The organism is Stagnimonas sp. FW305-C-60 (assembly GCF_058782965.1).
Genome location: NZ_JBYSYF010000009.1, coordinates 57,672 through 108,446, shown reverse-complemented (window position 1 = coordinate 108,446; position 50,775 = coordinate 57,672). Strand labels below are relative to the sequence as shown.

At 67.7% G+C, this 50,775-nt stretch carries 43 protein-coding genes and 1 pseudogene (1 of these 44 cut by a window edge); 38 read left to right on the top strand and 6 right to left on the bottom strand.

Going from position 1 to position 50,775, the window contains the following annotated elements; genetic code table 11:
• The first annotated feature begins 105 nt into the window (after nt 1-105).
• From fliR to AC3WT6_RS17120, 4 genes are all read left to right on the top strand, one after another.
• Nucleotides 106-879 carry a flagellar biosynthetic protein FliR gene (gene fliR / locus AC3WT6_RS17135; RefSeq protein ID WP_492654817.1) on the top strand — a complete coding sequence of 258 codons (774 nt, stop codon included), beginning with the start codon at nt 106-108 and terminating at the stop codon, nt 877-879.
• A 4-nt stretch (nt 880-883) separates the two neighbouring features.
• On the top strand, nt 884-2,020 hold the full coding sequence (flhB, locus tag AC3WT6_RS17130; protein WP_492654816.1) for a flagellar biosynthesis protein FlhB: 1,137 nt from the start codon (nt 884-886) through the stop codon (nt 2,018-2,020).
• Between the two features lie 89 nt (nt 2,021-2,109).
• The gene (locus AC3WT6_RS17125; protein WP_492654815.1) at nt 2,110-4,440 is read left to right on the top strand and encodes a sensor domain-containing diguanylate cyclase; all 2,331 of its coding nucleotides are present in this window, start codon (nt 2,110-2,112) and stop codon (nt 4,438-4,440) included.
• Nucleotides 4,437-6,941 carry a sensor domain-containing diguanylate cyclase gene (locus AC3WT6_RS17120; RefSeq protein ID WP_492654814.1) on the top strand — a complete coding sequence of 835 codons (2,505 nt, stop codon included), beginning with the start codon at nt 4,437-4,439 and terminating at the stop codon, nt 6,939-6,941. The genes AC3WT6_RS17125 and AC3WT6_RS17120 overlap by 4 nt, the downstream gene beginning before the upstream one ends.
• Nucleotides 6,942-6,951: 10 nt before the next feature.
• On the opposite strand, the gene AC3WT6_RS17115 is transcribed toward AC3WT6_RS17120, so the two are convergent.
• The gene (locus AC3WT6_RS17115; protein ID WP_492654813.1) at nt 6,952-7,875 is read right to left on the bottom strand and encodes a diguanylate cyclase; all 924 of its coding nucleotides are present in this window, start codon (nt 7,873-7,875) and stop codon (nt 6,952-6,954) included.
• 159 nt (nt 7,876-8,034) lie between these two features.
• Here AC3WT6_RS17115 and flhA point away from each other — a divergent pair, with 159 nt between their 5' ends.
• The 26 genes and pseudogenes from flhA to AC3WT6_RS16985 all read left to right on the top strand — a co-directional run bounded on the left by flhA (nt 8,035) and on the right by AC3WT6_RS16985 (nt 35,611).
• Nucleotides 8,035-10,125, top strand: a complete 2,091-nt coding sequence (gene flhA, locus AC3WT6_RS17110) for a flagellar biosynthesis protein FlhA (RefSeq protein WP_492654812.1) — start codon at nt 8,035-8,037, stop codon at nt 10,123-10,125.
• 3 nt (nt 10,126-10,128) lie between these two features.
• Nucleotides 10,129-11,370, top strand: a complete 1,242-nt coding sequence (gene flhF / locus AC3WT6_RS17105; protein ID WP_492654811.1) for a flagellar biosynthesis GTPase FlhF — start codon at nt 10,129-10,131, stop codon at nt 11,368-11,370.
• Nucleotides 11,357-12,259, top strand: coding sequence for a MinD/ParA family protein (locus AC3WT6_RS17100; protein WP_492654810.1), 903 nt, complete (start codon nt 11,357-11,359; stop codon nt 12,257-12,259). The genes flhF and AC3WT6_RS17100 overlap by 14 nt, the downstream gene beginning before the upstream one ends.
• A 28-nt stretch (nt 12,260-12,287) precedes the next feature.
• Nucleotides 12,288-13,133: an RNA polymerase sigma factor FliA gene (locus AC3WT6_RS17095; RefSeq protein WP_492654809.1), complete on the top strand. Its 846-nt coding sequence runs from the start codon at nt 12,288-12,290 to the stop codon at nt 13,131-13,133.
• Nucleotides 13,130-13,522 carry a chemotaxis response regulator CheY gene (gene cheY / locus AC3WT6_RS17090; RefSeq protein WP_492654808.1) on the top strand — a complete coding sequence of 131 codons (393 nt, stop codon included), beginning with the start codon at nt 13,130-13,132 and terminating at the stop codon, nt 13,520-13,522. Before AC3WT6_RS17095 ends, cheY begins: the two co-directional genes overlap by 4 nt.
• A 13-nt stretch (nt 13,523-13,535) precedes the next feature.
• On the top strand, nt 13,536-14,288 hold the full coding sequence (locus AC3WT6_RS17085) for a protein phosphatase CheZ (protein WP_492654807.1): 753 nt from the start codon (nt 13,536-13,538) through the stop codon (nt 14,286-14,288).
• Between the two features lie 27 nt (nt 14,289-14,315).
• Entirely contained in the window at nt 14,316-16,049 is a 1,734-nt protein-coding gene (locus AC3WT6_RS17080) for a chemotaxis protein CheA (RefSeq protein WP_492654806.1), read from the top strand.
• Nucleotides 16,040-16,780 carry a flagellar motor protein gene (locus AC3WT6_RS17075; protein ID WP_492654805.1) on the top strand — a complete coding sequence of 247 codons (741 nt, stop codon included), beginning with the start codon at nt 16,040-16,042 and terminating at the stop codon, nt 16,778-16,780. Before AC3WT6_RS17080 ends, AC3WT6_RS17075 begins: the two co-directional genes overlap by 10 nt.
• 711 nt (nt 16,781-17,491) lie before the next feature.
• On the top strand, nt 17,492-18,481 hold the full coding sequence (gene motD / locus AC3WT6_RS17070; protein WP_492654804.1) for a flagellar motor protein MotD: 990 nt from the start codon (nt 17,492-17,494) through the stop codon (nt 18,479-18,481).
• Nucleotides 18,478-19,023: a chemotaxis protein CheW gene (locus AC3WT6_RS17065; protein WP_492654803.1), complete on the top strand. Its 546-nt coding sequence runs from the start codon at nt 18,478-18,480 to the stop codon at nt 19,021-19,023. The genes motD and AC3WT6_RS17065 overlap by 4 nt, the downstream gene beginning before the upstream one ends.
• Before the next feature lie 146 nt (nt 19,024-19,169).
• A complete protein-coding gene (locus AC3WT6_RS17060) occupies nt 19,170-19,538 on the top strand; it encodes an STAS domain-containing protein (RefSeq protein WP_492654802.1) in 369 nt (122 codons plus the stop codon).
• A complete protein-coding gene (locus tag AC3WT6_RS17055) occupies nt 19,535-19,900 on the top strand; it encodes a response regulator (protein ID WP_492654801.1) in 366 nt (121 codons plus the stop codon). The genes AC3WT6_RS17060 and AC3WT6_RS17055 overlap by 4 nt, the downstream gene beginning before the upstream one ends.
• Nucleotides 19,901-20,180: 280 nt before the next feature.
• Nucleotides 20,181-22,199, top strand: a complete 2,019-nt coding sequence (locus tag AC3WT6_RS17050; RefSeq protein WP_492654800.1) for a chemotaxis protein CheA — start codon at nt 20,181-20,183, stop codon at nt 22,197-22,199.
• Between the two features lie 27 nt (nt 22,200-22,226).
• Nucleotides 22,227-22,745: a chemotaxis protein CheW gene (locus AC3WT6_RS17045; protein WP_492654799.1), complete on the top strand. Its 519-nt coding sequence runs from the start codon at nt 22,227-22,229 to the stop codon at nt 22,743-22,745.
• Nucleotides 22,746-22,775: 30 nt separating this feature from the next.
• Nucleotides 22,776-22,997, top strand: a complete 222-nt coding sequence (locus tag AC3WT6_RS17040) for a hypothetical protein (protein ID WP_492654798.1) — start codon at nt 22,776-22,778, stop codon at nt 22,995-22,997.
• A 16-nt stretch (nt 22,998-23,013) separates the two neighbouring features.
• On the top strand, nt 23,014-26,034 hold the full coding sequence (locus AC3WT6_RS17035; RefSeq protein ID WP_492654797.1) for a methyl-accepting chemotaxis protein: 3,021 nt from the start codon (nt 23,014-23,016) through the stop codon (nt 26,032-26,034).
• Between the two features lie 28 nt (nt 26,035-26,062).
• Nucleotides 26,063-26,236: a hypothetical protein gene (locus tag AC3WT6_RS17030; protein ID WP_492654796.1), complete on the top strand. Its 174-nt coding sequence runs from the start codon at nt 26,063-26,065 to the stop codon at nt 26,234-26,236.
• Entirely contained in the window at nt 26,233-27,105 is an 873-nt protein-coding gene (locus AC3WT6_RS17025; RefSeq protein WP_492654795.1) for a CheR family methyltransferase, read from the top strand. Before AC3WT6_RS17030 ends, AC3WT6_RS17025 begins: the two co-directional genes overlap by 4 nt.
• Nucleotides 27,106-27,119: 14 nt before the next feature.
• Nucleotides 27,120-27,737 carry a chemoreceptor glutamine deamidase CheD gene (cheD, locus tag AC3WT6_RS17020; RefSeq protein WP_492654819.1) on the top strand — a complete coding sequence of 206 codons (618 nt, stop codon included), beginning with the start codon at nt 27,120-27,122 and terminating at the stop codon, nt 27,735-27,737.
• A 12-nt stretch (nt 27,738-27,749) separates the two neighbouring features.
• Nucleotides 27,750-28,787, top strand: a pseudogene (locus AC3WT6_RS17015) (protein-glutamate methylesterase/protein-glutamine glutaminase); the annotation flags it as partial.
• A 94-nt stretch (nt 28,788-28,881) separates the two neighbouring features.
• Nucleotides 28,882-30,093 (top strand): methyl-accepting chemotaxis protein, encoded by a 1,212-nt coding sequence (locus tag AC3WT6_RS17010; protein ID WP_492654794.1) that lies wholly within the window; start codon nt 28,882-28,884, stop codon nt 30,091-30,093.
• 254 nt (nt 30,094-30,347) lie between these two features.
• A complete protein-coding gene (can, locus tag AC3WT6_RS17005; protein WP_492654793.1) occupies nt 30,348-31,037 on the top strand; it encodes a carbonate dehydratase in 690 nt (229 codons plus the stop codon).
• A 123-nt stretch (nt 31,038-31,160) separates the two neighbouring features.
• Nucleotides 31,161-32,804 (top strand): electron transfer flavoprotein-ubiquinone oxidoreductase, encoded by a 1,644-nt coding sequence (locus AC3WT6_RS17000; protein WP_492654818.1) that lies wholly within the window; start codon nt 31,161-31,163, stop codon nt 32,802-32,804.
• A gap of 101 nt (nt 32,805-32,905) precedes the next feature.
• Nucleotides 32,906-33,652, top strand: coding sequence for an electron transfer flavoprotein subunit beta/FixA family protein (locus tag AC3WT6_RS16995; protein WP_492654792.1), 747 nt, complete (start codon nt 32,906-32,908; stop codon nt 33,650-33,652).
• Nucleotides 33,653-33,743: 91 nt separating this feature from the next.
• On the top strand, nt 33,744-34,676 hold the full coding sequence (locus AC3WT6_RS16990; RefSeq protein ID WP_492654791.1) for an electron transfer flavoprotein subunit alpha/FixB family protein: 933 nt from the start codon (nt 33,744-33,746) through the stop codon (nt 34,674-34,676).
• A 68-nt stretch (nt 34,677-34,744) separates the two neighbouring features.
• Nucleotides 34,745-35,611, top strand: a complete 867-nt coding sequence (locus tag AC3WT6_RS16985) for an SDR family oxidoreductase (RefSeq protein WP_492654790.1) — start codon at nt 34,745-34,747, stop codon at nt 35,609-35,611.
• A gap of 66 nt (nt 35,612-35,677) precedes the next feature.
• Here the strand turns inward: AC3WT6_RS16985 and AC3WT6_RS16980 are convergent, their stop codons facing one another.
• Nucleotides 35,678-37,246, bottom strand: a complete 1,569-nt coding sequence (locus tag AC3WT6_RS16980; RefSeq protein ID WP_492654789.1) for an OpgD/OpgG family glucan biosynthesis protein — start codon at nt 37,244-37,246, stop codon at nt 35,678-35,680.
• A gap of 131 nt (nt 37,247-37,377) precedes the next feature.
• Between AC3WT6_RS16980 and AC3WT6_RS16975 the strand changes: the two genes are divergently transcribed.
• Genes AC3WT6_RS16975 through eutC form a run of 3 tightly spaced genes read left to right on the top strand, consistent with a single transcriptional unit; the run spans nt 37,378 to nt 40,199 of the window.
• Nucleotides 37,378-38,034 carry a histidinol-phosphatase gene (locus tag AC3WT6_RS16975; RefSeq protein ID WP_492654788.1) on the top strand — a complete coding sequence of 219 codons (657 nt, stop codon included), beginning with the start codon at nt 37,378-37,380 and terminating at the stop codon, nt 38,032-38,034.
• Between the two features lie 3 nt (nt 38,035-38,037).
• The gene (locus tag AC3WT6_RS16970) at nt 38,038-39,435 is read left to right on the top strand and encodes an ethanolamine ammonia-lyase subunit EutB (protein WP_492654787.1); all 1,398 of its coding nucleotides are present in this window, start codon (nt 38,038-38,040) and stop codon (nt 39,433-39,435) included.
• Nucleotides 39,432-40,199, top strand: coding sequence for an ethanolamine ammonia-lyase subunit EutC (eutC, locus tag AC3WT6_RS16965; protein WP_492654786.1), 768 nt, complete (start codon nt 39,432-39,434; stop codon nt 40,197-40,199). Before AC3WT6_RS16970 ends, eutC begins: the two co-directional genes overlap by 4 nt.
• Here the strand turns inward: eutC and AC3WT6_RS16960 are convergent.
• On the bottom strand, nt 40,196-41,410 hold the full coding sequence (locus tag AC3WT6_RS16960) for a fatty acid desaturase family protein (protein WP_492654785.1): 1,215 nt from the start codon (nt 41,408-41,410) through the stop codon (nt 40,196-40,198). The genes eutC and AC3WT6_RS16960 overlap by 4 nt on opposite strands.
• A 30-nt stretch (nt 41,411-41,440) precedes the next feature.
• The gene (locus AC3WT6_RS16955; protein WP_492654784.1) at nt 41,441-42,592 is read right to left on the bottom strand and encodes a ferredoxin reductase; all 1,152 of its coding nucleotides are present in this window, start codon (nt 42,590-42,592) and stop codon (nt 41,441-41,443) included.
• A gap of 150 nt (nt 42,593-42,742) precedes the next feature.
• Here AC3WT6_RS16955 and AC3WT6_RS16950 point away from each other — a divergent pair, with 150 nt between their 5' ends.
• The 5 genes from AC3WT6_RS16950 (at nt 42,743) to AC3WT6_RS16930 (ending at nt 49,345) form a co-directional block, all read left to right on the top strand.
• Entirely contained in the window at nt 42,743-43,414 is a 672-nt protein-coding gene (locus AC3WT6_RS16950) for a TetR family transcriptional regulator (RefSeq protein WP_492654783.1), read from the top strand.
• Nucleotides 43,415-43,690: 276 nt separating this feature from the next.
• Nucleotides 43,691-45,316 carry an acyl-CoA carboxylase subunit beta gene (locus AC3WT6_RS16945; RefSeq protein WP_492654782.1) on the top strand — a complete coding sequence of 542 codons (1,626 nt, stop codon included), beginning with the start codon at nt 43,691-43,693 and terminating at the stop codon, nt 45,314-45,316.
• A 32-nt stretch (nt 45,317-45,348) separates the two neighbouring features.
• Nucleotides 45,349-46,515, top strand: a complete 1,167-nt coding sequence (locus AC3WT6_RS16940) for an acyl-CoA dehydrogenase family protein (protein WP_492654781.1) — start codon at nt 45,349-45,351, stop codon at nt 46,513-46,515.
• Between the two features lie 6 nt (nt 46,516-46,521).
• The gene (locus tag AC3WT6_RS16935; protein WP_492654780.1) at nt 46,522-47,331 is read left to right on the top strand and encodes an enoyl-CoA hydratase/isomerase family protein; all 810 of its coding nucleotides are present in this window, start codon (nt 46,522-46,524) and stop codon (nt 47,329-47,331) included.
• 19 nt (nt 47,332-47,350) lie between these two features.
• Nucleotides 47,351-49,345, top strand: coding sequence for an acetyl/propionyl/methylcrotonyl-CoA carboxylase subunit alpha (locus AC3WT6_RS16930; RefSeq protein WP_492654779.1), 1,995 nt, complete (start codon nt 47,351-47,353; stop codon nt 49,343-49,345).
• A gap of 58 nt (nt 49,346-49,403) precedes the next feature.
• Here AC3WT6_RS16930 and AC3WT6_RS16925 read toward each other — a convergent pair whose 3' ends face one another.
• Both AC3WT6_RS16925 and AC3WT6_RS16920 read right to left on the bottom strand, forming a co-directional pair.
• Entirely contained in the window at nt 49,404-50,219 is an 816-nt protein-coding gene (locus tag AC3WT6_RS16925) for a dienelactone hydrolase family protein (protein ID WP_492654778.1), read from the bottom strand.
• 102 nt (nt 50,220-50,321) lie between these two features.
• Nucleotides 50,322-50,775 carry the 3' portion of a carbon-nitrogen hydrolase family protein gene (locus AC3WT6_RS16920; RefSeq protein ID WP_492654777.1) on the bottom strand. It continues 452 nt past the right edge of the window, so only the last 454 of its 906 coding nucleotides appear in the window; its start codon lies off the right edge, out of view; its stop codon occupies nt 50,322-50,324.

Below are 50,775 nucleotides of genomic sequence, written 5' to 3'. Positions count from 1 at the left end.
TTGCTTACTTTTCTTTGCACAAGCAAAGAAAAGTGAGTCGCCAAGAGGCGAAAAAAAGCTCGCACCAACAGCGCAGCCAAAAGAGCGCGAACGCGCGAACGCAAAATGCACCTGAGCGACCAGCAACTGCTGACCTGGCTGGGTGCCTGGTTCTGGCCCTTCCTGCGCATCGGCACCGCGCTGATGGCCGCGCCGCTGTTCGGCAGCCGCACGCTGCCGGCACGCCTGCGGCTGATGCTCGCCCTGGTGCTGACCATCGCCGTCGCACCCGCGCTGCCGGCGATGCCGCCCCTGCAGCTGTTCGGCGGCGACGGCCTGCTGACCATCGTCCAGCAGCTCCTGATCGGCCTGGCCCTGGGTCTGCTCCTGCACCTGCTGTTCGAGGCGGTGCTGATGGGTGGCGAGCTGATCTCGGTGGCCATGGGCCTGTCGTTCGCGCAGATGGCCGATCCCCTGCGCGGCACCGCCTCGCCGGTGCTGGGCGCCTTCCTCAACGCGCTGGCGGTGCTCAGCTTCCTGGCGCTAGGGGGCCATCACGCCCTGCTCGACTGGCTGGTCGCCAGCTTCACGGCACTGCCGGTGGGGCCTCAAGGCCTGGGGGCTGTGGCCATGCGCGGCCTGGCGGAACAGGGCACGCGGCTGTTCGCCGGGGGCTTGCTGATTGCCCTGCCGGCCATGTGCGCGCTGCTGCTGGTCAATCTCGGCTTCGGCGTGCTCAGCCGCGCCGCGCCCTCGCTCAACATCATGGGCGTCGGCTTTCCGATCTCGCTCACCGCCGGCCTGGTCATGCTCACCCTGAGCCTGGGCGGCATGCAGGAGGTGTTCGCCCGCCTGCTCACCGAAACCGCGCAGCAGCTGAGCATGCTGCTTGCAGGGTAGGGGCATGAGCGAATCCTCTGCCCAAGACCGTACCGAACGCGCAACGCCCAAGCGCCTCGCCGATGCCCGCAAGAAGGGCCAGGTGCCGCGCTCGCGCGAACTGAGCGCGGCGGCGGTGGTGCTGGCTGGCGCCGGCGGTGTGCTGGCCTGGGGCGGCTCCGCCGCCGAGGGCGCGGCCACGCTGTTGCGGCAGAGCTATGCCGGCATCGTCCCGGCGCTGGACGACCCCAGCCTATTGGCCACGCGCGCGGCGGAACTGGCCGGGCAGGGCTTTTTGCAGGTGCTGCCGATCCTGCTGCTCACCACGATCGCGGCGCTGGTGGCACCGATGCTGATCGGCGGCTGGAACTTCAGCCCCGGCGCGGCGGCGCCCGACTTCGCAAGGGTCAATCCGCTCAGCGGCTTCAAGCGCATCTTCTCCGCCAACAGCCTGGCCGAGCTGTTCAAGGCACTGCTCAAGTTCCTGCTGATCGCCGCCATCGCCGCCGGTGTGATCTGGAGTGATCGCGAGCACCTGCAGGGCCTGGCCTCGCTGCCGGCCGCCAGTGCCGTTGCCGAGGGGCTGCGGTTGGCGCTCAACGCCCTGTTGTGGATGGGTGGCGGCCTCTTGCTGATCGCGGCCATCGACGTGCCCTGGCAACTCTTCCAGCACGCCAAGCAGCTGCGCATGACCAAGCAGGAAGTGCGCGACGAATACAAGCAGAGCGAGGGCAAGCCCGAGGTCAAGGCCAAAATCCGCCGTCTGCAGCAGGAGATGGCCAACGCCCGGATGATGGAGAAGGTGCCGACCGCCGACGTGGTGGTCACCAACCCCACGCACTACGCGGTGGCGCTCAGCTACAGCGCCGGCAAGGACCGCGCGCCGCGGGTGGTGGCCAAGGGCGCCGACGAGCTGGCGCGCGCGATCCGCGAACTGGCCGCCGAGCACCGGGTGCCCCTGGTCGAGGCGCCGCCGCTGGCGCGTGCCCTGTATCGTGGCTGCGAGCTCGACGCCGAGATTCCCTCGGCCCTGTACCAAGCGGTGGCGCAGGTGCTGAGCTATGTTTATCAACTGCGCGAGATCCAGAGTGGCCGACGGCCGGCGGCGGCACCGGTACCACCGCGCATCGACGAGGGTTTACCGAACGGCCAGCCGGATTGATGCGTTTGTCGGTCCAAACCGCTTTTCGGGGCTACCCTGAAAGCTAATGAAGAAAAATCAGGCACAGGCCGGTGCAACAAGGAGAGTCGATGCGCGAGGCCCCTACGCTCAAGCAGGCGCTACGGCGATTCGTAGACGCCCTGTGCGCGCGCTGGCAGCCTGACAACCGGCGCTGGGCGCAGATACTCAACGGCCTGAACCCGCAGATATTCGTCGGCCTGCTCGACGCCCGTGGCGCGGTCCTGGAAGCCAACGAGCCGGCTCTGGCCGCCGCCGCCACGACGCGCGAGGCGGTGGTCGGCCTGCCGGTCTGGGAGATTCCCCTGGTTGCCGGCCTGCCGGCCTCGCGCCAGCAGCTGCGCCGGGCGGTGCAGCGGGCGCTGGCGGGCGAGGTGGTGCGCGAGGATCTGGAGATCGCCGTCGCCGATGGCAGCCTGCGGATCATGGATCTCTACCTGCGCGCCGAAACCGACCGTCGCGGCCGGCCGCGTTATCTGATTCCCTCCGCCTGCGATGTCACCGAGGCCAGGCGGGCCCGCAACGCCCTGGCCGAGCATCTGGAAGTGCACCACTTCCATCTCAGCAATACGCCGATGGCGGTGATCGAATGGGACGCGCGGCTGCGGGTGCGCAGCTGGTCGCAGCGCGCCGAGGCGATCTTCGGCTGGAGCAGCGCCGAGGCGCTGGGCAAGAGCTGCCGCGAGCTGGGCCTGATCGCCGCCGAGGAGCAGGGCAACCGTCCGCGCTGGCTGCGCGAGCTGCGCACCGAGCTGGGGGCGCTGCCGGAGGTGGTCTGCCGCTGTCGCCGTCGCGATGGCAGCGCGTTGATGGTCGAGACCTACCGCTCGGTGCTGCGCGACGCCAGCGGCCGGCTGACTTCGCTGTTCACCTTCAGTCAGGATGTCACCGCCCGCGAGCAGGCTCTGCGCGAAGTGCGCGAAAACGAGCTGCGATTTCGCAGCGTGTTCAACCAGGCTTCGGTCGGCGTCGCCCTGCTCGACGCCCAGGGGCATTGGCTCAAGGTCAACCGCAGCCTCTGCCAGATCACCGGCTACACCGAGGGCGAGCTGCTGCGCACCGACTTCCAGAGCATCACCCACCCCGAAGACCTCGCCAAGGATGTCGATCTGGCGCACCAGGTGCTGGCTGGTGAGATCCCCGGCTATCAGATCGAGAAGCGCTATGTGCGCAAGAACGGCTCGCTGGTCTGGGTGCTGCTGCACGTCGGCCGCATCGAGGCCACCGCCGACTCGCCGGCCTATTTCGTCTCGGTTATCGAGGACATCAGCGCCCGCAAGGCCGCCGAGTTGCGCATGCAGTCGCTGCAAAGCTCGCTGGAGCGGCAGGTCGGCGAGCGCACCCAGCAGCTGCGTACGGCGGTGACCGCCACCGAGCAGCGCAATGTCGAGCTGGCGCAGGTGGCCGAGACCACCGGCCTGTTGGCCGGCGCCCGCGATGTCGAGGAGGCGATGCGCATCGTCGGCCGCAGCTGCCGCACGTTGTTTCCGCTTGCCGACGCCGCGCTGTATCTCTCCACCGAGGCGCCCGAGCGCCTGCAGCTGCGCGAATACTGGGGCAGCGGCGCGCGGCCGGAAGAAAGCCTGCTCGCCGACCACTGCTGGGGCCTGCGTCGCGGCCATGAGCATAGGGTCGAGGAGGCCGACGACCCGCTGCGCTGCCGCCATCATGGCGAGCGCAACGACAGCCAGGCGCACAGCTGCCTGCCGCTGATGGCGCTGGGCGAGCGCCTGGGCCTGCTCAGCCTGTCCTGGCGCGCCGACGCCGGCTGGGCGCCGGACCAGGTGCTGCTGCGCAGCCTGGCCGAGCAGATCGGCCTGGCGATCGGCAACGTCCGCCTGCGTGAGGAGCTGCGCCGCCAGGCGCAGCACGATCCGCTCACCGGCCTGCTCAACCGCCGCCAGCTCGAAGAGCATCTGCGCCAGCGCGGTGGCGATCATGTCCGCACCGGTCGTGGCTGCGCGCTGCTGTTGCTCGACCTCGACTACTTCAAGACCATCAACGACCGCTTTGGCCACGAGGCCGGCGATCGGGTGTTGCAGGAGGCGGCGGCGCTGTTCCGCCGCTGTGCCCGCGTCGAGGAGGCAGTGTTCCGTCTCGGCGGCGAGGAATTCGTGATGGTGCTCGCCACCGAAGATCCGGAAGAGGCGCTGCGCGCCGCCGAGCGCATCCGCAACGAGATGCAGGCGCTGCGGGTATCCCGGCGCGGGCAGATCCTGCCGGCGGTCACGGTGTCGATCGGTATCGCCTGCCTGCCCACCGACGCCAGCGAGGTCCAGGCGCTGCTCAATCTCGCCGACGAGGCTCTGTACGCCGCCAAGCACGCCGGCCGCAACCGCTCGCAGCGCTACGACCAGCTGAGCCGCTCGCCGCGGCAACCGCCGCAGGCGCAGTGCTCATGAGACGGGAGCCGCCCGCGGCGCTGTCCTGGCTGCCGCAGCTGGGCGAGCAGCGAAGCACCCTGCTGGTCAACAACCTGCTGACGGTCGCACTGTGCTTCAGCTACGCCTGGGTACTGCGCCAGGTGCCTTCCGTCGAAGCCTTCGAGCCGGCCCTGTTCCTCTCCGTCGGCGCGATCATGCTGGGGCTGTCGCTGGCGCTGTGGCGCCACTGGATCGGCTACCTGCCGGCCGCTTCGCTATCGCTGGGCGCGGCGACACTATTGCTGGCCGAGCGGCTGCTGATGGTTCTCAACGGACCACTGCTCGATGACCCCGGGCAGAGCCTGTTCATGCCGGTGTTCTCGTATTACGTGCTGCTGTATGTCGCCATCCTGGTGCTGCTGCCGTATCCGAGTTCGGCCCTGGCCGGCGTCGCCGCCTGGCTGTTGATGGCGACGCTCACCACGGTGCAGACCATGCCGCAATGGCAGGCCGCCCAACCCCGGCCGATGCTGCTGGCGACCCTGGTCTACGTGTGGCTGGGGCATGGCACCCTGGTGTTGCTGATCTTCAGCGCGGCCTGGATGCAGAAGCGTCTCGCCGACCAGTTGGCCGCCACCGCCGCCGCCGAGCGCGAATCGCGGCAACTGGCGCAGCAGGCCGAGGGGCTGTGGGCGCGGCAGCGGCAGGTCTTGCAGTTTCATATCGAAAACACGCCGCTGGCGGTGATCGAGTGGAACGCCGATCTACGCCTCACCGCCTGGTCGGCGCGTGCCGAGCAGATCTTCGGCTGGTCGGCTGCCGAGGTGCTCGGCAAGAGTCCGTTCGACTGGCCGTTTGTGCACGAGGACGACGAGCCGGCGGTGCGTGCGCTCGGCCGGCGCATCCGCGAGGGCCGCGAGCAGCAGCTGATGATCGACTGCCGCAACTACCGCCGCGACGGTTCGGTGGCGCAATGCTGCTGGTACAACTCGATCCTGCGTGACGCCGAGGGCGAGGTGCTGTCGGTGTTTGCCCTGGTCGACGATGTCAGCGAGGAGCAGAGCGCGACCCAGAACCTGCGTCGCAACGAGGCGCTGTTGCGCGGTCTGTTCGACCAGGCCGGCGTCGGCATCGCCCTGCTCGATGAGCAGGGTCGCTGGCTGTCGGTCAACCAGCGTCTTTGCGAACTCACCGGCTACAGCGAGGCGGAGTTGCGCGCGCTGGACATGGAGTCGCTCACGCATCCTGCCGACCCCGGCCATGACCAGCTGCTGGCGCGACGCATGCTCACCGGCGAATTGCCTGGCTATCGCTGCGAGAAGCGCTACCGGCGCAAGGACGGCAGCGATGCCTGGATGGTGCTCAACGCCCGTCGCATCGAGGCCCAGGAAGGCGCGCCCGCCCACTACGTGAAGGTGCTGGAGGACATCAGCGACCTCAAGGCCAGCCAGGCGCGTGTGCAGGCGCTCAACGCCAGCCTGGAAAACCGAGTCAACCAGCGCACCAACCAGCTGCACGAGGCGATCAACGACGCCGAGCGGCGCGGCCGCGATCTGCGCCGCATCGCCGAGATGACCGGCCTTTTGGGTGGCGCCCGCGACATGCAGGAGGCAATGAAGATCGTCGCCCATACCGGCCGCCGCCTGTTCCCGGAGGCCGAGGCGGCGCTGTACCTGGTTGGCGACAGTCCCGACCGCTTCGTGTTGCAGGAATACTGGGGCAGCGCCGAACCGCCGGTGGTGGGCTTCGCGCCCGCCGATTGCTGGGCGGTGCGGCGCGGCCGCGAGCACCGCATCGAGGACTGCCTGGACGAGCTGCGGTGCAGTCACAACGAACATGTCGGCAACGAGCGGCCGCAGACCTGCCTGCCGCTGGTGGCGCTGGGCGAAACCGTTGGCGTGCTGTCCCTGACCTGGAGCTATCGCCCCGATGGCTGGGCGCCGGAGCCGGTGCTGCTGCACAGCCTGGCCGAGCAGGTGGGCTTGGCGATCGGCAATGTCCGCCTGCGCGAGGAGCTGCGCCGGCAGTCGGTGCACGATCCGGTCACCGGACTGGGCAACCGCCAGCAGCTGGAGCAGCACCTACGCCGCCGCGCGGCCGAGCAGGCGCGCGGGGGCCGCGGCTTCTGCCTGCTGCGTCTGGACATCGACGACTACGGCAGCCTGTTGGAGCGCTTTGGTCTGGACGCCGCCGATGGCCTGCTGCGCGAGATCGCCGATCTGCTGCAACAGGCGATCCGCACCGAGGAGCCCTTGTTCCGCCACGGCCCCGGCGAATTCGCGATGGTGCTGGTGGGTGATGAACCCGAGCAGGCGTTGCACGCGGCCGAGCGCATGCAGGCGCAGTTGCAGGGCCTGCTGTTTTCACCGCGAGGGCAGCCGCTGCCGCCGGTGCAACTGTCGGTGGGCCTGGCACTGTACCCGCGCGACGCCGAATCGCCGCCGCAGCTCCTGGAACAGGCCGCGCAGGCGCTGGAGCAGCAGCGCCGGCAGCGCCGCTTGGGGCACTCGACCCCGGCGGTACTGGGTGGCGGCCGCTAGGCTTCCTCCGCTACGCCGTCTTGTCGGCCCTGTCCTGTGCCAGCGCCTCCGGGGACCAGACCTCGACTCGATTGCGACCGCCAGCCTTGGCCGCGTACATCGCCCGGTCGGCGCGGTCGATGCACTCTTCGACGGTGGCCGAGGCATCCAGCAGGCTGACGCCAAACGAGGCGGTGACATAGGGCGGACGGGTGGCGGCTGCGGGCGAGTCCACCAGCTCGGCGATCGCCGCCCGCAGCCGCTCCGCCATCGCGGTCGCCGCTGGTAGATCGCTGCCGGGCAGGAGGATCAGAAACTCCTCGCCGCCGTAGCGATAGACGCGGTCATAGGGCCGCAGCCCGGCCTGGACGCATTGCACGGTGGCTGCCAGCACCGCGTCGCCGGCCAGGTGGCCGTAGTTGTCGTTGACCTGCTTGAAGTGGTCGAGGTCGAATATCACCAGCGCACAGCTCTGAACTTTGCGGCGCACCAGGGCTTGCTGCTCGCGCAGGTCGGAAAGCAGGCTGACGCGGTTGCGGGCGCCGGTCAGCACATCGCGGTTCTGCAGGGTTTCGGAGAGCTCGCGGCGCAGCGACTGAATCTCCAGGCGCACCCGGTCCAGGGCGTTGGCGAACTGGTCGAACTCGGTCGCCGAGACTGGCAGGCCATCACCGCCGCGTTGCAGCATCCCGGCCGCCAGCCGATGCATCTGTTCATGGGTCTGGCCTAGCGCCAGGAAAGTGGGGTGCTGGCGCAGTGGATCGGCCTCGCTGCTGTCGGCCCATTGGCCAAAGCGGCAGCGATGGTGGGCGTCCGGGCGCAGATCGGCGGCGTCGGCGGGCAGCCTGGCGACCAGGCCGCGCAGCAGCCCCTTGGTCCATTGCTCGTGGTTGTACAGCGCCTGGTCGAGCTGACCGAGCATGGCCTGCAATTGCGTAGGGGGCAGGGCGGTCATCTGGCGGCATCTCAGAGCGGACTTATTTTCAGTTTGCGTCCCTGCCGGCCAGGTGCAATGACCTGCATCAACCGACACGGCGCTGGCTCCCGGAGCAGGAAAGCCAAGCTCGCACGCGGCTTGCAATAGGGCAGACGGAATTCCGTCACCCGCCCTGACATGCCCTTCGCCAAGAACCCGTTGCTGAGCCGCGCCGCCACCGGCCTCAAGGCCATACCGCGCGATGGACTGGCGGCACCGCTGTTCCTGCTCGCCATCCTGGCGATGATGGTGGTGCCGCTGGCGACACCGGTGCTGGACCTGCTGTTCACCTTCAACATCGCGCTGTCGCTGGTGATCCTGTTGGCGGTGATCTACGTGCTGCGGCCGCTGGAGTTCAGCGCCTTTCCCACCGTACTGCTGCTCGCCACCCTGCTGCGGCTGGCGCTCAATGTCGCCAGCTCGCGGGTGGTGCTGATGCACGGCCACGAGGGCGCGCACGCGGCCGGCCGGGTGATCGAGGCCTTCGGCCATTTCGTCATCGGCGGCAATTACGCGGTCGGCTTCATCGTCTTCATGATCCTCACCATCATCAACTTCATGGTGGTGACCAAGGGCGCCGAGCGGGTTTCGGAAGTCAGCGCCCGCTTCGTGCTGGACGCCATGCCCGGCCGGCAGATGGCGATCGACGCCGATCTCAACGCCGGCCTCCTGACCCGCGAGGACGCCCGCGCCCGCCGCGAGGAGATCCGTGAGGAAGCCGACTTCTACGGCTCCATGGACGGTGCCTCGAAGTTCATCCGTGGCGATGCCGTCGCCGGCATCTTGATTTTGTTCATCAACATCCTCGGCGGCCTGCTGATCGGCGTCGCCCAGCACGGCTTGCCGTTCGGCGAGGCGCTGAAGAACTACACCCTGCTGACCATCGGCGACGGCCTGGTGGCGCAGGTGCCCTCGCTGCTCACCAGTGTGGCGGTGGCGATGCTGGTGACCCGCATGTCGCGCTCCAGCGACATGGCCCAGCAGGTGTTCAGCCAGGTGTTCCGGCAGCCGCGGGTGCTGGCAGTGGCGGCAGCGGTGCTGGCGCTGATCGGGGTGATTCCCGGCATGCCCAATCTGGTGTTCCTGATCCTCGCGCTGGGTTGCGGCGCCGGCGCCTATTTGATCGCCAAGGCGCGCGCCAAGCCGGCCGCGCAGACCGCGCCCAGCGCCGCGCCGCCGCCGGCCGAGCTGAGCTGGGACGATGTGCGGCCGGAAGATCCGCTCGGCCTGGAGGTCGGCTACCGGCTGATCCCCTTGGTCGACACCAAGCAGGGCGGCGAGCTGATGGCGCGCATCAAGGGCGTGCGCAAGAAGCTCACCCAGGAGCTGGGTTTCCTGATCCAGCCGGTGCACATCCGCGACAACCTCGAGCTGATGCCCAATGCCTACCGGCTGCTGATGTCCGGCGTGCCGGTGGGGCAGGGACAGGTGTACCCCGACCGCGAGATGGCGCTCAATCCCGGCCGCGTCTACGGCGAGTTGGACGGCATCCGCGCCCACGATCCAGCCTTCGGCATGGAGGCGGTGTGGATCGAGCCCGGCGCCCGCGCCCACGCCCAGACCCTGGGCTACACCGTGGTCGATGCCGGCACGGTGATCGCCACCCATCTCTCGCAGGTGGTACGCGAGCACGCGCCGGAGCTGCTCGGCTTCGACGAGGCTCAGCAGCTGCTCGGCGCGCTGGCCAAGGCCGCGCCCAAGCTGGTCGAGGATCTGGTGCCCAAGACGCTGTCGCTGGGCGCCTTCACCAAGGTTTTGCAGGCTCTGCTCGCCGAGCAGGTGCCGCTGCGCAACTTGAAGGCCATCGCCGAAGTTCTGGCGGACGCCGGTGCGCGCAGCCAGGATCCCGTCACCTTGGCCAGCGCCGTGCGCGTGGCGCTGGGGCGCCAGATCGTGCAGGAAATCCAGGACGCTTCCGGGGTCGCCGCCAATACCGAATTGCCGGTGCTGACCCTGGCTCCGGCCCTGGAACGCGTGTTGCAGGACTCCCTCAGCCAAGGAGCCGCCGTGCTCGAACCCGGACTCGCAGAGCGCATGCATACCAGTCTCGCCAATGCCGTCAGCAAACAGCAGGACGCCGGCGAACCGGCGGTGCTGCTGGTGCCGGGGCCACTGCGCCCGATGCTGGCCCGCTTCACCCGCCAGACCGTGCCCGGCCTGCGGGTGCTGGCCTTCAACGAAGTTCCCGAAACCCAGAAGCTGCGTCTGGTCTCCGCCGTGAGTCCGTAAGCCATGAAAATTAAGCGTTTCCAGGCGCGCAACATGCGCGAAGCCATGAACCGGGTCCGCGAGGAGTTGTCCGGCGACGCGGTCATCCTCGAAAGCCGTCGGCTCGCCGATGGTGTCGAGGTGGTCGCCGCCGTCGACTACGACGAGACCCCGGCGCAGCAGACCCTGCGCGCGGTGCAGGCCGCCGAGCCGCCGCCGCCCGCGGCGCCGCGTCCGCAGTACACGCCGGCACCGTCGCCATCGCCCTGGTCGGCCCGCTCCGGCGACAGCGAGCTGGCATCCCTGCGTCGTGAGATCGCCGAGGTGAAGAGCCTGATGCAGAGCCAGCTGGCCGGGCTGTCCTGGTCGCGGGAGAAAATGCAGCAGCCGCAGCGCGCCGGCTTGTTCCGCGCGCTGCTCGGCCTGGGTCTGGAGCCGGCGCTGGCGCGCGAACTGAGCGGCGAAGTCAGCGCCGAGCAGGACGCCGACCAGGCCAAGCGCAGTGTGCTCAGCGGCCTGGCGCGCAAGCTGCCGGTGCTGCCGCGCGAGCCCCTGATCGATACCGCCGGCGGCCAGCAGGTACTGGCCCTGGTCGGCCCCACCGGGGTCGGCAAGACCACCACCATCGCCAAGCTCGCCGCCCGCTACGCCGAGCGTCACGGCAGCCGCGACATCGCCCTGGTCTCCACCGACCACTACCGCATCGGCGCCCAGGAGCAGCTGTTCCACTACGGCCGCCTGCTCGGCGTGCCGGTGCAGACCGCCCGCGATGCCGGCGAGCTCGAGGCCCTGCTGGGTCGGCTCGCCGACCGCCGGCTGATCCTGATCGACACCGCCGGCATGGGTCCGCGCGACCGCCTGCTGTCCAACCAGCTGTCGCTGCTGCGGCCGCTGGCCGGCAGGCTTTCCACTTACCTGGTGATGCCGGGCGGCGCCTCGGCCGGCGACTGCGATCACATCGTCGCCCAGTTCCGCGCCACGCCGCTGGCCGGCTGCATCCTCACCAAACTCGACGAGGCGACGCGCATCGGCGCGGCCTTGTCGGCGGCGGTACGCCATCAGCTGGCGCTGGCCTGGGTCTGCGACGGCCAGCGGGTGCCGGAAGATCTCTGCGCGGTGCGCGCCGAAGACTTGGTGCGCCGCGCCTGCGAACTGGCCCGTCTGCTGCCGCAGGCGCGCGACGAGGAGGTCCTCGCTGACGACTACGCGGTCGCCCAGTCCGGCCGCCAGGCCCAGCACGGAGGTGCCAGCCATGTGGCCGTCTGAGCCGGCTCGTCCGCCCGAGGACCAGGCTGCCGGCCTGCGTCTGGTCGGCTACCCGGGCAGCGGCCCGCGGCCGCCGCCGAAGGTGATCGCGGTCGCCAGCGGCAAGGGCGGGGTGGGCAAGACCACGGTCTCGGTCAACCTCGCTACCGCCATCGCCCAGACCGGGCGCAAGACCCTGCTGCTCGACGGCGACATGGGTCTGGCCAATGTCGACGTGCTGCTCGGGCTGACCCCGGCCTGGAACCTCTCGCATGTGCTGGAAGGCCGCTGCTCGCTGGAAGACACCCTCCTCGAAGGCCCGGCCGGCCTGATGGTGGTGCCGGCCGCCTCCGGCAAGAAGAACATGGCCGAGCTCTCGCCGGCCGAGAACGCCGGCATCGTCCGCGCGTTTTCCGAACTCAAGCGTGACATCGACGTGCTGATCGTCGATACCGCCGCCGGCATCGCCGACTCGGTGACCACGCTCTCGGCCGCCTCGCAGGAGGTGGTGGTGGTGGTCACCAACGATCCGGCCTCGATCACCGACGCCTACGCGCTGATCAAGGTGCTGTCGCGCGACCACGGTGTGAACCGCATCCAGGTGCTCGCCAACCAGGTCGCCAATCTCGGCGAGGCGCGCGAGATCTACGCCGGCCTGGAGCGGGTGTCGGAGCGCTTCCTCGACGTCACGCTCGCCTTTGTCGGCGCGGTGCCCTACGACGACTGGCTGAAGACCGCGGTGCGTCGGCAGAAGCCGGTGGTGGAGCTGTATCCGGGTTCGCCTTCGGCGCTGGCCTTCCAGGCCATCGCCCGCCGTGTCGAGGCCTGGGTGCCGCCGACCGCCGCCCGCGGCCATCTGGAGTTCTTTGTCGAGCGCCTGCTGCAACAGCCGCAGGGAGTCGCAGCGTGAACCGCGCCGGTCTACAGCGGGGTGAGCCATGAGCGTGATGCCGAAGTTTGCCTTGCCGGCCGTCGATGAGCGCGCGCTGGTGCAGAAGCATGCCGAACTGGTGCGGCGTATCGCCCACCATCTGGCGGCGCGCCTGCCGGCCAGCGTCGAGATCGACGATCTGATCCAGGCCGGGATGATCGGCCTGCTCGACGCCGCCCGTCATTACGACGGCTCGGCCGGTGCCAGCTTCGAGACTTATGCCGGCATCCGCATCCGTGGCGCCATGGTTGACGAGCTGCGCTCCGGCGACTGGGCGCCGCGCTCGGTGCACCGCAAGGTGCGCGAGGCCAGCGAGGCGATGCGTGCGCTGGAGCAGAAGCTCGGCCACGCCGCCCGCGAGACCGACATCGCCGAGACCCTGGGCGTGAGCCTGGACGACTACCGCCAGACCATGGCCGACGCCGTGCAGTGCCAGATGTTGTCGCTCGACACGCCGCGCGATAGCGATGACGACGAGGCCTGGCAGATCGAAGACCAGAACAGCCTCTCGCCGGCCGAGCAGTTGCAGAGCCGCGAATTCAAGCAGGCGCTGGCCGAGGCCATCGCCAAGTTGCCGGAAAAAGAGCAGCTGGTGCTCTCGCTCTACTACCGCGACGAGCTGAACCTGCGCGAGATCGGCGAGGTGCTGAACATCACCGAGTCGCGGGTTTGTCAGATTCACGGCCAGGCGCTGGTGCGCGTGCGCGGCCATCTGGCGGAATGGGTTTCGCCAGCCAGCAGCCGGCGCAAGCCCGCGGCGCGCGCCACCAAGCCCAAGCCGGCCAGCGCCGACGTTACTCCCACCACCATCCCCCAAGACCAGAGCGCTCAGACGCTGGAGATACACGCATGAACAAGAACCTCAAAATCCTGGTGGTCGACGATTTCTCGACCATGCGCCGCATCGTCAAGAACCTGCTCAACGAGCTGGGCTACTCCGACATCACCGAGGCCGACGACGGCAAGACCGCGCTGCCGCTGCTGCAGGCCGGGCAGTTCGACTTCGTGATCACCGACTGGAACATGCCCGGCATGCCCGGCATCGAACTGCTCCGCCACATCCGCGCCGACGAGCGCCTGAAGGGCATCCCGGTGCTGATGGTCACCGCCGAGGCGCAGCGCGAGCAGATCATCGAGGCCGCCAAGGCCGGCGTCAGCGGCTACATCGTCAAGCCCTTCACTGGCGTCACCCTGAAGGAAAAGCTGGACAAGATTTTCGAGCGCTACGCGCAAGCGGCGTAAACAGGAGCGGGCAATGGACGATGGCAAGAGCTCCGGGCTCGCCCCGGAGGCCGAGCAGGCCGCGCGCAACGAGTTGCTGGGCCGGCTGCGCGACATGACCCAGGCCCTGGAACAGGGCGACGATCTGCTGTTCGCCGAGCGGCTGCAGGATCTGCTGCGCCGCCGCGAGGACAGCTTCTTTCTGCGCATCGCCCAGCTCACCCAGGATCTGCGCGCCGCCTTCACCGCGCTGGAGAGCGATTCACGCTGGAACGCGCTGGCCAGCGAGCTGCCGGACGCCGGTGCCCGTCTCGACCATGTGCTGCAACTCACCGAGAAGGCGGCGCACCGCACGCTGGATCTGGTCGAGGAAAGCCAGGCCGAGCTGGCGGCGCTGGGCGCCACCGCCCAGAACCTCTCCAGCAGCCGCGCCCGCCTGCACATGGCCGCCGGCAGCTCGCCGGCGCTGGCGCAGTTGGCGAACGATCTGGAGGGCATCGAGTGCGCGCTGATCGCCACCCAGGGTCAGCTGCGCCACCGGCTTTCGGAGCTGGCGATGGCGCAGGAATACCAGGATCTGAGCGGTCAGCTGCTGAAGCGGGTGACCGGTGTGATTCGCGAGGTCGAGCGGGAGCTGATGAAGCTGCTCAGCCAGCGCAGTGGCACTCAAGAGCGCGTCGCCAGCGCCGATACAGGCTTGCAGGGTCCGGCGGTGCCGGGCCTGGAAAAAGCCGGCGCGGTCAGTGGTCAGGACGACGCCGACGCCCTCTTGGCCATGTTCATGTAAGCACCATCACAAGGAATATCCCCAGCCATGTCCGCCGTCCAAGAAGACATTCGCGACGACTTTCTGGCCGAGGCCGGGGAGCTGGTGGCGACGCTCGGCGAGCAGCTGGTGGAGCTGGAGCGGCGCCCGAACGACCCGGAGCTGCTCAACGCCATCTTTCGCGGCTTTCACACCGTCAAGGGCGGTGCCGGCTTCCTGCAACTGGGCATGCTCGCCGAGCTCTGCCACCGTGCCGAGGAAGTGTTTGGCGCCCTGCGCGCCGGCAAGCGCGAGGTCGATGCGCGCCTGATGGACGTCAGCCTGGCGGCACTCGACCAGGTGCAGCACATGCTCGACTGCGTGCGCGGGCACCAGACTCCCGCCGCCGCACCCGCGGCGCTGCTCAAGGATCTTGAAGAACTGCTGGGCGCGCCCGCGGCGGCGACCATCAGTGACGACGAGTTCGAGGCCCTGCTCGACCAGTTGCACGGCAGCGGCCAGCCGCCGACCGCGGCGGTGGAACTGCCGCCGGTGCCACCGCCACCGCCCGCGACGGAGGCGGTGAGCCTGCCTGCGCGCCGCGCCGGCGACAGCGACGGCAGCATCCGCGTCGATACCCAGCGTCTCGATGGCCTGATGAATCTGGTCGGCGAGTTGGTCTTGGTGCGCAACCGACTCAAGACCCTGCACCCGCAGGGCAGCCTGCCGGCCGAGAGCGAGCGCAGCCTGCGCGAGCTCGACGCGCTCACCCGCCGCCTGCAGGGCTCGGTGTTGAACCTGCGCCTGCAGCCGGTGAAGAAACTGTTCTCCCGCTTTCCCAAGCTGGTGCGCGACATCGCTCGCGGCCTTGGCAAGGAAATCGAGTTGGTGCTGGAAGGCGAGGACACCGATCTCGACAAGAATCTGGTCGAGGCCCTGGCCGACCCCTTGCTGCACATGGTCCGCAATGCCTGCGACCACGGCATCGAGACGCCGGAGCGGCGGCTGGCCGCCGGCAAGCCGGCCGCCGGCCGTTTGCGTCTGGCCGCCAGCCATACCGGTGACCGGGTGCTGATCACGGTGAGCGACGACGGCGCCGGCATCGACCCCGAGCGCCTGCGCCGCAAGGCGGTAGAAAAAGGCCTGATCAGTGCCGAGGCTGCCGCCCGTCTCGACGCGCAATCGGCGCTGGAGCTGATCCTGCTGCCCGGCTTTTCCACCAAGGACGAGGTCTCCGATCTCTCCGGTCGTGGCGTCGGCATGGACGTGGTGAAGAGCCGCATCGTCAGCCTGCACGGCAGCGTCGCCATCGAGTCGGTGGTGGGCGAGGGCACCAGTCTGCGGCTGAGCCTGCCGCTGACCCTGGCGATCGCGCCGGTGATGATGACTACGGTGGGCTCGCGCCTGTACGCGATCCCGCTCGACAAGGTGCTGGAGGTGGCGGCGCTGCGGCCCGAGGCCCTGGTCGAAGACGTCGGCGGCCTGCGCTGGCAACACCGCGAGCAGGAGATGCCCTTGATCGATCTGTCGCGCTGGCTGGATGCCGAGGAAGCCGCCGCCGAAGCCGAGCGCCACGTCGCGGTGGTGCAGGTCGGCGAGCGCCGCGCGGCGCTGCTGGTGCATCGCCTGCGCGGTCGCGAGGAGGCGGTGGTGAAGCCCCTGGGCGCCTTGCTCAAGGGGCTGGCCGGATTCTCCGGCGCCACCGTCACCGGCGAGGGCCGCGTCGCCCTGGTGCTGGATGTCGACAGCCTGGTGCAGGCGCATGAAACCGGCAGCGAACTGGGAGCGCGCGCATGGACCTGATGTCGATCATCGGTGTGGTGCTGGCGATCGGTGCGCTGGTCGGCGGCTCGGTGCTCAAGGGCGCCGGCATCCAGGCGCTGTGGGGGCCGGCGGCCTTCGTGATCGTGATACTCGGCACCATCGCCGCGATCCTGGTGCAGACGCCCGGGCCGACGGTGAAGCACGCGCTGAAGATGGCGAAGTGGATCTTCAAGCCGCCGGCGCAGGATGGCCGGGCACTGATCAACCGCATCGTCGAGTGGAGCGATCTGTCGCGCAAGCAGGGCCTGCTGGCGTTGGAGAGCAGCGTCGAGGGCGAGTCCGATCCCTTCCTCAAGAAGGGCTTGCAGCTCCTGGTCGACGGCGCCGAGCCCGACACCATCCGCACCATCCTGGAAGTCGAGGTCGAGGCTAAGGAGCATTTCGACACCCAGGGCGCGAAGTTCTTCGAGGGCATGGGCATCTACTCGCCGACGCTGGGCATCATCGGCGCGGTTCTGGGGTTGATCGCGGTGATGAAGAACCTGGCTGATCCGTCCAAGCTCGGGCATGGCATCGCCGCCGCCTTCACCGCCACCATCTACGGCATCGCCGCCGCCAACCTGTTCTTCCTGCCGATGGCGGCCAAGCTCAAGGCGGCGATTGCCGCGCAGACGGCGATGCGCAATCTGGTGATCGAGGGGCTGATCTCGATTGCGCAGGGGGAGAACCCGCGCAATATCGAGGCGAAGCTCTCGGGGTATTTGCATTGAGCGGTTTCTTGACAGGCATGTTTGGACCCTCGCCAACTTGGGTGCAGTTCGCGCGTTCGCGCTCTGCGGGCTGCGCAGGGCCTGATAGCTTTTTTTCGCCTCTTGGCGACTCACTTTTCTTTGCTCCTGCAAAGAAAAGTAAGCAAAAGAAAGCAGGCCCCTGCGTCGCGCCCCTGCGGGGTGCCCTGCGATGCTCGTGGCCGGGGGGACGCGCCCGAACTCGGCGCCCTATAGGCGCCTCGGACATGCGGGCGCTTCCATACCCCCCGACCACTGCGCTTCTCGGCGCTTACGAAGGGGAGGGCAAGTCAACAGCACTCAGGCTCGTCGGCTGCGCCGACATCGCGCGAGCGAAGCAAGCGCCTGCGGTTGCTTTTGACGTTGCGGTGGCGGCGGACGTAGGCCGCCGTGCTGTGGACGTTCCCGTCCCCTTCGTGGCGCCGAGAAGCGGAGGACCAAAGGGGGATAACAGCGAGCGCCTGTCTGAGGCGCCTATAGGGCGCCGAGTTCGCGAGCGGCCCCTTTGGGCCGAGCATCGCAGGTTTACCCCCGCAGGGGGCGCTACGCAGGGGGGTGCTTTCTTTTGCTTACTTTTCTTTGCACAAGCAAAGAAAAGTGAGTCGCCAAGAGGCGAAAAGAAACTCTCAAACCCTGCAAAGCCAGCAGAGCGCGAACGCGCGAACCACGAGCAGGCAGCAGCCAGAGCAACACATGGCTAGAAAGCACAAACACGAAGAGCACCTCAACGCCGAAGCCTGGGCCATTCCCTACGGCGATCTGGTCACCCTGCTGCTCGCGCTGTTCGTAGTGATGTACGCCATGTCCTCGGTCAACGAAGGCAAGTACCGGGTGTTGTCGGAATCGCTGAACGAGGCCTTCCACGGCACGCCAAGGGTTTCGCGGCCGATCCAGGTCGGCGAGCAGAGCGCGCACGGCATCGGTGGCGCGCCGGCGCCATCGCCTTCTCGGCCACGCCGTGAACAGGGTGGCACCGGCATGCCGGACAGCCTGCACGGGCTCGGCGCGGTGCTGCCCTCGGCCGGCGTGCCGCCGCCGCTGAAGGAGCGCGCCGCCGCGGCCGCCGATGCCGGCGAGCGCGACGCCCTGCGCCGCATCGCCCGCGAGGTGGAAGCGGCCCTCGGCGATCTGATCCGCAAGGACATCGTCATCGTCCGGCGCAAGGACAACCGCCTGGAAATCGAGATCAAGACCGACATCCTGTTCGCCTCCGGCGTCGCCGCCATCGCCGAACCGGCGCGGCCGGTGCTGGTCAAGCTGGGCGGCATCCTTGCGCAGTTTCCCAACCGCCTGCGGGTCGAGGGCCATACCGACGACATGCCGATCGCCACCGCGACCTTCCCCAGCAACTGGGAACTCTCGGCGGCGCGCGCCACCAGCGTCGTGCACGTGCTGATCGGCGCCGGCCTGCATCCGGAGCGACTGTCGGTGGCCGGCTATGGCGAGTTCCAGCCGGTGGTCGCCAACGACTCGGTCGCCAACCGCAATCGCAACCGCCGCGTGGTGCTGGTGGTGCTGGCCAGCGAGGACGGCGGCGATCCACTCGCCGCCGCCGAGCCGGCCACGGACGAGGCCGCGACGCCGGCCACCGCCACTGTTACGCCGACCACCACCGTCGGCGAACCCGCCGCGCCAGCGACGGCCGCCAGCGGTCTGGGCGATCACGCCGCGGCCGCGCCATGACGCTGGCCAAGCCGCCGACGCCGATGCCTATCCCTCTGCCCTTGCCGGGCCCGGAACTGCTGGCCGCGCAGCTGATCGCCGCCGAGATCGCGGCGGAGCCACCGGAGCTGCGTCGCTGGGTTTCGTTCTGGCTGGGCGAGGTTCGCTATGCGCTGGAGATCCAGCAGTTGCGCGAGGTGCTGGCACAGGCGCATCCGGTGCCGGTGCCGGGCGCGCCGCCAGCGGTGCTGGGTGTGATCAATCTGCGTGGCGAGATTGTCACCCTGCTCGATCTCGGCCTCTGGCTGGGGCAAGCCCCGGCGCTTGCCGACGGGCCGGTGCTGGTGCTCGAGCAGCAGGGCTTGAGTCTGGGCCTGCGCGTCGATGCCATGGCGGCGCTGCTCAAGCGCATGCCCGACGAGGTTCTGGCGCCGGAACCAATCCACCCGCCAGCGCTGCAAGCCCTGGTCTGCGGCCGCACCGCCGATGCCGGCGGAATGCTGACGCTGCTCGACGCCAGCCCCTTGCTGGCCGCGCAGCTGCCTGCCGCTCAGGCCGGCTGAATCAGCCGTTCATCGCTGCCGGCCCAGGCACCGGGCGCTCACTCTCAAGCGGGTACAGGGCTTGCCGATAGGGATGCAACTGCGGTCGGTGGCGTCAAGACGCCGACGCGGCAATCGACTAGACCCTATGCGGAGTACTCAAGAACATGGCCGCCAAACGTTCCGCCGTCGCAAGACCCCCCGCCCGCAGCGCTGCCGCGCCGGACCCGGTGGCGCGCATTTCCCTGGGCGCCGAGTTGGGTATCGAAGAGGCCAGTGCCCTGCACCGGCAGCTGCTCGGCGCGGTGGACGAACCGCGGCCGGTGGAGCTGCAGGCGCGCGAGGTGCGTGCCGTGCATACCGCGGCGATGGAGCTGTTCTGCCTGTTCTGCCGTGACCGCCGCGCCGCTGGCCGCGAGACCCGCTGGGAGGAGCCCTCGGAAACCCTGCGTAGCGCCGCCGCTCTGCTGGGCATGAACAGCCTGCTGGGCCTGCTGGCCCTGAATCAGGAAAATCCGGTGGAGGTGGCGGCATGAGCCTGCGCATCCTCGCCGTCGACGACTCCGCCTCGATGCGGCAGATGGTCACCTTCACCCTGCAATCCGCCGGCTTTGAGGTCACCGAGGCCGAGGACGGCCAGGTGGCGCTGAACCTGGCGCAGAAGGAAAAATTCAAGTTGGTGCTGGCCGACGTCAACATGCCCAACATGGACGGCCTCACCCTGGTCAAGAACCTGCGGACGCTGCCGGACTACAAGTTCACGCCGCTGCTGATGCTGACCACCGAGTCGACGCCGGAGAAGAAGGCCGAGGGTAAGGCCGCCGGCGCCACCGGCTGGCTGGTCAAGCCCTTCAACCCCGAGCAGCTGATCGCCACCATCCGCAAGGTGCTGGGGTGAGCGGCCATGCTTTGCGGGCACTGCCCGCAATGGCCGCGAACGCCCGGCCAGGGATGGCGGGGGTGAGTTCCGCCGCTGATCCCATGCGCAAGGCCGCGATGGCGGTGCGCGCCTACGAGCGGCAGGTCATCGCCGAAAGCCGTGTTGGTTCCCTCCCCCGCGAGCGGGGGAGGGCTAGGGTGGGGGCGGTTTCCACCCAGGCGCCACTCGCGCACGCCCCCCTCCCGGCCTCCCCCCGCAAGCAGGGGGAGGAGCAAATGCAGAGGCGCAGAGCGAAGCCATGAGCCTGGACCTCTCCCGCTTCCACCAGACCTTCTTCGAGGAAAGCTTCGAAGGTCTGGACACTATGGAGTCGGCGCTGCTGCGCCTGGATCCGGCCAGCGTCGAGGCCGAGACCATCAACACCATCTTCCGTGCCGCGCACTCGATCAAGGGCGGCGGCGGCACGTTTGGCTTCACCGCGGTCTCCGCCTTCACCCACCTGCTGGAAACCCTGCTCGACCAGATGCGCAGTGGCAGCCGGCCGGTGACCGGCGAGTTGGTGAACTTGCTGCTGAGCTCGGTGGACGCGGTGCGCGAGCTGCTCAATGCCGCCCGCGATGGCCGCCCCGCCAATCTGGAGCTGATCGCCAGTCATCAGGCGGCGCTGGAGCAGGCGCTGGCCAACAAGCCTTCGCCATCCGCCCCGGCCCCGGCCGAGGCGAACGCCGGCTCGACCAGTGCGCCGACCGCCACGCGTGGCTGGCGCATCCGCTTCGCACCACAACCAGGCCTGTTCCGTTCCGGCAATGATCCGCTGCGCATCCTGCGCGAGCTGGCCAGCCTCGGCAGCCTGAGCGCCGAGGCGCAGCTGCCGGAGGACTTGCACCTGGCCGAGACCCAGCCGGAAGACAGTCATGTCAGCTGGAATCTGGAGCTGCTCTCCTCCGCCAGCGAGGCAGCGGTGCGCGAGGCCTTCGCCTGGGTGGAAGACGAATGCGAACTGCAGATCGCACCGCTGCCGGTGGCGGTCGAGACGCGCCCGGCGCTGACCCTGATCCAGGGCGGCAAGGCCGCGGCCGCGAGCCCGACCGCGGCACCCGCTCCCAAGGCCCGCTCCGGCAATGATCGCCGCAGCGCCGGCGAGTCCACCGGCTCGATCCGCGTGCCCACCGACAAGATCGACGTGCTGATCAACCTGGTCGGCGAGCTGGTCATCACCCAGGCGATGCTGGCGCAGACCGGCGCCAACCTCGATCCGGTGGTCAACGAGCGCCTGCTCACCGCGCTGGCCCAGCTCGACCGCAATACCCGCGCCCTGCAGGAATCGGTGATGGGCATCCGCATGCTGCCGATGGACTTCGTATTCAGCCGCTTTCCGCGCCTGGTGCACGACCTCGCCGGCAAGCTCGGCAAGAAGGTGCGGCTGGAAACCGTCGGCGCCGATACCGAGCTGGACAAGAGCGTGATCGAGAAGATCGCCGATCCGCTCACGCATCTGGTGCGCAACGCGCTCGACCACGGCATCGAGACCAGCGCCGAGCGTCTGGCCGCCGGCAAGCCGGAAGAAGGTGTCATCAGCCTGCGCGCCAGCCATCGTGGCGGCAGCATCGTCATCGAGATCGTCGACGACGGCCGTGGCCTGAGCCGTGAGCGCATCCTCGCCAAGGCGCGCAGCCAGGGGCTGGAGGCGCCGGACAGCCTCAGCGACGCCGAGGTGCATCAGCTGATCTTCGCGCCGGGGTTTTCCACCGCCGAGGTGGTCACCGATGTCTCCGGCCGCGGTGTCGGCATGGATGTGGTGAAGAAGAACATCCTCGCCCTCAACGGCCAGGTCGATCTCGCCAGCCGGCCGGGGCAGGGCACCCAGGTCAGCATCCGCCTGCCGCTGACGCTGGCCATCCTCGACGGCATGAGCGTGGCGGTGGGCGAGGAAGTGTTCATCGTGCCGCTGGCGGCGGTGGTCGAGTCGCTACAGGCGCACCCCGAGGACGTGAAGACCATCGGCCACAGCGCGCGGGTGGTGCGGGTGCGCAACGAGATGGTGCCGCTGATGGCCCTGCACGAGCTGGTCGGCCTGCCGGCCGCGGCCGTGAACGACCGCAACCTCTGCATCCTGATCGAATCCGAGGGCCGCAAGCTGGCGCTCGGCGTCGATGACCTGCTCGGCCAGCAGCAGGTGGTGGTGAAGAACCTAGAGAGCAATTACCGCCGGGTTCCCAACATGTCCGGCGCCACCATCCTCGGCGACGGCCGGGTGGCGCTGATTCTTGACGCCGGCGAGCTGGTGCGCCGCTTGCAGCCGGCCGCGGCTGCCTAGTAGCTACGACCAGGAGCTCTTAAGAGCATGAATTCCCCCGTCTTCGACTCCCAACACAGCGCCGCCGGAAATCCGGTGGAAGCCGGTATCCGCGAATACCTCACCTTCACGCTCGGCGCCGAGGAATACGGTGTCGACATCCTCAAGGTCCAGGAGATCCGCGGCTACGACACCATCACCCGCATCCCCGATGCGCCGGACTTCATCAAGGGCGTCATCAACCTGCGCGGCACCATCGTGCCGGTGGTCGATATGCGGCTGAAGTTCAAGCTCGGCCGCGCCGACTACAACGAGTTCACGGTGATGATCATTTTGAACATCGCCCGCCGGGTGGTGGGCATGGTGGTCGATGGCGTCTCCGACGTCATGCAGTTGACGGCCGAACAGATCCGTCCGGCGCCGGAATTCGGCAGCGCCATCAACACCCGCTACATCACCGGTCTGGGCACGCTCGATAACCGCATGCTGATTCTGGTGGACATCGAGAAGCTGATGTCCGGCGCCGACATGGCGTTGATGGATGCGCATGCCCAGTCGCTGCAGTAAGGCCCCCGCCCATGCTTTCCGGAGACTCCCATGAAATCCGATTCCCTGATGACGCTGCTCGAGGTGCTGGTTGCCGGGCCGCTGCTGGCAGCCGCTGCCGCTCTGCTGGCCTTGCTGTTTGGCCTGGTCGTGCTGATCGGTCTAGACCTTTTAGGGGCAGGTGGTCGTGAGCGTCTGTCTGGCCTGCGATCACCTCAAGAATCTTTGAAACCCGGCGCGCACTCCGCCGCCATCAACTCATCCCATCACTAATTAGGGCCGAATCGCCATGAAATCCGCTACCGCCGTCCGGTCCAAGAAGACCGGCAAGTCCGTCACGAAATCCATGCCGGCAAAAGCGCCCAAGGCCGCCGGGCCTCGCCGCCCCGTCCCCGTCGCCAAGGCGCCGACGGCCGCCAGCCGGGCGCAGAACGAAGCTCTGGCACAGCTTGCCGCGATCCATCGCTCGCAGGCGATTCTCGAATTTGGCACGGATGGCATCATCCAGAACGCCAACGATAAGTTCCTCGCGCTGCACGGCTACACCCTGGATGAACTGCGCGGCCAGCACCATTCGATTCTGGTGGCCGCAGCGGATCGCGGCGGCGACGAGTATCGCGAGTACAGCGCGAATCTGGCGCGCGGCGAAAGCCAGGCCGGGCAATACCTGCGGGTGACCAAGGCCGGCACCGAGGTGGCCGTGCAGGCAGTCTGCACGCCGGTCCTCAATGCCGCCGGCGCCGTGCAGCGCTTTCTCGAGCTGTCAACGGACATCAGCAATGATTTCCGCAAGGCCGAGGAAATCCGCACGGAGCTGGAAGTGCGCACGCGCATCATGAACGAGACCAGCATCGTCTCGATGGCCGACAAGAAGGGCGACATCCTGTCGTTCAACCAGAAATACCTGGACATTTCCAAATACAGCCCGGAAGAACTGATCGGCAGCCCGCACAGCATCACCCGCCATCCGGACATGCCCAAGGAAACGTTCAAGAAGCTGTGGGCGACCATCGGGCGCGGCAATGTGTTCCGCGGCGTCATCAAGAACCGCGCCAAGGACGGCGAACCGTACTATGTGGATGCGGTCATCGCTCCGTTCATGGGCAAGAATGGCAAGCCGGAAAAATACCTGGGCGTGCGCTATGACATCACCAAGGCCGAGATCGAGCGCCAGAACATGCAGGGCATCGTTGATGCCCTCAACAAGTCGCAGGCGGTTATAGAATTCGACCTCAAGGGCAACATCACCACCGCCAATGATCTGTTCCTGACCGCGCTGGGTTACAGCCTGGCCGAGATCAAGGGCCAGCATCACGGCATGTTCGTGGACCCGGCTTACCGCAATTCCCCCGAATACCGGTCATTCTGGGAGAAGCTGGGCCGCGGCGAATACGACGCCGGACAGTACCGGCGCGTGCGCAAGGATGGCCAGGAGATCTGGATCCAGGCCAGCTACAACCCGATCTGCGACGAGATGGGTCGGCCGTTCAAGGTGGTGAAGTACGCCAGCGATATCACCGAAAAAGTGCGCGCCGAACAGGCTCTGCGCCAGGCCGTGGAACAGGCTCAGGTGGTCCTGACTGCGGCGACCCAGGGCGACCTGAGCCGGCGCGTGCCGATGGAGGGCAAAAGTGGCCAGATCGAGGCGCTGTGCTCGGCTATCAACACCATGCTCATCGGCGTCGAGGAATCCACCATCCGCGAGAAGAAGATCGCCGACGAGAATCTGCGCATCAAGAACGCCCTGGACAATGTCTCGGGCAATGTCATGATCGCCAACAACGAGCGCCAGATCGTCTACATGAACAATGCGGTCAGCGAGATGATGAACCGCAACGAGGCCGAGCTGCGCAAGACGCTGCCGAACTTCGAGGCGCGCAAGCTGATCAGCACCAGCATCGACGGCTTCCACAAGAACCCGGCACACCAGATGCAGCTGCTCTCCGGCCTACGTGGCACCCACCGCGCCGAGATCAAGATCAGCGGCCTGACCTTCGGCCTGGTCGCCAGCCCGATCATCAATCCACAGGGTGAACGCCTGGGCACGGTAGTCGAGTGGAAGGATCGTACCGCCGAAGTCGCCGTCGAGAACGAGGTGGGCGCCATCGTCGCCGCCGCCGCCAACGGCGACTTCAGCCGCCGGGTCAGCCTGGATGGCAAGGAGGGCTTCTTCAAGCTGCTCGCCGACAACATCAACCTGCTGCTGGAGGCCAGCGATGTCGGCCTCAACGAGGTGGCGCGGGTGCTGGGCGCCCTGGCGCAGGGTGATCTCACCCAGACCGTCAGCGGCGACTTCAAGGGCACCTTCGGCAAGCTCAAGGACGACGCCAACGCGACGGTCAGCCAGCTGACCCAGATCGTTGGCCAGATCAAGCTCGCCACCGAGACCATCAATACCGCCGCCAAGGAGATCGCCGCCGGCAACAGCGACCTCTCGGCGCGCACCGAATCGCAGGCTGCCTCGCTGGAGGAAACCGCCTCCAGCATGGAAGAGCTGACCTCGACGGTGAAGCAGAACGCCGAAAACGCCAAGCAGGCCAACCAGCTCGCCATCGGCGCCAGCAGCATCGCGGTGCAGGGCGGCAAGGTGGTCAGCGAAGTGGTCAGCACCATGTCGGCGATCAACGAGTCCAGCAAGAAGATCGTCGACATCATCAGCGTCATCGACGGCATCGCCTTCCAGACCAACATCCTGGCGCTCAACGCGGCGGTGGAAGCCGCCCGCGCCGGCGAACAGGGTCGCGGCTTCGCGGTGGTGGCCGCCGAGGTGCGCAGCCTGGCGCAGCGTAGCGCCGGCGCCGCCAAGGAGATCAAGGGGCTGATCGGTGACTCGGTGGAGAAGGTCGGCAATGGCTCCAAGCTGGTCGAGCAGGCCGGCAAGACCATGGACGAGATCGTCAGCAGCGTGAAGCGGGTGACCGACATCATGTCGGAGATCACCGCCGCCTCGCAGGAGCAGAGCCAGGGCATCGAGCAGGTCAACCAGACCATCACGCAGATGGACGAAGTCACCCAGCAGAACGCCGCCCTGGTCGAGGAGGCCACCGCCTCCGCCCGCTCGCTGGAAGAGCAGGCTGGTGGGTTGAGCCACTCGGTCAGCCAGTTCCGGCTCTCCGAGGCGCAGAACAACGAGCGCTACGCGATGGCGATGCCGCCGTCGCGGCCGGCGCCGGTGCGCATGGAGCGGCCGACCGCCGCCCGCGCCGCGCGCCCGGTGGCGCCCAGCCGCCCGGTCGTAAAGCCGATGGCGGTGGTGCCCAAGCGCAATGGCACCACCGGCAAGGCCGACGATCAGTGGAGCGAGTTCTAAGCCAAAGGCCAATGACCGGAGACCGGAGATGCGTCTGTTCGCCAGCCATAGCGACTCGCAGTGCTTCCTCCGGCTCCTCGCCAACTGGGGCCTGAGCCTGGCCGGGCTGCCGCTCGCCGTCGATGACGACGAGGAGCGCAGCCCGCTGCCGGCCCTGCCGCTCACCGTCACCAGCAGCAGTCCAACCGTCGAACTCAGATGAGCCAGGACCAGGAACAGCGGCAGTATCCCTACGCGCCGCGCGACTTCGAGCGGGTGCGACAGCTGATCCACGCCCGCGCCGGCATCGCGCTGGCCGACAGCAAGTCCGACATGGTCTACAGCCGCCTGGTGCGGCGACTGCGGGCCACCGACAGCGGCTCGTTCAAGGAGTATCTGGACAACCTCGAGAACGCCGGCAGCGCCGAGGAGTGGCAGGCCTTCACCAACGCGCTCACCACCAATCTCACCGCCTTCTTCCGCGAGGCGCATCACTTCGAATCGCTCGCGGGCTTGCTCAAGTCGCGCCCGCGTGGCGAACGCATCCTGCTCTGGTCGGCGGCAGCTTCCACCGGCGAGGAGCCGTACTCCATTGCCATGACCGCTGCCGAGGTGTTCGGCACGCTGACGCCGCCGGTGACCATCCTGGCTACCGACATCGACACCCAGGTTCTGGCCACCGGCGAGCGCGGCGTGTATCCGATGGAGCGCATCGAGAAGCTCTCCGCAGAACGCCAGCGCCGCTTCTTCAAGCGCGGAACCGGCAGCAACGCCGGCTACTGCAAGGTGGTGGACGAACTGCGCAACCTGATCCGCTTCCGGCAGCTCAATCTGCTCGACCCGGTGTGGCCGATGCAGGGGCCTTTCCAGGCGATCTTCTGCCGCAACGTGATGATCTACTTCGACAAGCCGACCCAGCTGGAGATCATCGGCAAGCTGGTGCCGCGGCTTGCCGCCGATGGCCTGCTCTACGCCGGTCATTCGGAGAGCTTCTTCCACGCCGCGCATCTGATCCGGCCGCTGGGCCGCACCATCTACACCACCACCTCGCCGGCGTCGAAACCGGCGCAGCGCCGACCGCTGGCCGCATGAGCGCGGCCGCCGCCATGGACGACTCCTGGGCCAGCTCCGGCGCCGCCGGCGACGGCTGGGCGAGCTTCGTCTATTTCGACCGCCAGTTTGAAAAGACTGGCGTCAAGCTGCTGCCCGGCGAGTTCTATGTATCGCGCGAGGACCTGGTGCTGACTACGGTGCTCGGCTCCTGCGTCTCGGCCTGTATTCGGGATCCGCGCCTGGGCATCGGCGGCATGAACCACTTCATGCTGCCCGACTCCGAGTTGGGCAGTGGCAATTCCGCCCGCTACGGCAGCTACGCGATGGAGGTGCTGGTCAACGAGCTGCTGAAAGCCGGTGCCCGCCGCTCGGGCCTGGAAGCCAAGGTGTTCGGCGGCGCGGCGGTGCTGAAGGGCTTCAACGACAGCCAGGTCGGCAGCCGCAATGCCCAGTTCGTGCTCGACTATCTGAAAGCCGAACACATCCCGGTGCTGGCCCAGGATCTCGGCGACACCTGCCCGCGCAAGATCTTCTTCTTCCCGGCCGACGGCCGGGTATTGGTGCGTCGACTCACCAGCAATCTCGCCAGCCGCGATCTGGCGCAGGAGACCGCCTACCGCTCGCGGCTGGTCGCCGCGCCGGTGTCCGGCGGCGTCGAGTTGTTCGACTAGGTGCCAAACGCCATGCCTATCAAGGTTTTGATCGTTGACGACTCCGCCCTGGTGCGCCAGCTGCTCACCGAGATGATCGGCGCCGACCCGGCATTCCAGGTCGTCGGTGCCGCCTCCGACCCCCTGGTCGCGCGCGAGAAGATCAAGCAGCTCAAACCCGATGTGCTGACGCTGGATGTCGAGATGCCGCGCATGGACGGCCTGACCTTCCTCGAAAATCTGATGCGCCTGCACCCGCTGCCGGTGCTGATGGTCAGCTCGCTCACCGAGCGCGGCGCCGATGTCACGCTGCAGGCCTTGGAGCTGGGCGCGATCGACTTCGTCACCAAGCCCAAGCTCGATGTCCAGGCCGGTCTGCTGGAGCAGTCCGAAGAGCTGCGCCGCAAGCTCCGCGAGGTGGCGCGTGCCCGGATTCCGGCGCGGATACCGCGACCGGCACCGGTCGTCGGCGCCGCCATGCCGACACCACGCCGGCTTTACGGCACCACCGAGAAGATCATCGCCATCGGCTCCTCCACCGGCGGCACCGAGGCGGCGCGGGCGGTGATCGAGCGGATGCCGGCCGATGCTCCGGCCATCGTCATCGCCCAGCACATACCGGCGGCGTTTTCGGCGCCGTTCGCGGCGCGCCTGGACCGCTGCGGCGCCATGCGCGCCTGCGAAGCCCAGGATGGCCAGCTGATCGTGCCCGGCCACGTCTATGTCGCCCCCGGCGGCTGGCATCTGCAGGTGGTGCGCAGCGGCGCCCGCTATGTCTGCAAGCTCAACGACGATCCGCCGGAATGCTTCCAGCGGCCGGCGGTGGACGTGCTGTTCCGCAGCGTTGCCCAGCATGTCGGTCCCAACGCGGTGGCGGCGGTGCTCACCGGCATGGGCGAAGACGGCGCCCGTGGCCTCTTGGCGCTACGCCAGGCTGGCGCCCGCACCCTGGTGCAGGACGAGGCCAGCAGCGTGGTCTGGGGCATGCCCGGCGCGGCGTTTCGCCTGGGTGCCGCCGAAGCGGTGCTGCCATTGACGGAGATCGCACAGGAATTGCTGAGGCTGTCCAGCGCGCCGGCCTCGGCGCGCCGTTCCTCGGAGCCGCGCTCAAGGACCGGCGAGCCGGGGTCGATAAGTCCAACCAATCACAGCCCATAGGCCTGCCATGTCCAGTCCAACCCTGAAAACCCTCCTGCTGCCGCTGGCCTTCACCGCCGCGCATGCGCTGGCGAGCTTGCTGGGCGCCTCCACGCCCCTGGTCTGGACCCTGCTGGCGGCGATGCTGCTGGCCTGGGGCCATGCCGCCTGGAGCCTGCAACGCCAGGAGCGCCGCAAGCTGGAGGCCCTGTTGCGCCAGAAGCCGCGCGACGAGGCCTGGCTGGCCGAGCAGCACCGTCTGCTGGCCGGCATCTGCGACTCGGCGCGCGAGGAGGCGCAGAGCGTGCTCGGCGAGGTCGACCGGGTGCGGGTGCTGATCCGCGACGCGGTCGGCCAGTTGCAGCAGAGTTTCGAGGCGATGAACCGGCAGTCGCGCGAGCAGTCGGCGACGGTGGCGCGCATCGTCACCCGCCAGGACGCCGCCGCCGACGAGGGTGTCAACGTGCATGGCTTCGTGTCGCGCGCCGGCACCCTGATGTCCGGCCTGGTCGATTCCCTGGCCCAGGTCAGCGCCCAGAGCACGGCCAGCGTCGGCCAGATCGACGCCATGGTCCAGCACATGGACGCCATCTTCGAGCTACTCAACGACGTGAAGTCGATCGCCGACCAGACCAATCTGCTGGCGCTCAATGCCGCCATCGAGGCGGCGCGGGCCGGCGAGGCCGGGCGCGGCTTCGCGGTGGTGGCCGAGGAGATCCGCAATCTGTCGCAGCGCTCCAATACCTTCAACGAGCAGATCCGTGGCCTGGTCGGCTCCTCGCGGGAGGCGGTGGCGGCGGTGCGCGCCACGGTCAGCGAGATGGCCAGCCGCGACTTGAGCTTGAGTCGCACCGCCCAGCAGGAGATGTCCGGCGTGCTCGGCCAGGTGGAGGCGCTCAACGGCTCGATGGAATCGGGCATGCGCGAGTTGTCCAGTTCCGGCCAGCGGATCGCCGATGCGGTGGGCGAGGCGGTGCGCTGCCTGCAGTTCGAGGACATCTCCACCCAGGCCCTGAGCGCGGCGGTGAGCCACATCGACCGCGTGCAGGCGATGGCGCTGGAGGCGGAGAATCTGCACCGGCTGATGGCGGAGTCGCCGGCTACCGACAGCGAGCAGCGCCGCGCCGAGGTGGACCGCTGGCACCGCCAGGCCGAGGACCGCATCCGCCAGTGGCGGGCGGTGCCGCACAAGGCGGTGCTGCAGGCCTCGATGGATTCCGGCTCGGTGGACCTGTTCTAGACGCCGCAACCGAGTCCGCGCCCGAAAGCCCGCGTCCGTCGCGGGCTTTTGCTTGCCGGCGAGCCGGTGGCTGTCAAGCCGCCGATGGCGCAGGCGCGGCGGCGGCGACCAGACCAGACTGTCAGCCGCGAAAAGCGCGGTGGGAACTGGCAAACTATGGCACCGAACGCACACTCCGACCGGCGTCCGATGCGGCACTCCGCCGTCCAGGGCGCTATTCCGCCCCCCGATTTCCTTCCTTCAAGGGACCGATGATGGCCGGTAACTACGACCTGCAGCACCTGATCGACAACAACGCCCGCTGGGCGGCCCGCGTGGTCAAGAACGACCCCGGCTTCTTCCGCCGGCTGGTGGCCCAGCAGGCGCCGGAATACCTCTGGATCGGCTGTGCCGACTCCCGGGTACCCGCCAACGAGGTGGTCGACCTCGCCCCCGGCGAGCTGTTCGTGCACCGCAACGTCGCCAACGTGGTGACCCATTCCGACGTCAACTGCCAGTCGGTGATCCAGTTTGCCGTCGACGTGCTCAAGATCAAGCACATCATGGTGGTGGGCCACTACGGTTGCTCCGGCGTCCGCGCGGCTCTGACCTGCCAGCGGGTGAACGGCGTCGCCGACCACTGGCTGGGGCATGTGCGCGACGTGGCCTGCCGCCACCAGCCGCTGATCGACCTGGAGCCGGACGAGGCGCACCGCTTCAGCCTCTTGTGCGAGCTGAACGTGCTGGAGCAGGCCCTGAACGTCTGCTCCTCGCTGACCGTCCAGGACGCCTGGGCACGCGGCCAGCCACTCACCGTCCACGGCTGGATCTATGGCCTGGGCGACGGCCTGGTGCGTCATCTGGACGTGGCGGTGAGCGGCCCGACCGATCTGGGCAAGCTGCGCGAGCGGGCGGTGCGCAGCATTGGCGAGGCGCGCCGCACCCATACCAACCGCCCCGACTGAAGCGGCCAGGACTGCCCCGGGGCCGTCGCTTCGGGGGGGTAAAGCACGTAAAATCGCCCGGCTTGGCGACCCTGCGGGGCGCCTAAACAGTTCCTTTTCGATCCAGGTAGCACCCAGATGAGCATCGAACGCGACGTGATGGAGTACGACGTGCTGATCGTCGGCGCAGGCCCCGCGGGCCTGTCCGCCGCCATCCGCCTCAAGCAGATCAACCCCGACCTCTCGGTCTGTCTGGTGGAGAAGGGCTCCGAAGTCGGTGCCCACATCCTCTCCGGCGCGGTGTTCGAGCCGCGCTCGCTCAACGAGCTGATCCCGGACTGGAAGGCCAAGGGCGCGCCGCTCAAGACCCCGGTGGCCGGCGACGACATCTACTTCCTCCTCTCCGAGGAGAAAGCCTTCAAGATGCCCGGCCTGTTCGTGCCCAAGCCGATGCACAACGAGGGCAACTACATCATCTCGCTGGGCAAGCTGGTGCGCTGGCTGGGCGACCAGGCCCAGGAACTGGGCGTGGAAATCTACCCCGGTTTCGCCGCCCAGGAAGTGCTGATCGACGGAGAGGGCATCGTCCGCGGCATCCAGGTCGGTGACCTGGGCGTGGACCGCGAAGGTCACCACAAGCCCGACTTCGCGCCGGGCATGGAGCTGCGCGCCAAGTACACCCTGTTCGCCGAAGGCTGCCGCGGCCACCTGGCCAAGCGCCTGCTCGCCAAGTACCAGCTGGACAAGGACGCCGATCCGCAGCACTACGCCATCGGCATCAAGGAGCAGTGGACGGTCCCCGCCGGTCAGCACAAGCCGGGCCTGGTGGTGCACAGCGCCGGTTGGCCGCTGTCGGTGGGCGGCACCGAGAGCCTGGGTGGTTCCTTCCTGTATCACCTGGAAGACAACCAGGTGGTGGTCGGCCTGATCGTCGACCTCTCCTACAGCAATCCGCACCTCTCGCCCTTCGACGAGTTCCAGCGCTACAAGCAGCACCCGGTGATCAAGCAGTACCTGCAGGGCGGTACCCGCGTCGCCTACGGTGCCCGCGCGATCAGCAAGGGTGGCTTCAACTCGCTGCCGAAGATGGCCTTCCCGGGCGGCGTGCTGATCGGCTGCGACCTCGGCACCATGAACTTCGCCAAGATCAAGGGCAGCCACACCGCGATGAAGAGCGGCATGCTGGCCGCCGAAGCCGCCGCCGAGGCCCTGGCCGCCGGCCGCGCCGCCGACACGCTCGACAACTACACCGACAAGTTCAAGGCGAGCTGGCTCTACGACGAGCTGTACCGCAGCCGCAACTTCGGGCCCTTCCTGCACAAGTTCGGCGCCCTGGTCGGTGGCGGCATCAACTACATCGAGCAGAACTGGTTCGGTGGCAAGTTCCCGTTCACCGTCCACGACCGCATCCCGGACTACGCCACCCTCAAGCTGGCCAAGGACAGCGTGAAGCCGGTCTACCCGAAGCCGGACGGCAAGCTCAGCTTCGACAAGCTGTCCTCGGTGTTCCTGTCCTCGACCAATCACGAGGAGGAGCAGCCCTGCCATCTGCAGCTCAAGGATCCGAGCATTCCGCTCGCCAAGAACCTGCCGATGTACGACGAGCCGGCGCAGCGCTATTGCCCGGCCGGGGTCTACGAAGTGGTGGGCGAGGGCGAGGCCAAGCGCTTCCAGATCAATGCCCAGAACTGCGTGCACTGCAAGACCTGCGACATCAAGGATCCGGCGCAGAACATCAACTGGGTGGCGCCGGAAGGTTCCGGCGGCCCGAATTACGCGGCGATGTAAGGCGCCGGCAGGCGGGGTTGCGTCGCTACGGCCAATCCCGCCCGCCTTGCCGCATCGCACAATATCCCGCTTTTTTTCGTTTTGAACCGTAGAGAGACCGCATGAAAGCAATCGTCAGCGTCAAGCGCGTGGTGGACTACAACGTCCGCATCCAGGTCAAGCCGGACGGCTCCGGCGTCGTCACCGACGGCGTCAAGATGAGCATGAATCCCTTTGACGAAATCGCCATGGAAGAGGCGGTGCGTCTGAAGGAGAAGGGCAAGATCACCGAGATCATCGCCGTCACCATCGGCGGTGCGAAGAACGAGGAGACCCTGCGCACCGCGCTGGCCTTCGGCGCCACCAAGGCCATCCACATCAAGGACGAAGGCGAGGTGCAGCCGCTGACCGCCGCCCGCGCCCTGGCCGCCGTGTTCAAGAAGGAAGGCGCCTCGCTGCTGATCGCCGGCAAGCAGGCGATCGACGACGACGCCAACCAGACCGGCCAGATGGTCGCCGCCCTGCTCGACATCGCCCAGGCGACCTTCGCCGGCAAGGTGGACGTCGATGGCAACAAGGCCACCGTGGTCCGCGAAGTGGACGCCGGCCTGGAAACCCTGGAAATCGACCTGCCGGCCGTCATCACCGCCGACCTGCGTCTGAACGAGCCGCGCTACCTGAAGCTGCCGGACATCATGAAGGCCAAGCGCATTCCCATCGAGGCCACCACCCTGGCCGACCTGGGCGTGACCGCCGCTGCCGCCGTGAAGACCGTCAAGACCGCGCCGCCGCCGACCCGCAGCAAGGGCGTAGTGGTGAAGACCGTCGACGACCTGATCGCCGCGCTCAAGGCCAAGGGCCTGGCCTAAATCTCTGTCGCGAGGCGAAAGGCGTGAGGAGCGAGGCTTAAAGCCCCTCCAGCGCCTCGCCCCTCACGACTCACCCCTCACGGAGTAACTCATGTCCAAGATTCTCGTCATTGCGGAACACGCCGACGGCAAGCTGAATGCCGGCGTCGCCAAGGTGCTGGCCGCCGCCAGCAAGATCGGCGGCGAAGTCACCGTGCTGGTGCTGGCTGCCGACGGCGCCGCCGTCGCTGCCGAAGCCGCCAAGCTGGATGGTGTGGCCAAGGTGCTGGTCGCCGATAGCGCCGCGCTTGCCAACCCGGTCGCCGCCAACCTCGCGCCGGCCATCGTCGAAGTCGCCGCCGGCTACAGCCATGTGCTGTTCCCGGGCACCACCTTCGGCAAGGATGTTGCCCCGCGCGTCGCCGCCAAGCTCGGCGTGCCGCAGATCAGCGACGTGATGGCGGTGCACTCCGGCAGCTCCTTCGACCGCCCGGTCTACGCCGGCAATGCCATCACCACCGTCGAAGCGCCGGCCGGCACCATTGTCATCACCGTGCGCCTGGCTTCCTTCACCGCCGTTGCCGCCAGCGGCAGCGCCGCGGTCGAGAAGGTTTCGGTGGGCGTCACCGCCGCTGCCCACACCCGCTACGTGAAGCTGGAAGCGCAGAAGTCCGCGCGCCCCGACCTGCAGTCCGCCAACAAGGTGGTCTCCGGTGGCCGCGCCCTGGGTTCGTCGGAGAACTTCAAGGTGATCTTCGACTTCGCCGACAAGATCGGCGCCGGCGTCGGCGCCAGCCGCGCGGCGGTCGACTCCGGCTATGTGCCGAACGACATGCAGGTCGGCCAGACCGGCAAGATCATCGCGCCGGAGCTGTACTTCGCCATCGGCATCTCGGGCGCGATCCAGCACCTCGCCGGCATCAAGGACGCCCGCACCATCGTCGCCATCAACAAGGACGCGGAAGCGCCGATCTTCGAAGTGGCCGACATCGGCCTGGTCGGCGATCTGTTCACCGTGGTGCCGGAGCTGACCGCGAAGATGTAATGCGCGCTGCACGCTGAAACTGACAAAGGCCGGGTGACCGGCCTTTGTCGTATCTGGAGGATGAAAAGATGGCTTACCGTTCCGTGTTCGCGCGCGAGGCCTTTGCCGGACGCACCTATATCGTTACCGGCGGTGGTTCCGGCATCGGCCGCTGCACCGCGCACGAGCTGGCCAGCCTCGGCGCCAAGGTGCTGATCACCGGCCGCAAACCCGAAAAGCTCGACAGGACCGTCGCCGAAATCATCGAGGACGGCGGCCAGGCCGCCGGCTATGCCTTCGACATCCGCGACGAGGAGGCGGTGAAGACCGCGCTCAAGCAGATGCTCGCCGAGCACGGCGCCGTCCACGGCCTGGTCAACAACGCCGGCGGGCAGTTCCCGATGCCGGTGGCGCTGATCTCCAAGAAGGGCTTCGAGGCGGTGGTCGCCAACAATCTCACCGGCGGCTTCCTGGTCGCCCGCGAGCTCTACAACCTGCACTTCAAGAAGCACGGCGGCGCCATCGTCAACATGCTCGCCGACATGTGGGGTGGCATGCCCGGTATGGCGCACTCGGGGGCCGCGCGGGCCGGCATGATGAACCTCACCGAGACCATGGCTACCGAATGGGCCAGCAACGGCGTGCGGGTCAACGCGGTGGCGCCGGGCTTTGTCGCCAGCTCCGGCATGGATCAGTACGACCCGGCCTTCACCGCCCAGGTGATTCCGCAGATGGCCAGCACCATCCCGCTGCGGCGCATGGCCGAAGAGGCCGAGATCAGCGCCGCCATCGTCTTCCTGCTCTCGGATGGCGCCAGCTTCGTCACCGGCCACACCCTCAAGATCGACGGCGGCGCCAGCCTCAACACCAAGCTGTTCCCGCTGCAGGGCAAGGGCAATGCGCCCTACGACGGCTTCCATCGGGCGACGAAGCCGAAGGCGGTGCAGGGAAACTGAACCGCCGCAAATCCGGCGGTACAAGCACGAAGCCCCGGTTTCCCGGGGCTTCGTGCTGTCGGCGGCTCAGTACAGCTTGCGCTCGCCTGCCGGCGGCGGCGTGTACTGGTATAGCCAGGTCTCGCTCAGGGTTTCCTTGCCGTTCTTGAGATACAGCCGGATGTTGATCGGCTCCAGGCTGTCGTCGGGCACCAGGTCGAACATCGCGCGGTAACCCTTGAGCGAGTGCAGGGGGCGGGCGGAGGTGATCTCCACCTTGCCGCGCGAGGCCTCGATCACCGCCTCGACCGGCGCCTTGGGGTCCAGCTCCGCCAGCTTGCCGCCGGCGAAGTCGATGGCGAAGCGCCAGGAGAACCGGGTGCGCTTCTGGCCGATCACGCCGCCCAGGCCGGTGCGGGTGTCCTGCACGGTGGCCAGCGGCGGCGTCGCCGGCGGGGTCGCGCCCCAGTGCAGCTTGTAGGACAGCAGATATTCCTGGCCCGGCTGCACCGGTTCCTTCGGGTTCCAGAAGGCGACGATGTTGTCGAAGGTCTCGTCGACGGTGGGAATCTCCACCAGTTGCACCGCGCCCAGACCCCAGTCGCCCTTGGGCTCTACCCAGAGGCTGGGGCGCTTCTCGTAGAACACGCCGTCGTCCTGGTAGTGGTCGAAGTTGCGGTCGCGCTGCAACAGGCCGAAGCCGCGCGGGTTGTTGTCGAAATAGCTGTTCACCCGCACGCCGGTGGGGTTGACCAGAGGACGCCACAGCCATTCGCCGGCGCCGGTGAGCATGGCCAGGCCGTCGGTATCGTGAATCTCCGGACGCCAGTCCCAGGCCATGCGCTTATCGTTTTCGCCGTACTGGTACATGCTGGTCAGGGGCGCGATGCCGAGGCGCTCGATGGGCTTGCGCGGGTAGAGCGCGGCGTCGATCTCCATCACCAGACTCTTGCCCGGCGTGACCAGGAAGCGGTAGGCGCCAGTGGTGCTCGGCGAGTCGAGCAGGGCGTAGACGGTGAGGTGCTGATCGCCCTTCTTGGGGCGCTCCAGCCAGTAGGCGCTGAACACCGGGAATTCCTCCGGGCGCGGCAGGCCGGTGTCGATAGCGAGACCGCGCGCCGACAGGCCGTACTGCTTGTCCTCGCCGACCGCGCGGAAATAGCTGGCGCCCAGGAAGGCGGCGACATCCAGTTCGAACTTGGGCGGCACCTGGATGCGGAAGCCGGCGTAGCCGAGGTCTTCCGGCAGCTTGCCGAGCTTGGCCTTGCCGTCGTACTTGAAGTACTCCGGCTTGTAGGCGATCTCGCGTGCCTGGCCGTCGACCACCTCGAACAGGTGCACCGGGGTCTGGAAGTACAGGCCCAGGTGGAACAGCCGGGCCTGGAAGGGGCTGTCCGGCGTGCGCCAGAGCGAGTGATCGGCCTTGAACTGCAGACGCTGGTAGTCGTCCCAGCTGATGTCCTTGAGCGACCTGGGCAACTCGCCCTGGTGCGAGACATAGGGAGATTCCGACAGGTGCCGCGCATGGCCCTTGAGCCAGGCGTAGTCGAAGGCCTGCGCCGGCGCGGTAGCGGCGAGCGCACTGGGCGCGCTGACGAGGCCGGCCAGCAGGGCGCCGCAAGCGGCGAGGGACTTCAGCAAGTCTCTACGGTTCATGTTGGACGTGTTCTTTTGCGGAAAGGCGCGCGAAGTTTAGATTCAGTTACGGCGCAAAGGGCATTTTTCTTGCGGACGGACCTGGTTCCCGGCTCTGGCGGAGTCCTCCTGGGGCATCGCACACTGCACACATGCAACTCGCCATCTTCGACCTCGACCACACCCTGCTGACCGACGACAGCGACTTCCTCTGGGGGCAGTTCCTGTGCGACGAGGGGCATGTCGACCGCGCCGAGTACGAGGCGACCAACCAGGCCTATTACCAGCAGTACCTGGCCGGCACCCTGGACATGCTGGAGTTCTGCGCCTTCAGCCTGCGGCCGCTGGCGGCGCACGATCCCGAGACGCTCTACGCCTGGCGCCGGCAATTCATCGCTGAGCGCATCGCGCCCATCGTCGCGCCGAAGGCGCCGGAGCTGCTGGCGCGCCACCGCGCCGAGGGCGCCACGCTGCTCATCACCAGCGCCACCAACCGCTTCGTCACCGAGCCGATCGCCGAGCTGCTGGGCGTGGAGCACCTGCTCGCCACCGAGGTGGAGATGATTGATGGCCGCTATACCGGCCGGATTGCCGGCCTACCCAACTTCCAGGGCGGCAAGGTGACCCGCCTGCAGCAATGGCTGGCGCAGCAGCCGCAGGCCTACACCAGCACCATCGCCTACAGCGATTCCCGCAACGATATTCCGTTGCTGGAGATGGCCGACGAGGCGGTGGCGGTGGACGCCGACCCGGTGCTGAGCGCCGAGGCCGCCAAGCGCGGCTGGCGGGCGATCAGTCTGCGCGCCTGAGCCGTGACCTATCACCACGACCTCGGAGTCCAGCGTCATCGCTTCGATGACCTGAAGACGCTGCTGGCCTGCGCCTCGCCGCGCCGCTCCGGCGACGAGCTGGCGGGCCTGGCCGCCGACAGCGACGAGCGCCGCATGGCGGCGCGCTACGCGCTCGCCGAGCTGCCGCTGCGCACCTTCCTCACCGAGGCGTTGATCCCCTACGAGGACGACGAGGTAACACGGCTGATCGTCGACCGCCACGAGGCCGCCGCCTTCGCGCCGGTCGCGCAGCTCACCGTCGGTGGCTTCCGCGACTGGCTGCTTTCGTACGAAGCGACGACCGAGGCGCTGAGCGCGCTGGCGCCCGGGCTGACGCCGGAGATGGTGGCGGCTGTGTCGAAGCTGATGCGCAACCAGGATCTGATCGCGGTCGCCGCCAAGTGCCGGGTGGTGACCGCCTTCCGCAGCACCCTGGGCCTGCCCGGCCGCCTGGCTTGCCGGCTGCAACCCAATCATCCCACCGACGATCCCCTGGGCATTGCCGCCTCCACCCTCGACGGCCTCCTGTTCGGCGCCGGCGACGCGGTGATCGGCCTCAATCCGGCGACCGACAGCGTGCCGGACTGCATCCGCCTGCTGGAGATGTTCGACGCGCTGCGCCAGCGCTTCGAAATTCCCACCCAGTCCTGCGTGCTGGCGCATGTCACCACCAGCCTGCGGGCGATCGAGCGCGGCGCGCCGCTGGATCTGGTGTTCCAGTCCATCGCCGGCAGCGAGGGCGCCAACCGCGGCTTCGGCATCGACCTGGCGTTGCTGCGCGAGGCGCATGCGGCGGCGCTGAGCCTGGAGCGCGGCACGGTCGGCGATCACTGCATGTACTTCGAGACCGGCCAGGGTTCGGCGCTGTCCGCCAATGCCCATCACGGCGTCGATCAGCAGACCATGGAGGTGCGCGCCTACGCGGTGGCGCGCGAGTTCAAGCCGCTCTTGGTCAACACCGTGGTCGGCTTCATCGGCCCGGAATACCTCTACGACGCCAAACAGATCATCCGTGCCGGCCTGGAGGACCATTGCTGCGGCAAGCTGCTGGGCCTGCCGATGGGCGTGGACGTCTGTTACACCAACCATGCCGAGGCCGATCAGGACGACATGGACACGCTGCTGGTGCTGCTGGCGACCGCGGGCGTCAATTTCGTGATCGCGGTGCCGGGCGCCGACGATGTGATGCTCAGCTACCAGAGCCTGTCCTACCACGATGTGGTGGCGACCCGGCATCTGATGCGGCTCAGGCCGGCGCCGGAGTTCGAGGCCTGGCTGGCGCGCATGGGCCTGCTCGACGAGCAGGGCCGGTTGCCGCCGCCGGGTGCCGACAGCCGTGCGCTACGTCAGTTGCTGGCGCTGGAGGGGCTGCCGCGATGAGCGCGCTTAAGCCACCGCCATCGGGTCCGGTCGATCCCTTTGCCGGCCTGCGGGTCGCCACCCGCGCGCGCATCGGCCTGGGCCGCAGCGGTGACGCGCTGCCGACCACGGCGCTGCTGGACTTCCAGAGTGCGCACGGCCGCGCCAGGGATGCCGTGCATGGCGTGGTGGACTACCCGCGCATCGCCGAGCTGCTGCGGCCGCTGCCCAGCCTGGTGCTGCGCTCGCGCGCACCGGATCGCGCCAGCTATCTGCGTCGCCCCGACTGGGGTCGGCGTCTGCACGCCGACGACCTGCCGGCGCTGAGTGCGCGGCATGGCGACTACGACCTCGCCCTGGTGGTGGCCGATGGCCTTTCGGCGGCGGCGGTCAACGTCCACGCTGCGCCGCTGATCGCGGCGCTGCTGGAGCGCATCCCCAACTGGAAGCTGGCGCCGGTGGTGCTGGCGCAGCAGGCGCGGGTGGCGCTGGGTGACGAGGTCGGCGAGGCGCTGGGCGCGCGCCTGGTGGCGGTGCTGGTGGGCGAGCGTCCGGGCCTCTCCATCGCCGACAGCCTGGGCATCTATCTCACCTGGGCGCCGCGCCTGGGTCGCGCCGACTCCGAGCGCAACTGCATCTCCAACATCCACGCCGACGGCCTGTCCTACGCGCAGGCCGCCGACACCCTGGTCTGGCTGATGGCCGAGGCGCGCCAGCGCCGGCTCACCGGGGTCGCGCTGAAGCTGGATGCCGCCCTGGGCAAGCAGGCCGAGCCTCTGGCCTAGGCTGGCAGGTTCAGCGGCGCGCCGGGTTGCGTCCGGCTCGGCAGCGCCAGCACGAATACCCGCTTGAGGGTGGTGCCGAACTGCCGCGTCAGCGAGGCCGAGTTGTAGGGCAGGCCGTACTTCGCGCAGATCGTCTGCACCTGCGGCGCGATCTCGGCGTAACGGTTGCTGGGCAGGTCCGGGAACAGATGGTGCTCGATCTGGAAGCTCAGATTGCCGCTCATCACATGGAAGAGCTTGCCGCCCTCGATGTTGGCCGAGCCCAGCAGCTGGCGCAGGTGCCACTGGCCGCGCGATTCGCCTTCGATGCTCTCCTCGCTGAACTGCTGCACGCCGTCCGGAAAGTGGCCGCAGAAGATGATCATGTAGGTCCAGAAATTCCGGATCAGGTTGGCGGCTACGTTGGCCGCCAACACCGGCAGGAAGAACGGGCCGGCCAGCGCCGGGAACAGTACGTAGTCCTTCAGCACCTGCTTCTTCGCCTTCTTCCAGACGCCGCGCAGCTTGGCCTTGGTTTCCGGCTTCAGGTTCATCAGGCCTGCGGGCGTGCGCACCTGCTCGATGCCGGTGTCGTGTACCGCCACGCCCCATTGGAACAGGGTTGCCAACAGCAGGTTGTTGATCGGATTGAGCAGATGGCGCGGCTGCCAGGGCTCCTGCGTGCTCATGCGCAAAATGCCGTAGCCGACATCCTTGTCCTTGCCGACCACATTGGTCCAGGTGTGGTGCTCGACGTTGTGGCTGTGCTTCCACTGGTCGGCCGGGCAGGCGGTGTCCCACTCCCAGCTGCTGGAATGGATCTTGGGGTCGCGCATCCAGTCCCACTGGCCATGCATGATGTTGTGGCCGACTTCCATGTTGTCGAGGATCTTCGCCACCCCCAGCGTCGCCGCGCCGGCCAGGAAGGCGGGCGGAAAGACGATGCCGGCGTAGATCAGCGCGCGGCCGCCAATCTCGGTGCCGCGCTGGATGCGGATCATGCGGCGGATGTAGGCCGCGTCCTTGGCGCCAAGGCTAGCGAGGATCTGTTCGCGGATGGCGTCCATCTCGCGGCCGAAGGCGTCGGCCTGGGCCTTGCTCAGCCAGGCGGAGGTGGCGGTAACCGCAGTCGGCTTGCTGCGCGCCTTTGCCTTCGCCTGCGGCTTGCGGGCGCTGACGGCGGCGTGGTTGTCCATCTCGTTGCCGCTGGCCGGGCTCGATAAGAGGGTCATGGCGTCACTCCTTAGGGTGCTGGGGTTGGGCTAGAGGTCGATCTGCACGTCGCCCGCCGGGGCGCAGACGCAGATCTGGATGAGGTCGTCGGTTTCGCCGAACACCTGGCCGCTGCGCAGGTCGCGCACCTGACCGCAGATGAGGCGGGCGGTGCAGCCGTGGCAGATGCCCATGCGGCAGCCGTGGGCGGGCGCCAGGCCGGCCTGCTCGGCGGTTTCCAGGATCGAGGTCCGGCCATCGCTGTCGGCCTGGCGGGCGCTAGCAACGAAGTTCAGCGCGCCGCCGGCGGCACCGGCATTGACCGGCGCGAGGGCAGGGCGGAAGCGCTCCACGATCAGCCGCTCATCCAGGCCAGCCCCGGCCCAATGGGCCTCGACTGTCGCCAGCAGGGCGGCGGGGCCGCAGGAGTAGACGCGACGGCGCTGCCAGTCCGGGCACAGCTGGTCGAGCTGGGCGGCGTTGAAGTGCGCGCCCTGTTGAGCGCCGCGGGTGTAGACCAGATGCAGCTTCAGCTGCGGGTGCTGGGCGGCCAGCGACAGCAGCTCGTCACGGAACAGGCAGTCCTCGGGCGTCGGCGCATAGTGAATGACTGTGCACTCGGGCATCGCACCGCGCGCGGCGGCGCTGCGCAGCTGGCTCATCACCGGGGTCAGGCCGCTGCCGCCGGTGATCATCAGTAGCTTGTCGTTGCCGCCCTGCGGCTGGACGAACTCGCCTTCGGCGGCCGCCAGTTCCAGCACTGCGCCCGACTGCAGCTCGCGCACCAGGAAGTTGGAGACCCGGCCGCCCTCGACCGCCTTGACGGTGATCGTGATCAGGCCATCGGCGCGCTCCGGCGCCGAGCTGATCGAGTAGCAGCGCCAGTGTCGAACGCCCTCGATATCGACGCCCACACGCAGGAACTGGCCAGCCCTGTGGCCCTGCCAGCGTAGGCCCGGCTTCAGCATCAGGCTGGCACTGTCGGCGGTTTCGGGGATGACGGCGGTGACGCGGGCGCGCAGGGTATCGCGGGTCCAGAGCGGATTGACCAGCTCGATGTAGTCATCCGGGAGCCGCGGGCTGGCCAGCAGGGCGGCGAGGCGCACCAGGCCGGACTCTCGGCGCGGGCTGGTTAGGGCTGGGGTCTGGCTGGCGGTCATCGCGGTGGCTCCGGAGCTGGATGCAAACATGTCAGTGAACATGTGTGCACTATAAATTGGCGCCGCCGATAAAGTCAACAAGTGTTCACTGAAATACGGTGTCAATGAAAACAGCTAGTTGCGCATGGTTTCGGCGCTAGCCTGCGGGCCGCCGGCGCCGGGCCTGCGAGGGTGTTCACGCTACAATTGATCATGAGATTGCGGAAAAAGAAGGAAGACGGTGGCGCTGAGTCCGCCACCGGTGGTCCCCGGGACGAGCGCAAGCTGCGCACCCGTCGGGCGCTGATGGACGCCGCTCTGGAGCTGATCCAGGGCGAGCGCAGCTTCAGTTCGATCAGCCTGCGCGAGGTGGCCAAAATCGCCGGCGTGGTGCCGGCGGCGTTCTACCGGCACTTCAGCGGCATGGAGGATCTGGGCCTGGCCCTGGTCGATGACTCCTTCCGCACCCTGCACATCATGATGCGCGAGGCGCGCAGCGCGCCCTTGCCGCCGTCCAATCTGATCGCCAACTCGGTGGCGACCTTCCTGCGCTATGCCCAGGAGCACCGCCCGCATTTCGAGTTCATCGCCAAGGAGCGCTACAGCGGCTCCTCGGCGGTGCGTCTGGCGATCCGCCGCGAAATCCGGCTCTGGGTCAGCGAGCTGGCGGCGGACTTGGCCCCCTTCCCCAAGCTCAAGAGCTTCAACGGCGACGACCTGCGGATGATGGCGGGCCTGATCGTGAATACCGTGATCGCCGCGACCGAGCTGATTCTTGACGTTGATACCAGGGATGTCGCCGAGGTCGAGCGCATCCACCGCAATGCCGAGAAGCAGATCATGCTGATCTTCCTGGGCTGTGAGGCATGGAAAAGCCAGGGCTGAGCCCCGGCGCCACTGCCGCAGGCTGTCGGAAGCTGGTCAGGTAACGAAAATTGTTCGTGAAAGCCGGCGTAAAGACTGGTAAAAAGGCCTCATCAGGGCGCTGATAGCGAGCTGTCTGGAAAGCCTCGTTATCATATCGCTCCGCCGGCCTGAAACTGCGGGCTCACCGGCCTTCCGGCTGCGCTTCGTGGCGCCGGAGGCTGAAGCCGTTGTGCCGGTGCCGAGAAAAACTGGATTCCCGCCGTGGCGGGAATGACGTGGGAGTGAGAGAGCGACATGCCGGTCATTGAATCGAAGATTGACACCAACAGCGCCCAGTTCGCGGCCTACCGCGAGGGCATGCTCCAGTTCATCGCCGACTGGCGCGCGGTGGAGGCCAAGGGCCGCAAGGAAGAAGAGAGCAAGCGCGAGCGCTTCCACAAACGCAAGCAGCTTTTGCCGCGCGAGCGCGTCCACCTGATGCTCGACCGCGGCTCGCCCTGGCTCGAATTCAGCACGCTCTGCGGCTACAAGCAGCACGACGACAAGGACGGCTCGCTGGCCGGCGGCAACATGATCGCCGGCATCGGCTATGTGTCCGGCACCCGCTGTCTGATCGTCGCCAGCAACTCGGCGATCAAGGGCGGCACCATGACGCCTTGGGGCGTGCAGAAAACCCTGCGGCTGCAGGAGATCGCGCTCCAGCAGAAGCTGCCGGTGGTCTCGATGATCGAATCCGGCGGCGCCAACCTGCTGTACCAGGCCGAGGTGTTCATCCCCGGCGGCAAGACCTTCGCCAACCAGTGCCGGCTGTCCGCTGCCGGCATTCCGCAGATCACCGTCGTGCACGGTTCGAGCACCGCCGGTGGGGCCTACATGCCGGGCCTGTCGGACTTCGTGGTGATGATCCGCAAGCGCGCCAAGGTGTTCCTGGCCGGCCCGCCGCTGCTCAAGGCCGCCACCGGCGAGATTGCCAAGGATGAAGACCTGGGTGGCGCCGACATGCACTGCTCGGTGGCCGGCACCGCCGAATTCCTGGCCGAGAACGACGCCGACGGCATTCGCATCGCCCGCGAGATCGTCAAGAGCATCCACTGGAACGCGCAGAAGCCGAAGCTGGAACTGCGCGAGGTGCGTGCACCGCTCTACGACATCGAGGAACTCTGCGGCGTGGTGCCGCCGGACTACAAGAAGCCGGTCGATTGCCGCGAGGTGATCGCCCGCCTGGTCGACGGCAGTGAATTCCTCGACTTCAAGACCGAGTACGACCAGCAGACCATCTGCGGTCGCGCGGTCCTGCAAGGCCACCAGATCGGCATCATCAGCAACAATGGGCCGATCACCGTGAAGGGCGCCACCAAGGCCGGGCAGTTCATCCAGCAGTGCTGCCAGTCCAACATCCCCATCGTGTATCTCATGAACACCACCGGCTACATGGTGGGCACCGAGAGCGAGCAGGGCGGCATCGTCAAGCACGGCTCGAAGATGATCCAGGCGGTGGCCAACGCGACGGTGCCGCAGATCACCATCGTCATGGGCGGCAGCTTCGGCGCCGGCAACTACGGCATGTGCGGCCGTGGCTTTGGTCCGCACTTCATCTTCGCCTGGCCCAATAGCCGCACCAGCGTGATGGGTGGCGAGCAGGCCGCCGGGGTGATGGAGATCATTACCCGCCAGAAGTGGGAGGCCGAAGGCAAGGTGATGGGCGAGACCGACGAGAAGATGCTGGCGATGTTGCGCCAGCAGGTCATCAGCCAGTTCGACAAGGAAAGCCACGCCTTCGCTGCCACCGCGCGGCTGTTCGATGATGGCCTGATCGACCCGCGTGACACCCGCCGGGTGCTGGGCCTGACGCTCTCGGTCTGCCGCGAAGCCAAGCTGCGCCAGACCTTCCCCAACAGCTTCGGCGTTGCGCGCCTTTAAAGGCGCTGCTACGTCACGCGAGGAGTTTTTCCATGCAGTGGACCCACGAACACCAGTCGCTCTACGACACCACCAAGAAGTTCTGCGAAGAGCAGATCAATCCCAATCTCGACGCCTGGGAGCGCGAAGGCATGTGGCCGGCGCGCGAGGTGCTGCGCGGCATGGGTGAGCTTGGCTTGCTGGGCATCGCCAAGCCGGAATCGGTCGGCGGTCTGGGGCTCGACTACAGCTACCAGCTGGCGTTTGCCGAGGCGCTCGGTCACTGCAAGACTGGCGGCCTGCCGATGGCCATCGGCGTGCAGACCGACATGGCCACCCCGGCGCTGGCCAACTACGGCTCCGACTATCTGAAGGAGAATTTCCTTAAGCCGGCGGTGGCCGGTGAGCTGGTTGCCGCGATTGGCGTGAGCGAACCGGGCGCGGGCTCCGACGTAGCCGGTATCAAGACCACTGCGGTGCGCGAAGGCGACGAGTACGTGATCAACGGCAGCAAAATGTGGATCACCAACGGCACCCAGGCCGATTGGGTCTGCCTGCTTGCGAATACCGGCGAAGTCGCGGGCGGTGGCCGTCATGGCAACAAGAGTCTGATCGTGGTGCCGCTCGATGCCAAAGGCGTCGACCGCAAAACCAAGCTCGACAAGCTCGGCCAGCGCAGCAGCGACACCGCCATCATCTTCTTCGACAACGTCCGCGTGCCGGTGAAGCACCTGATCGGCCAGGAGGGCAAGGGCTTCATCTACCAGATGGAGCAGTTCCAGCACGAGCGCCTGTTCCTGTCCGCCAGCATCTTGGTCGCGATGGAAAAGTGCATCGAGGAAACCGCCACCTATTGCCGTCAGCGCCAGGCCTTCGGCGGCGTGATTCTCGACAACCAGGTCGTCCAGTTCCGGCTCGCGCAGTTGCAAACCGAGATCGAGGCGCTGCGCGCGCTGATCCATCGTGCCTGCGAGAAGATGCTGGCCGGTGAGGACGTGACCCTGCTCGCCAGCATGGCCAAGCTCAAGGCCGGCCAGCTCGGCCGCGAGGTGCCGGATTCCTGCCTCCAGTACTGGGGCGGCCAGGGCTTCATGTGGGAGAACTACGTCGCCCAGATGTACCGCGACCTGCGCCTGCACGCGATTGGCGGCGGCGCCGACGAGGTGATGCTCGGCATCATCAGCAAGCGCCTGGGCTTCGGCGGCAAGAAGAAGGGCTGAAGCCGCATGAGCCTGCCGGAAACCAAGACCCTGCTACTGGACCTACAGGGCGGCGTGCTGTGGGTGAGCTTCAACCGCCCCGAATCGCGTAACGCCATGTCGCCGGAGATGCTGGCTGACATCGATGCGGTGTTCATCGCGATTGCCGGTGACGAATCGGTGCGCGCGGTGGTGCTGCGTGGCACGGGTGGTCACTTCTGCGCGGGCGCCGATCTCAAATCGATGTTGGCGGGAGGTGTGAAGGCCCCAGCGCCGGGCGAGCCGGACCCGATTGCCGCCGTGAACCGCGCCTTCGGCACCATGCTGCGCCGGGTGCAGAACGCACCGCAGGTGGTGATCGCGGTCTGCGAGGGCGCGGTGCTGGGTGGCGGCTTCGGGCTCGCCTGCGTTTCCGACATCGCCTTCGCACACACGGACGCCAAGTTCGGCATGCCGGAAACCACCCGCGGCCTGCCGCCGGCGCAGATCGCGCCCTTCGTGGTCGAGCGCATCGGCCTGACCCAGGCGCGCCGGCTGGCGCTGACCGGCGCGCAGTTCCGCGGTGCCGAGGCGCTGCGGCTGGGCCTGGTGCACGAGGGCTTTGCCAGTGAAGAGGAGTTGCAGGCCAAGCTCGCCGACAGCTTGAAGCAGGTGCTGGGCTGCGCGCCAAAGGCGAACGCGGTGACCAAGGCCATCCTGCTCAACGTCGGCAAGCTCGACATGGACGCCGTGCTCGACGATGCGGCGACGAAGTTCGCGGCCTGCGTGCGCGGGCCGGAAGCGCCCGAAGGCATCACCGCCTTCATGCAGAAGCGCAGCCCCAAGTGGGCACAATAAATCTTTGAGAGAGTTGCCAATGAGCAAGCGTTTCAACAAGGTGTTGGTTGCCAACCGTGGCGAGATCGCGCTGCGGGTGATGCGTGGTGCAAAAAAGGCGGGCTACCAGACCGTCGCCGTCTATTCGGATGCCGATGCTCAGAGCCTGCATGTGCGCGAGGCCGATGAGGCGGTGCACATCGGCCCTTCGCCGGCGAAGGACTCCTACCTCGTCATCGAGAAGATCATCGCGGCGGCGAAGACCAGCGGCGCGCAGGCGATCCATCCCGGTTACGGCTTTCTCTCCGAGCGAGAAGCTTTCGCGCAGGCGGTGCAGGACGCCGGCCTGATCTTCATCGGCCCGGATCCGGCTTCCATCGAGGCGATGGGCAACAAGAGTGCGTCGAAGATCCGCATGATCGCGGCGGGCGTGCCCTGCGTGCCGGGCTATCAGGGCGACGACCAGCACGACGACACCCTGGTGGACGAGGCCAAGAAGGCCGGCTTGCCGGTGATGGTGAAGGCGGCTGCCGGTGGCGGTGGTCGTGGCATGCGCCTGGTGTTCGAAGAGGCGGCGCTGCTGGAGAACATCCGCTCGGCGCGTAGCGAGGCCGAGAACGCCTTCGGCTCCGGCCAGCTCCTGATCGAGAAGGCGGTGATGAATGCCCGCCACGTCGAGATCCAGGTATTCGGCGACCGCCACGGCAATGTCGTGCACTTCGGCGAACGCGATTGCTCGGTGCAGCGTCGCAACCAGAAGGTGGTCGAGGAAGCGCCCAGCCCGGCGGTCGATGACGCGCTGCGCCTGAAGATGGGTGCCGCTGCGGTCGCTGCCGCCAAGGCGGTGAACTACGTCGGTGCCGGCACCGTCGAGTTCATGTTGGCACGCGACGGGCAGTTCTATTTTCTGGAGATGAATACCCGTCTGCAGGTCGAGCACCCGGTGACCGAGCTCGTCTACGGTGTCGATCTGGTCGAGTGGCAGCTGCGCGTCGCTCAGGGTGAAAAGCTGCCGCTGAACCAGCAGGAAATCCTCGACAACCGCTATGGCCATGCCATCGAAGTGCGGCTCTGCGCCGAGGACCCGCAGGCCAACTACCTGCCGCAGACTGGGCCGGTGCTGCGCTGGGCTCCGCCGTCGGGCGAAGGCCTGCGCGTCGACAGCTATCTCGAAACCGGCGCGGTGGTCAGCCCTTACTACGACTCCATGCAGGCCAAGCTGATCGCCTGGGGCGAGGATCGCGAAACCGCGCGTCAGCGCCTGCTCAAGGCGCTGGCCGACACCCGTTTCTTCGGGCTGCTCAGCAACAAGGACTACCTGCGCGACATCCTCGGCCACGCCGCATTCGCCGGCGGCGATTTCAGCACCGGCTTCATCGGCCAGTATTTCTCGCAGGAGGCGATCAACGCCGCCCGGCCGAGCGCCCGCCAGATCACGCTGGCGGCGGTGGCGCTGTATCTGGACGATGCCCGTCGCCTGCGTGCCGAGCATGGCATCGAGGCCGAGATGATCGGCTGGCACAGCTCGCACGAGACCGGTGTGGACTTCAAGCTCAAGTGCCGCGACCAGGAAACCGAGTTCGAACTGAGCGCGCGGGCCTCGCGCCATTTCAGCGCGGTGATCGCCGGCGAGACGGTGGCGCTGGAGCTCTGCCGGCAGGACGCGGACAGCTTCAGCTATCTCAGTGAAGGCGTGCAGGGCAAGGCGCACTTCGCACGCCAGGGCGATCAGCTCTGGCTAGAGGCGGAGGGACGCAACTGGTGCTTCATCGACCGCACGCTGGCGCCGGTGGAAGGCGCGGCGGCCGGCTCCGATGGCCGTCTGCTGGCGCATTCCGACGGCAAGCTGGTGGCGGTGCATGTCCAGCCCGGTCAGCAGATCGAGAAGGGCCAGACGCTGGCGGTGCTGGAGGCGATGAAGATGGAGTTCCAGCTCTCGCTGCCGGTGGCCGGTGTGGTGGAGTCGGTCAATGTCGAGCCCGGACAGCAGGTACGCAACAAGGCCGTGCTGCTGGTGGTGAAGCCGGTCGCTTGAGCGTCGCGTTCAAAAAAAGCCGGCCTAGTGCCGGCTTTTTTTTGCCTGATTGCCTCGCTCAGGGTTTGCCGGCGAAGGCTTCGTCGAGGAAATCCTTCATGCGCGCGAACGCGCGTTTGGCGACCTTCGGGTTGTACTCGGCCTTGCCGGGCCAGTTGGCGTCCGGGTCGGTGAAGGAGTGCACGGCGCCGCCGTAGCGAACCAACTCCCAGTCGGTCTTGCCGGCGCGCATCTCGGCAAGAAAGGCTTCGACCTGCTCTGCCGGCACGAATGGATCGGCGTCGCCGTGCAGGGCCAGCACCTTGGCGGTGATCGGCTGGTCCTCGGCTGGGCCTTTCAGCGAGAGATTGCCGTGGAAGGAAACCACGGCGGCGGAATCGTCGCCGCTGCGGGCTAGTTCCAGCACGCTGGCGCCGCCGAAGCAGAAGCCGATGGCGGCGATCTTGCCGAGATCGGCCGGCAGCTTCCTGGTTTTCACCGTCTCGATGGCGGTGTTCTTGGCGGCGCTCACCCGGCTGCGCAGCAAGGCGCGATCGGCGTAGATCGCACCCACCGCCTTGCCAGCTTCGTCGCTGTTGGCGGGCAGCTTGTCGGCGCCGAACATGTCGGCCACGAACACCACGTAGTCCTTGCCGGCAATCTCGGCCGCCTGCTTGCGGTTGGCGGCATTGGCCCCCAACCAGTTGGGAACCAGCACCAGCAGCGGGCGCTTCGCCTTCACCGCGCTGTCGTAGACCAGATAGCCGCGATAGGCGGCGCCGTCGACCTGGTAGTCGACCGGCGTCTCGGTCAGCGCAGCCTGGGCGGAACCGATCATGAGCAGACCTAACAGAGGGAGTGCCTTGAGCAGGCGGGGCAGGGATGCGCGAATCATGCGGGATTGTCTCCTGGGCAGGGGTGATGGGGCCGCGGACTTCAGGGCGAACTGCAATGCTGGCGCTGGTTCGGCATGGGGCGCGATGCGGAACTCAGCGACTCAGCGCAGGCTTTCGATTTCCACCGGCACCGTGCCGGCGGCGCCGAGGCCGGGCTGCTGGGGCCAGTCCCGGTGATTGAATACCTGGCCATCGGCGCGCACCGCGAGCAGGCGTTGCGGATCGATTTCGGCGTGCAGCCACTGCGGCTGATTCCAGCGACCTTCGGCGAGTACGCCGTGGTCGGGCAGGCCCCGGTCGGGCGGGGTGTAGACGCCCGCGGCACCGACGTTTACGTCCACCGCCGGGCTCCAGGGCGCTTCGCCGACCAGCGGGGCTTGGACGACCACGCACTGATTTTCCAGCGCACGGGCCTGGGCGCCCAGGCGCACCCGCCAGTAGCCGGCGGTGGTGTCGGTGCAGCTCGGTGCCAGGATCAGCTCCGCGCCAGCTTCCACCTGCGCCCGGGCGAGCAGCGGGAACTCCACGTCGTAGCAAATGTTGATGCCGATCCGT

Coding starts and splice junctions, on each gene's coding strand:
- fliR (WP_492654817.1), top strand. CDS start 106: ATGCACCTGAGCGACCAGCAACTGCTGACCTGGCTGGGTGCCTGGTTC.
- flhB (WP_492654816.1), top strand. CDS start 884: ATGAGCGAATCCTCTGCCCAAGACCGTACCGAACGCGCAACGCCCAAG.
- AC3WT6_RS17125 (WP_492654815.1), top strand. CDS start 2,110: ATGCGCGAGGCCCCTACGCTCAAGCAGGCGCTACGGCGATTCGTAGAC.
- AC3WT6_RS17120 (WP_492654814.1), top strand. CDS start 4,437: ATGAGACGGGAGCCGCCCGCGGCGCTGTCCTGGCTGCCGCAGCTGGGC.
- AC3WT6_RS17115 (WP_492654813.1), bottom strand. CDS start 7,875: ATGACCGCCCTGCCCCCTACGCAATTGCAGGCCATGCTCGGTCAGCTC.
- flhA (WP_492654812.1), top strand. CDS start 8,035: ATGCCCTTCGCCAAGAACCCGTTGCTGAGCCGCGCCGCCACCGGCCTC.
- flhF (WP_492654811.1), top strand. CDS start 10,129: ATGAAAATTAAGCGTTTCCAGGCGCGCAACATGCGCGAAGCCATGAAC.
- AC3WT6_RS17100 (WP_492654810.1), top strand. CDS start 11,357: ATGTGGCCGTCTGAGCCGGCTCGTCCGCCCGAGGACCAGGCTGCCGGC.
- AC3WT6_RS17095 (WP_492654809.1), top strand. CDS start 12,288: ATGAGCGTGATGCCGAAGTTTGCCTTGCCGGCCGTCGATGAGCGCGCG.
- cheY (WP_492654808.1), top strand. CDS start 13,130: ATGAACAAGAACCTCAAAATCCTGGTGGTCGACGATTTCTCGACCATG.
- AC3WT6_RS17085 (WP_492654807.1), top strand. CDS start 13,536: ATGGACGATGGCAAGAGCTCCGGGCTCGCCCCGGAGGCCGAGCAGGCC.
- AC3WT6_RS17080 (WP_492654806.1), top strand. CDS start 14,316: ATGTCCGCCGTCCAAGAAGACATTCGCGACGACTTTCTGGCCGAGGCC.
- AC3WT6_RS17075 (WP_492654805.1), top strand. CDS start 16,040: ATGGACCTGATGTCGATCATCGGTGTGGTGCTGGCGATCGGTGCGCTG.
- motD (WP_492654804.1), top strand. CDS start 17,492: ATGGCTAGAAAGCACAAACACGAAGAGCACCTCAACGCCGAAGCCTGG.
- AC3WT6_RS17065 (WP_492654803.1), top strand. CDS start 18,478: ATGACGCTGGCCAAGCCGCCGACGCCGATGCCTATCCCTCTGCCCTTG.
- AC3WT6_RS17060 (WP_492654802.1), top strand. CDS start 19,170: ATGGCCGCCAAACGTTCCGCCGTCGCAAGACCCCCCGCCCGCAGCGCT.
- AC3WT6_RS17055 (WP_492654801.1), top strand. CDS start 19,535: ATGAGCCTGCGCATCCTCGCCGTCGACGACTCCGCCTCGATGCGGCAG.
- AC3WT6_RS17050 (WP_492654800.1), top strand. CDS start 20,181: ATGAGCCTGGACCTCTCCCGCTTCCACCAGACCTTCTTCGAGGAAAGC.
- AC3WT6_RS17045 (WP_492654799.1), top strand. CDS start 22,227: ATGAATTCCCCCGTCTTCGACTCCCAACACAGCGCCGCCGGAAATCCG.
- AC3WT6_RS17040 (WP_492654798.1), top strand. CDS start 22,776: ATGAAATCCGATTCCCTGATGACGCTGCTCGAGGTGCTGGTTGCCGGG.
- AC3WT6_RS17035 (WP_492654797.1), top strand. CDS start 23,014: ATGAAATCCGCTACCGCCGTCCGGTCCAAGAAGACCGGCAAGTCCGTC.
- AC3WT6_RS17030 (WP_492654796.1), top strand. CDS start 26,063: ATGCGTCTGTTCGCCAGCCATAGCGACTCGCAGTGCTTCCTCCGGCTC.
- AC3WT6_RS17025 (WP_492654795.1), top strand. CDS start 26,233: ATGAGCCAGGACCAGGAACAGCGGCAGTATCCCTACGCGCCGCGCGAC.
- cheD (WP_492654819.1), top strand. CDS start 27,120: ATGGACGACTCCTGGGCCAGCTCCGGCGCCGCCGGCGACGGCTGGGCG.
- AC3WT6_RS17010 (WP_492654794.1), top strand. CDS start 28,882: ATGTCCAGTCCAACCCTGAAAACCCTCCTGCTGCCGCTGGCCTTCACC.
- can (WP_492654793.1), top strand. CDS start 30,348: ATGGCCGGTAACTACGACCTGCAGCACCTGATCGACAACAACGCCCGC.
- AC3WT6_RS16995 (WP_492654792.1), top strand. CDS start 32,906: ATGAAAGCAATCGTCAGCGTCAAGCGCGTGGTGGACTACAACGTCCGC.
- AC3WT6_RS16990 (WP_492654791.1), top strand. CDS start 33,744: ATGTCCAAGATTCTCGTCATTGCGGAACACGCCGACGGCAAGCTGAAT.
- AC3WT6_RS16985 (WP_492654790.1), top strand. CDS start 34,745: ATGGCTTACCGTTCCGTGTTCGCGCGCGAGGCCTTTGCCGGACGCACC.
- AC3WT6_RS16980 (WP_492654789.1), bottom strand. CDS start 37,246: ATGAACCGTAGAGACTTGCTGAAGTCCCTCGCCGCTTGCGGCGCCCTG.
- AC3WT6_RS16975 (WP_492654788.1), top strand. CDS start 37,378: ATGCAACTCGCCATCTTCGACCTCGACCACACCCTGCTGACCGACGAC.
- eutC (WP_492654786.1), top strand. CDS start 39,432: ATGAGCGCGCTTAAGCCACCGCCATCGGGTCCGGTCGATCCCTTTGCC.
- AC3WT6_RS16960 (WP_492654785.1), bottom strand. CDS start 41,410: ATGACCCTCTTATCGAGCCCGGCCAGCGGCAACGAGATGGACAACCAC.
- AC3WT6_RS16955 (WP_492654784.1), bottom strand. CDS start 42,592: ATGTTCACTGACATGTTTGCATCCAGCTCCGGAGCCACCGCGATGACC.
- AC3WT6_RS16950 (WP_492654783.1), top strand. CDS start 42,743: ATGAGATTGCGGAAAAAGAAGGAAGACGGTGGCGCTGAGTCCGCCACC.
- AC3WT6_RS16945 (WP_492654782.1), top strand. CDS start 43,691: ATGCCGGTCATTGAATCGAAGATTGACACCAACAGCGCCCAGTTCGCG.
- AC3WT6_RS16940 (WP_492654781.1), top strand. CDS start 45,349: ATGCAGTGGACCCACGAACACCAGTCGCTCTACGACACCACCAAGAAG.
- AC3WT6_RS16935 (WP_492654780.1), top strand. CDS start 46,522: ATGAGCCTGCCGGAAACCAAGACCCTGCTACTGGACCTACAGGGCGGC.
- AC3WT6_RS16930 (WP_492654779.1), top strand. CDS start 47,351: ATGAGCAAGCGTTTCAACAAGGTGTTGGTTGCCAACCGTGGCGAGATC.
- AC3WT6_RS16925 (WP_492654778.1), bottom strand. CDS start 50,219: ATGATTCGCGCATCCCTGCCCCGCCTGCTCAAGGCACTCCCTCTGTTA.